Here is a 44,796-nt window from a genome sequence, read left to right as displayed (position 1 = left end):
GGGCTGATTGCCACTATGAGTATTTCAGGTAGTGTCAATACCGATGTGTTTGTAACTTATGTGCAACAGATTCTAGCACCACAGTTATGGGCTGGAGCAATTGTTGTCATGGATAATTTATCAGTACATACTGCTGCGGTGATTCGAGACTCAATTGAAGCAGTTGGTGCACGTCTTGTCTTTTTGCCTCCTTACTCACCTGATTTATCTCCAATTGAATTATGCTGGTCAAAACTGAAGCAGTGTTTACGAGCAGCAAAAGTTACAACCCATGAGGCACTAAATCACGTTTTAACTCAGATTGTGAATGAACACATCTCCTCTGATGATGCTTGGGGTTGGTTTGCTCACTGTGGTCTATTCATCTGAAAACTGCTGTAATATCTCGGTGAATGACGCCGTTTTCATGGACAAATGTTAATGTTTGCAATAAATCTCTGACAATTGCGATCGCTTTAGTTTCTAAAATCGGTTTACCCAGTGGGAGTTCCTGACTCAGAGGATGACCCTCTATATATTCTTGCACTAAATAAAATTCTGCATCTTGTTCAAAATAAGCCAGAAGTTGAGGAATTTGGGGGTGTGTTCCCAATTTTTCTAGGGTTTGGGCTTCTGACTCAAATAAACGTCTGGCTAGTTCTAAGGCCTTTGATTGGGTGTTGGCTGGTTTTAGCTGCTTAACTACACATGACGGGTTTCCAGGACGGAGGGTATCTTGGGCAATGTAGGTTTCGCTGAATCCACCTGCACCAAGAACTTTGACAATTTTGTAACGTCCTGCTAGTATTTTCCCTGTTAATGCTAAATCTCGTTGCTGGAGTAAGTCCTGGAGGTCTTGTTGTTGGCTGATAATCTCTTGGACAACGGGAGAAGTTTTATATTTCTGAAAAATATTGATGAATTGGTGGATTCTAATTTTTTCCCTGGCTACTTCGGTTACTAAGTAAGACAGTCCGCAAACAGCGATCGCAATCATCGGTGTCACAGTGGGAAAAATTAACTGAGCATATACAAAGCTCACATAGCTAATTCCTCCCCAAATGCTAGCTAGGACGAGGCTAAATGTAAATCTCTCAATCCCTCGTTTGGTTTTAGTAATAATGATGGCTGCACCACCAACTAATATCAGTACAAACAAGCTCCGCAGAGGTGGAGTATTAAAAGCTTGGGCAATGGCTTTATTTTGCATCAAAGTGGCGATGGCATTGGCGTGAATTTCCACTCCTGACATCCGCTCTAGACTGTTGCCCGCAGCTATGGGATGATAATCGTTGTTCAACTTATCTGTTGAGCCAATCAAGACTATCTTGCCTTGGAAAACCCTGCCCTGCTCTAAATAAGTATTCCAGTTTTCTGGGTCGAGTACGTACCACAAAGGAATTGTCTCGAATGTCCCCGCTGTTCCCCAGAAATGAATGCGATCGCCCTTTGGTCTGGGATAATTTATCTGTGCTGCCAATAGCACCGCTTCATCAAATGAGGGCATTTTCACTGCTAAAGAATCGTCTTGAGGTAAGAAATCCGAAAACTCACTCGCTAGTTGGTGAACTTTGCCATCTATCTCCAGGGGGAAATTGACTGAACCAATAGAAACTGACCCGACACGAAACATTTCTTGAGGCGGACTCAGTTGCATGAAAATTCCTTGGTGTGTCTGGAAATTTTCGTAGAGTGCTGCTAAGGTGACTTTGCTACCGTATTGTTGCAATGCTGCTTGCAGTTGGCGATCGTCATTTATACCGTAACTACTTGGTGTGTCAAAAACTAGATCTAATGCCACACAACGCGCACCAGCCTTGATCAACTTTTCGATAATCTGGGCATATGCTGCTCGTTTAAAGGGAAATGATTTCAGCGGTTCTAAGTAAACGTAGTGTTTTGGATCTGTTTTATAGTACTGTTCAGGAATTGATATCGACTGATCGTCGATCGCTAAAATTACGATATCTTGCGGAGGCACAATCGGCCCGCGCAACTGGAAAAATGCAGACAGCGCTTGATTTTCCATCAATTGCACCATACCTAAACCAGAAACACTCAGCAGTGCTGCACCTATGGCTGAAGCACCAGCAAGCAAATGGCCTAAGCGAGCCATGAGTGTGAAAGAGAGTGTTGATGCTGTCAGAGGGACTTTTGTCAGTTTACTTGAGCCTATATTGGCAGCAGAAACATGTTTTTTAGTTAAGGTAGGTGTAGGTTCTTCTGCCATATCGTGTTAATAATTGGTTTACGTACAACTTTATTTATTCATGTCCCTTTTTACTACGAGTACATTGAAATTAGACTTAAATGAAAATCTTATACATTTGTAATGTATCTGCTATTCCTGACCAAACTGGGGTTAGCCAACCTCGATACAGCAGACTCTCAACCCAGCTACTGCCTAACTTATTCTCTGACTAAGATTAAAGCAGAGATCATTCTACAGACCTGAGCCGGAAATTCTCTGACTTGACATTGAGTTGCTACGAGATTCTATTCCACTCTAGCCCACAGGTGCGTCTATTTAGATGTAGTCTACCAACAGCCTACTGATAAGCAACGCGTGCCTGTTGTACAACACTGGCATTTCCATTAGGCTTGTCCTTTTGTTGAATGTAAAACTGATAGATGGTGATCAATGTTGATCCTACCCCAAGACCTATGACTTACCTCTTTAGGAGTAAACTTGACCGTTATATAGCTAAGAATGCTGTTGGTCAGTCAATTTTATTGGTAGATTTTGATCATGGGGTGTCTCTTATAGTATTAGGAGTGAAAACGTGGGACACCCAACAGCTTATGTCTAACGTTTGGGCAAATTTTCTGCTTTGAAAGCGGTAAGATAAAAGCTATACATGAGAAGTTCCTTTAGGTATATTAGCAAAATTATCATTTGAGAGTTGCTATAATCTATTGTTCCATCTAAATTCATTTCTATTTATTAGGTGTATTTTTCTATGGGTTCTCCAATGAATCGTCTGTCTATTTTTGTAGACGGAAACAATATGTTCTATGCTCAACAAAAAAATGGCTGGTTTTTTGATCCTCGGCGAGTCTTAGAATATTTCAAACACGAGCAATCAGATACTACTTTAATTAATGCTTTCTGGTACACTGGCTTAAAAGACCCACAAGATCAACGAGGTTTTAGAGATGCTCTCATCAGTCTGGGATATACAGTCCGAACTAAAATTCTCAAAGAATATTATGATGATTCATCCGGCAGGTATTCGCAAAAAGCCAATTTAGATATAGAAATTGTTGTAGATATGTTTAATACAGTAGACCAATATGATCGAGTAGTTTTATTTAGCGGCGATGGGGATTTTGAAAGAGCCATCGAACTCTTGCGTTCAAAAAATACACATATTACAGTAGTATCAACAGAAGGCATGATTGCTAGAGAATTGCGTAATGCCACGGATAGATATATAGATTTGAACGATATAAGAGACCAAATAGAGAAAGTAGAAGGTTGATTGCCTTAACAATTATTTACAGAATGTTAAGAATAAAAAGATAAGGTTCCGAGTATTTTAAGCAAAAAGTTAAAACTAAACAACGAGCCAAAATGACAAATCAAGCAGAGCGAATCATCATTTTTGATACTACACTCCGAGATGGAGAACAATGTCCGGGAGCAACACTGAATATAGACGAAAAGCTGGCGATCGCTAAGCAGCTGGCGCGGTTGGGTGTAGATATAATTGAAGCTGGTTTTGCCTTTGCTAGTCCGGGAGATTTTGAAGCCATAAGCAAGATAGCAGAAATCGTAGGCACAGAAGATGGCCCGGTAATTTGTAGTTTGGCAAGAGCAAGGCATGATGATATCAAAACAGCAGCAGCAGCGATAAAGAACGCTGCTCATGGCAGAATTCATACATTTATTGCCACTTCTGATATTCATCTGAAGTACAAACTGAAAAAGACAAAATCAGAAGTACTAGCGATCGCAGAAGAAATGGTAGCTTATGCCAAAAGTTTCACCGATGACGTGGAATTTTCACCCGAAGATGCTGGACGTTCTGACCCAGAATTTCTGTATCAAGTGTTAGAGCGAGCGATCGCTGCTGGGGCAACAACAGTTAATATTCCTGATACAGTTGGTTACACTACACCTAGTGAATTTGGGGCAATTATTAAAGGCATTAAAGATAATGTGCCCAACATTGACCAAGCAATTATTTCTGTTCACGGACATAACGATTTAGGTTTAGCAGTTGCTAACTTCTTGGAAGCTGTAAAAAATGGCGCACGCCAATTAGAATGTACCATCAATGGTATTGGTGAACGAGCAGGAAATGCTGCCTTAGAAGAATTAGTCATGGCTTTGCATGTGCGGCGGCAATATTTCAATCCTTTCTTAGGAAGACCAGTTGATTCTGAGCAACCATTAACCAATATTGACACCCGTCAAATTTATAAAACCTCGCGCTTAGTTTCTAATTTGACGGGAATGCTAGTGCAACCAAATAAAGCAATCGTAGGGGCAAATGCCTTTGCCCACGAGTCTGGTATTCACCAAGATGGGGTGTTAAAAAACAAGCTAACCTATGAAATAATGGATGCCCAATTGATTGGCTTAACAGACAATCAAATAGTATTGGGTAAACATTCAGGGAGAAATGCTTTCCGTACTCGCTTGAAAGAATTGGGCTTTGATCTGTCAGAAACAGAATTAAACAAAGCATTTGTGAGGTTTAAAGAAGTAGCTGACAAAAAGAAAGAAATTTCCGATTGGGATTTGGAAGCAATTGTTAACGATGAAATCCAACAAGCACCTGATTTGTTCCGCGTAGAGTTAGTGCAAGTTTCCTGTGGTAGCAACGCCAAACCTACCGCCACAGTTACACTCCGCACACCAGACGGCGAAGAATTAACCGATGCAGCAATTGGTACTGGCCCAGTAGATGCAGTTTATAAAGCAATCAATCGCGTGGTGAACGTGCCAAACCAGTTAATTGAGTTTTCTGTGCAGTCAGTCACAGCCGGAATTGATGCCATTGGGGAAGTCACCATCCGTTTACGGCACGAATCGAGAGTATTTTCCGGACATGCTGCAAACACAGACATCATAGTTGCTTCTGCCCAAGCATACGTTAATGCGCTTAATAGATTATATGCATATCTGCAAAGCCCAGAACAGCAACAGCAACTGACCGCAGAGAAGGTGTGAGGAGTTGGAAGTTAGGAGTTAGGAGTTGGGAGTTAGGAGTTAGGAGTTAGTTGTCAGTTGTTATTATTCTTCTGCTTCCCATTCCCAATTCCCCATTCCCAATTCCCTACTCCCTATTAGTAACTGCGATCGCTATGGGAACTTGTATGACAAACTCTGTTCCTTTGCCTAAGGTAGAGAAGCACTGCAAGCTACCACCGTGGATGTCTGTAATAATCTGATGACAAATCGCTAATCCCAGTCCTGTACCTTTACCCTCGGCTTTGGTGGTGAAGAAAGCATCAAATAATCGCAGCCGCACTTCTTCAGGAATACCAGGCCCGTTGTCAGCAATCTTGATGATCGCATCATGCTCATCTGCACTGGTACAAATGGTAATTGTATTCGGATTAGTCTGAATTTCCGCAAAAGTTTTGCCATTGTTAGACTCTTCTAAAGCATCAATGGCATTAGCTAGCAAATTCATAAATACTTGGTTGAGTTGTCCTACATAGCACTCAACCAAAGGTAATTTACCATACTGCTTGACAACCTGGATTGCAGGGCGGTGTGACTCGGCTTTCAGACGATGTTGCAAAATCATCAAGGTTGTGTCAATTCCTTCATGAATATCAACAATCTTTTTGTTATTTCCATCCAATCGTGAGAAATTTCGCAATGACTGCATGATTTCTTGAATACGGTCAGTACCAAATTTCATCGAGGAAATCATTTTGGGTAAATCCTCAAGCAAGTAATTTAAATCTATCGCCTCAATTTGCTGTTTAATTTCCACACTGGGATTCGGACACTGTTTGCGGTAGAGATTGAGCAAGTAAATTAAGTCTTCAACGTACTGGTAAGCGTAGGATAAATTGCCAGAAATGAATGTTACAGGATTATTGACTTCATGGGCAATTCCAGCAACTAATTGTCCTAGGGAAGAAATTTTTTCACTCTGAATTAATTGTGCTTGAGTTTGTTTTAATTCTTTCAAAGTTTCTTCAAGTTTCCGGGCTTGTTCAAGTTGCAGCTGCTTTTCTACCTGTTGGCGCTCAGCAATCTCATGTTGTAAATTGATTAACGCAACTGTTCTGTCAACTGTTTTTTTCTCCAGCGAAATCAAAAGTGCTAATCCCAAAATGGCAAAGGTAAAAATACCGATAGTGCTGGCTAACCCAGAAGAGTCAAGAATCCAACCTGATGGCATCTGTGCTACCTTTGTGGCATGAAAACTAGTAGCTGCCATACCTGTATAATGCATTGTCGGTATTGCCATTCCCAAGATGATGGCACTACCTATTTTCTGTCGTCTACTAGCAGTGGTGGTGCGATCGGGCAAATGGAATGCCAGCCACAGCGCTGCTAATGAAACAATCAAAGCGATCGCTACAGAAAGTCCTACTAAAAAATAGTTGTAGTGAATCTTTGCTTGTAATCGCATCGCAGCCATGCCAGTATAGTGCATCGTGGTAATGCCAAACCCCATCAACAGACTGCCACTCAGTAAATTCACTCTGCTCATGACTTCCTGACTGACGAAAAACAAGGCACATGCTGATGCCAAAATTGCTGCCAGTATGGATAACAGTACAGTGAAGACATCGTATTGCACAGGAATTGGCAAGCAAAACGCCAGCATTCCCACGAAATGCATTGACCAAATCCCAGTACCCATAACAATCGCACCGGCGGTTAACCAGCCGATCTGCACATAGCCATCAGACGTACGGACTTGTCCAACTAAATCGAGAGCTGTGTAAGCAGCAAGCAGAGCGATCGCAATTGAGAGTACTAACAAACGAATATCGTAGATGCCAGCGATAAGTGTATCCATATAATGGGCGACAATTGTTATTCCAACTTCATGTGTTAAAAACAACTGACAACCTTAGCCGAGTTTCTGTGACAGCAAGGAGAGAATCAACAGACTTCTTGCAGAAGTCGGAAAAAGGGGAAGGGGAAAGGGGGAAAGGTTTGGTATTTTCCCTTTCCCCTTTAACATGAGTCCCTTTTCCCACAAGAGTGCAAAAAGCACTTTTGCAAGAGGTCTAGCCTATTCTTTAGGATTCCCATTTAATACCTTGTGGTGCAAAGGGGAAGTCAAAAAGGGAAAGGTAAAAGGCTAAAGGGAGAAAAAAGCCTGAGCAGTAACGGGTTCATTTGGTTGACATTTGACAGTTTATTATTTATGAGTACTAAAAAATCTGAGTTAGATAGCAACAACTGATAACATCACTGAGCCAGGAGATTGATAGTAGAGGATATATTCCAAATTAGATGCATTTTCTAATATTAATGAATTATCAAACAGCGAAATCTTGGCAAGAAGTCCGTGTAGCTTTTCAACAAATCTGGGGTTATGAAGATTTTCGTTCGCCACAGGGAGAAATTATTAACACCTTATTAGCACAAAAAGATGCATTGATCATTATGCCTACAGGTGGGGGTAAATCGATTTGTTTTCAACTTCCAGCACTGTTACAAACAGGATTAACTTTAGTAGTTTCGCCCTTGGTAGCGCTGATGGAAAACCAAGTACAGGAATTACTTCAGCATCACCAAAAGGCAGCGCTTTTGCATAGTGAATTACCTTCATTTCAACGCCGGACAACACTACAAGCTTTGGAACGTCAACAGCTAAGATTGCTGTATTTGTCACCAGAAACTTTACTGAGTGCGCCAGTGTGGGAAAGATTGTCTCACCCGCAATTGCAAATTAACGCTTTGATTTTAGACGAAGCCCATTGTTTAGTACAATGGGGAGAAACATTTCGACCAGCTTATCGCAGATTAGGGGCAGTCAGACCTGCATTGCTGAAATTAAAACCGCCAGGAACAAAAATCAGCTTAGCAGCTTTTACCGCCACTGCTGATCCCCTAGCCCAAAAAATCATTCAAACAGTATTACAATTACAGCAACCAGAGTTTTTTCGCCTCAATCCTTATCGTCCTAATTTATATCCGAGTGTCCGCATCGCTTGGACACCGCGAGGTAGAAAACAACAATTATTAAAATTTATTCAAAATAGACCACAACAACCTGGATTAATTTATGTTCGTACCAGAAGAGATAGCGAGAATTTAGCTGCATGGTTAGCACAAATGGGTTATGATACAGCTAGTTATCATGCAGGATTAGGTGCAGTAGAACGCCGTGGAGTGGAAGCTAGTTGGTTAGGTGGCAAAATACCTTTTGTGGTTTGTACTTGTGCTTTTGGCATGGGGATAAATAAACCAGATGTTCGTTGGGTAATTCACTTTCATGCTCCACATTTACTATCTGAATATGTGCAAGAAATTGGACGTGCTGGACGAGATGGAAAACCAGCCGAAGCACTCACCTTAATTAGTGAACCTACAGGGTGGTTAGATCCAGAAGATAAGCAAAGACAGCAGTTTTTTGAGAAGCAAATGCGATCGCAACAGCAAACAGCACAGCAACTCATGAAAAAACTGCCACAACAAGGGGAAGTAAATGCTGTAACGCGACAATTTCCTGATAGTGCTACCGCCCTTGCTTTACTCCACAGCAGCGGCCAGCTAAAGTGGCTTGACCCTTTTCATTACATCATTGAACAAAAAGCAAAAAATCAGCTAATAACGCAATTACAAACTGCTAAACAAATGAATCAATACCTGACTACCAAGCAGTGCCGTTGGCAGTTTTTATTACACGCTTTTGGTTTTGACAAAGAAGCTGCTAACTGGCGTTGCGGACATTGCGATAATTGCCGTTAATACGATTTTAGATTTTAGATTTTAGATTTTGGATATATGGTAGCGTGCGTTATGGACAAGAGTCCTAACGCACCGAGAATCACTAATGGTGCAGCGCTTGGCTACAACACACCCTATTAGCTGAGGTTTCGAGTAAAAAGATTGAAGTTTTGAGTCAAAAGGTTGAAGCTTCGAGTCAAAAGGTTGAAATTTCGAGTCAAAAGGTTGAAACTTCGAGTCAAAAGGTTAAAACTTCGGGTCAAAAGGTTGAAACTTCGAGTAAAAAGATTGAAGCTTCAAGTCAAAAGGTTAAAGCTTCGAGTCAAAAGCCTAAAGCCTAAAGTGAAAAGGCTGAAGTTTGAAGTATAAACTGAAATCAGGTTCCATATAACTTGCACACCTTTAATTTAAATTGCGGCTAGACAAACTAATTTTGACTACACAGGCTATAAAACCTAAATTTTTCGTGAGTTCGCCTAGGCGGAAAAAGTTTGTTTAGCTGCAACTTCCAGTTATTTAGGCTGAGTGCAAGATTAATGGTTGATTAATTTAGCCTTCAACCTTTATATTTCATCCTTTTATATGTCATCTGCACAAGCGCCCTCTCTACCACCCTTAATTCCGCGCCAAATCCTATTTGGCAACCCAGAAAAGACCAGTCCAAGACTCTCACCTGATGGTCAATACTTGGCTTATATAGCCCCTGATGAGAAAAATGTCTTGCAGGTGTGGTTGCGGACTGTGGGACAAGAAGACGACCAGATACTAACTGCTGAAAAAAAACGGGGTATCCGCATTTTCTTCTGGACGTATAACGCTGACCAGTTGCTTTACATGCAAGATGCGGATGGTGATGAAAACTTTCACCTCTACTTGGTGAATATTCACTCCAAGATTGTGCGTGACTTAACGCCATTCCCAGGTGTGAAAGCAGAATTTGTGGGACTGGAACCCAAATACCCAGACCAAGTACTGGTAGGATTGAATTTGCATAATCCCCAAAAGTTTGACGTTTATCGCATCAACCTGAAAAATGGTGCGGTGGAGTTCGATACCGAAAATCCGGGTAACATCGTCACTTGGACAGCTAACGCCGAGTTTGAGATACTTGCAGCCAAAGCTACTACACCTGATGGTGGTTATGATGTGTTATTGCGGGAAAGTACAGATAAACAGTGGGAACTTCTCCGCCACTGGGGCCCAGATGAGGAAGGGTCTTGTGTTAGTTTCTCGGATGATGGTAAAAAACTTTATATCAAAGGCAATCATGATGCTAACGCCCAACGTCTATTAGTTGTTGACCTAGACACCCATCAAGAAACCGTCATCGCCGAAGACCAGCAGTATGATGTGGTGGAGGTAATGATTCAGCCATTGACGCGTGTTATCCAAGCAGTTTCTTTCTACAAAGATAAAGAAGAATGGCAAGTAATCGACCATAGCATAGCAGCTGACTTTGCAGAAATCGCCAAAGTACGTCCTGGAGAGTTTTCTGTAATTAGCCGCGATTTGTCAGATCAAACTTGGCTAGTAGCTTACAAAACTGATAATGGCCCAGTTTATTACTATGCCTACAACCGAGAGTCAAAAACCAGCACTTTTCTATTTAGTAACCAACCCAAACTCGAAGCATTGCAGCTAGCATCAATGCAACCGATTTCCTACGAGGCGCGGGATGGTTTAACTATTCACGCTTACCTGACAACACCACCAGGAATACCAGCCCAGAATTTACCAACAGTATTGCTAGTTCATGGCGGCCCTTGGGTGCGAGATACTTGGGGTTTTTCTCCCTCAGTACAATGGCTGGCTAACCGGGGTTATGCAGTTTTACAGGTGAACTATCGCGGTTCTAGTGGTTATGGTAAAGCTTTTCTCAACGCTGGTAATCGTGAATGGGCTGCTAAAATGCACGATGATTTAATCGACGGTGTAAATTGGCTAGTGCAACAAGGTATTTCTGACCCACAAAAGATTGCGATTATGGGCGGTTCTTATGGTGGTTACGCCACCTTAGTGGGATTAACTTTTACACCAGAAGTTTTTGCTGCTGGTGTGGATATTGTCGGGCCTAGTAACTTAATTACCTTACTAAAAACTATACCGCCTTATTGGGAACCGATGAAAGCCGCCCTTTACCATCGTGTTGGTAACTTGGACACAGAAGAAGAATTTCTCAAATCGCGATCGCCTTTATTTTTCGCTGACCGCATTCAAAAACCTTTACTTATCGGTCAAGGTGCCAATGATCCGCGAGTCAAACAAGCAGAAAGCGACCAAATTGTAGAAGCTTTGCGTCAGGCTAATTTACCAGTGCAATATATAGTTTACTCTGATGAAGGACATGGCTTTGTCAGACCAGAAAATCGCTTGCACTTTTTTGCGATCGCTGAGGAGTTTCTTGCTAAATATTTGGGAGGTAGATTTGAAGCTTTAGGAGATATCTCTGGCCATTCAGGTGTTGTTAAATAAGGGGAAGGGAGGAAGGGGAAGGGAGGAAGGGGAAAAGGAAAGTAAAAAGATAGTCTTTGGCAAGGAATGATGATATGTCAGAGGGGAAGAGTAAACTTTTTTGACAATGTGAAATTTTAATCTTTGTCCTTTTTCCTTGCCCAAGGCAATATTATATTTCAGTGAACAGTAAAGAAGTTGATAACTAATAACTGTTAAAATCTTCCCCTTCCCCTTACCCTTCCCCTTAAATTGGAATTTTAATCACAAACTCTGCACCTTCACCCTTTGAAGATAAACACTTTAAAGTTCCACCATGAGCTTCTGTGATAATTTGATAACTAATACTAAGTCCTAAGCCTGTACCTTTACCTTCAGCTTTGGTAGTAAAGAATGCATTAAACAATCTTTGTCTTACTTCCTCACTCATCCCTAAACCATTATCTGCAATACTAATAGTGACTTGTTGATCTGTAGCGAAAGTGTGAATTGTGATGATATTGGGATTTTTCTCAACTTCACTATATGTTTTACCAACGTTTGACTCTTCTAATGCATCAATAGCATTGGACAGCAAATTCATAAACACTTGATTGAGTTGCCCAGGATAACATTCGATTAAAGGTAGCTTTTCATACTGTTTTACTACCTTAATTTCTGGTCGCTCTGCTTTAGCTTTCAAGCGATGGGACAGTATCATTAAAGTAGTATCAATGCCTTCACAAATATCAACAGCTTTCTTATTATTCCCATCTACCCGCGAGAAGTTCCGTAAAGATTGCATGATATCTTTGATGCGAATAGTTCCAAGTTTCATAGAACTAATCATCTTGGGCAAATCTGAAAGTAGGTATTCCAAATCAATATTTTCGGCATCTTCCACAATTTCAGGTACAGGGTCAGGATAGTGCTTAATATACAATTGCAGGTGATTAATTAAGTCTTCAATATATTGACTGGCGTGGGACAAGTTACCGTTGATAAAGCCGACTGGGTTATTGACCTCATGGGCGACACCTGCAACTAATTGTCCTAAAGAAGATATTTTCTCAGTGTGGACAAGTTGGGCTTGGGTTTGTTGGAGTTTGGAAAGTGCTTGTTGCAACTCTTGAGACTTTTCTTGTTCCCAGGCGTAAAGGCGGGCATTTTTAATCGCGATCGCAGCTTGTGAGGCTAGTATTGTAATTAGTTCTAAACGTGCAGGAGTGAATGCATCGGTTATGAGATTATTTTCTAAGTAAAAAATGCCAATAAAACTACGTTGATAGATTAGAGGAACACAGAGAATAGATTTACATTGATATTGATTAATATAAAAATCATTTTTAGAAATGGGGTCAATAGTTGCATTTCCAATTACTAAAGCTTGGTGAGTTCTAGCAACATAGTTGATCAGTTTGATGGGAATATATTGACTCTCTTCTATAGGTATTGATTGTTGGACAATATCCATTTCTTGTTCATTAGTATCAATTGCTTCGATAAATAATTGGTTGTCTTTTTCTAAAATTAAGCCACCTTTTTGGGCACCTGCATTTTCTAGAACAACATGTAGGAGGGTGCGAGGTAAACTTTCCAAAATAATATTATTACTAATTGCTGAGGAAGCTTTGATCACCGTAGCTAAGTCTAGAATGTTGCTGTTGTTAGCTATAGTTCCTTTTGTTGTGCTAATAGTGGGGCTAATAGTATTGGTAAAAATAGAGCTATTGGCATCAATTTCTATTTCGGCTGCTGGAGTGCGGATAGTTAATTCTGGATAAGTTTTTTCTAAATGCTTTACTTTAGCGATCGCTCCCCATTTAATATAGCTATAGTAGGCTTCTGTCATGTAGCCTTTAGCAATTTTTTGCTTGCCTAAACCAGAATAAAATAAAGCAGCACATTCGTTAGCAAGCGCTTCTTCTTGGATATAACTATTTTTAGCAGCACCAGCAATAGCACGGTCATAATAATCCATCGCTTGATATTTGTGACCAAGAATACGATATTTTTCTGCTTCAACCAAATCATACTTATGCTGATAATTCATGGGGGCATATTGCGCCGATATATGTAATTTTTCTTGGTTTGCCTGTACTTTATCTAGTATCTCTTGTCGTTGCGTAATATCAGTATCGAAATACACAGCTAGCCGTGCTAGAGAATCATAAAAATAGAACAGAGGTACAAAAATGCTCCCTCTTCCACCATCTAAATATTTACTGAGTTGTTCTGCATTTACCACAGCTTCAGTATATTTCCTAAACAAAAAGCAAAGCAGTAGTTTATAGATATAAAAGAAGCACAACCCGACCACTTCATTGGCTTCCAAAAGCAGCGGTAGCATGGTTTCTTCGTCATAAACACCAACTAAACGACATGGATCTTTAGCTTTACCTTGCAAATTTAAAACTACTTGTAGGCAGTTTTCGTGGTAACTTAACACTACTGCTTGCTTAAATTCAGAAAAAGTATTACTAAATACTGACATTTCACGCTCTAGAGTACCTAGTTCCTGACCAATAAAAAAAGAGTATTGATATTGATACATTGCTGACCAACCAGCATATTCTAGGTCACCATTTTCCAGTCCGCTAGAAAAAGCTTCCCGCAACAGTGGCAAAGTCTGAACGATATGCTCTTTTACATGTTTAATGAATACAGTTGCGGAAAAAAATGTCCTAGCTTTCATCTCATAAGCATTTAGCTGTTCCACAAGGCTTAAAGCTAATTTACCAAATTCATAACCAGCTTCAATATCTCCAACAATTGCGTGCAAAATCAGTCCATAACTTGCATAAGCAAACGGTGAAAATGGCGAATTTCCATATTGAATCGATAGTTTGACTTGGGCGAAAATTGTCAATGAAAAAAGTGGAGGTGCAGCGAGAAAAGTGGGAGCAGTTATACAAGATAATATCCGCATGGCAGCCAGTTTGCTAACATCAGTCATTATCGGTAGTTTGATAAAATCTGATATATTCTTACCATGTAGATAGTTAGCGGTTTCCTGTAAAGCTTGCGGAACATCCTCAAAAGTGGCTGTTTCTGATAGTTTAATATCTAATAATTCTAATACTTTCAGTCCCACCTTGATGGCTTCTATTAATTTTCCTTGCGCTATCCGGGTTTGGATTTTGACTTCATAGACTTTCACTTTGTCCACAATTGTTTTTGCCTGTTGCAGAACAATATCTGTCCATTGTTCCATCATGGCAAAGTTAGTAGTTAGATAGGCAGCTTCTGTTGCTGATTCATACAGTGCAAGTGTCAAATCATATTGAATTTGCCAACTTTGAGAAGATAAAAGCTCTAACCCAATATTGAAATATTTGAATGCTCCTTCGTAAGCTGCTGCTGCTTTGGCCTTGCGTCCTGCTTTTAAATTGAGTTTGGCTAATTCATCCTTTTCTCTTTGCTGGGTGAACGTATCAATTCCCATATTTAATTGATTAACAATATCAAAAATATTAGACTCTATTTCTGTTGTAGGCGTATTTTTGAGCAATAATTTACCAATTTTGAGATGAGTTTTTTTCTTGTCTTGATCTACAATTAATGAATAACATGCCTGCTGTACTCGGTCATGTAAGAATCGGTACATTACTTTAGAATCATCAAAGCCCAAGGCTTTTAATTCTTGAACAGCAAATAGTAGCGGCACTTTATAATTATTGTTGAGCGGTAATATTAATCCTTGTTGTAAAGCAGGTTGTAAAGCTTCAGCAGTCATTAGTAAACTTTGTTCGCTCACTATTGCCAATACGTCTAAGCTAAAACGCGCACCAACACAAGCTGACAAAATTAATACCATCTGCGTTGCATCTGGTAGTTTTTGAATATTTTCTGCTATCAACTCAACTACACTTTTATCTACAGTTGTAGTAGATTGAATGTCTTGAATATTCCATTGCCATTCACCAGTGATGAAATCGAATTTTAGGAGATTTTCCTGATGTAATGTTTTTAATAGTTGAGTGAAGAAAAATGGATTTCCTTGAGTTTTATTAAAAAGTAAATTTGCTAATTCCTGTAGTGCAGCAAAATTATCTGTCTCTACAAAAGTATCTAAAAGTATCTGTTGTACATGAATGATACTTAGCGGACGCAGTATGATATTGTTAATTGTTGTTCCTGTATTTTTGATACCATCTAATGTCTGAATTAACGGATGTCCTGCACTAACTTCATTATCCCGATATGCTCCAATTAGCAGCAGGTATTTATTTTCTACATTTGTCATCAATACTTGCAGTAAATTTAATGATGCAGAGTCTGCCCACTGCAAGTCATCTAAAAATAATACCAAGGGGTGTTCTTTTTGACAGAAAACTTGAATAAATCTTTGGAAAACTCGATTAAAGCGGTTTTGGGCTTCTGTTGCACCTAATTGTGCCACTTCTGGCTGTCTACCAATAATCAGTTCCACTTCTGGAATGACATCAATAATAACTTGCCCATTAGCACCTAATGCTGCTTGTAGTTTCTGTTTCCATTTTTGCAGTTGTTGAGTATTTTCCGTCAGCAATTGCCGCATGAGGAACTGAAAAGCTTGTATAATCGAAGCATAAGGTACACTACGCCCCATTTGGTCAAATTTGCCGCTAATGAAGTAACCTCGCTGGCGAACAACAGGTTTATGTACCTCGTTAACTAAAGAAGATTTTCCGATACCAGAGTAACCTGATACCAACATAAGTTCACTTTCACCGTGGCTAATGCGGTCAAATGCTGCCAACAAACTTGACACTTCTTGCTCACGTCCGTATAGTTTTTGAGGAATTAGAAGTTGAGCAACGCGGTCTTTTTGTCCTGGGATAAATTGAATTATCTCCCCTGTATTCTCCAATTGAGTCAGACAAAATTGTAAATCAGCTAATAATCCGGCTGCGCTTTGATATCGTTCTTCTGCATTTTTCGCCATTAATTTGCTGACAATTGCAGCGACTGGTGCAGGTACTTCTGGGTTGAATTTCTGAATTGACGTTGGTTCTTTGGCAATATGACAGTGAACTATTTCTATTGGTTCGCTACCTTCATAAGGTAATCTACACGTTAACATTTCGTAGAAAGTGACACCCAATGAGTAAAAATCCGTACGGTAATCTACTATTCGGTTCATTCTCCCAGTTTGTTCGGGAGACATATACGCCAGTGTCCCTTCTAGTTGATTGAAGTTTGCTAAAAATGGTGTTTCTTTACTCAGACGCGAGGCGATACTGAAGTCAGTTAACTTTACTTCAAAAGTTTGGGGATTAATGATGATATTGCTGGGTTTGATGTCTTTATGGATAATGTGGTGAGTATGCAGTGATATTAGCGATCGCGATATTTGTATAGCAATATTCAAAAATGTTTGCAGAGGTAATATAGAGTCTTGCTTTTCTAACATGGTTTTGAGACTAATACCCCCAATATCTTGGGCTACTAAAACTAGGCGGTTTTGGTGAACCTCCTGCCGTAAAACTTTCACAACACCGTTCAAATGGAGATTTTCTGTAATAGAATACTCGTGTTTGAGGCGAGTAATTTGCTCTAAGGTTGGGTATTCTGCTTTGAGAACTTTGAGGATAACTTTTTCTTGTTCGGGTTGTGATTCTCCCCGATAAACAATGGTATTTACGCCTTCATGAATGACTTCGCTGATGTCATAACCAGGTATCTTCAAAGTGGACAGCATAACTTGACCTCGCACTGCATATTCGTCCTTTACCTATTAGAGTTCCCGCACCAGAGGTAAAAATAAAAACTTATTTACTGAAAATATGTTAAAAATTTTCAACTAAATTTTTAATTAAAGGACAAGATTCTCCCAAGTATTACATAGAAAGAGTCTAAAACTTACTCAGTTAATACAAAAAAAATTAAGTATTAATACTGCTCACACGACCAGAAAAGCCTTTTTTCACATTTTCTTAGGGCTGCAAGTTATACAGTAATTGCAATACAGATGAAACTGGCAGCATACGTGTAAAACCCGCAAGTCATAAGTATCTTTCTTACATAGTTGTTCTACTCAACAAGCTTAGACATTTAAGTAATTACTCAGTTTGATCACTAAAATTGCTGTCTCTAATAACACTTTTGCTAGCAGTAACACTACTGTACTGACGTTAACAATAGCCTAAAACGTTATTGTCGATTAACAACAATTCATTAAATTGCCCTCAGTATCACTTCATTTTTTAAAATTATTATTTTATACACATATTTTTTTGTGTCACATTAAAACTTAACATTTAGACAGCTTAAAGTTATTGTGGTATCCATGACTTCAAAAGCACGTTCAGGCTGCAACTTCCAATATGAGGCTATGTTATTCCTCAATCCTAATATTTACCTGTTTTACTTGCCTGGGTTTTTACCCCAATCCTGCAAGTAGCAACACATTTACAGAACTTGCACAAGCAAATTCTACAGCATTGACCAAACAAGCTGTTCTCAGACCCGGTAGCCAAGGGTCGAATGTGCAGCGGTTGCAAACACACTTGAAAGAGTTAGGATACTATAACGGCTTAGCAAATGGACAGTACAGCCGAAGTACGCAAATTGCTGTAGCTAAATTTCAGAAAGCAGAAGGTTTAAAAAGATTAGATGGTGTAGCAGATGTGGCGACTCAATCGCATTTGCAAGCAGCTTTAGCAGTAAAAACTCAGTTGAGTCTCTCTCCTGTCGTTGCCTCTTTGACTTCAACTACCGAACCCACTGCCAAACCGAAAGAAAACCAAAGAGATTTTATTTGGTGGTCACTATTTGGGCTGGGAGTTTTAGGAAGCATTGGCGCAATTCTCTTTTTAATCAGATGGTTTCGTCAGTCAAAACAAACGCAACCAGCTAACAACGCAGAACTAAAAGCTTTAAGTTCACCTCAAAAAGCCTTGCCTACGCCATCCTTGCCAGAGTTAGACAATACACTAAATCAACAGGAAAATCCTGCATCTGAGACTGTTCCCCAAACTGCAAAAACATCAATCCCTACGGTAGTATTACCACCAGACAAAACTTCTCGTCTGCCGAAAGTTAATGTCATTGACGAATTGATGAAGGACTTACGCGGTAACGATCCCACAAAGCGGCGCAAGGCTATCTGGGATTTGGGTCAACAGGGAGACTCACGGGCAATTCAGCCACTGGTAGATTTGATGATGGATGCGGATTCTCAAGAACGCAGCTTAATTTTGGCAGCTTTGGCAGAAATTAGTACCCGCACGCTTAAACCTATGAACCGTGCTTTAGCAATTTCGATGCAAGATGAAAGTCCACAGGTGCGGCAAAATGCTATCCGTGACCTGACTCGCGTTTATGACATGATGAATCAAATGAGCCAAATGTTAAGCCACGCCTTGGAAGATTCTGATGCACAAGTGCAGTCAACAGCAAGGTATGCTCTGACTCAGATGAATAAAATGCGCGCCTTACCACCTCAACAAAGTTTACCGGAAGACAGTCATAGAGATTCAGAAGAGTAAGGAGGTAGGGGGCTGGGGAGATAGGGTGATGGGGTGATGGGGGCAAAAATCATAAATTCTGCCTCCTAGCTTCTTGTACTAAAAATATTTCAACTTGATTTGAATATTGGTGTTGGGGCCAGCTATTAAAAAAGCTGCATCATTAAATTTGGGGGCACTAGTGGTAACTTCTGGGTTTCTGGAAAACCCAAAGCCTTCAGTGGGCATACCTAGATCATTGCGATTTAGCTTCAGGTCATTATTTTCATCGTGGAAGACGGCGACGGCGTAATTACCTGCTTTCAAGTTGCCAAAGCTAACTTTCACAGAACTTTCGCTAATCTTGTTACACTGTCTTTGGATGACGCGATCGCGGTTATTGGGAAATCCTTGACTGCTAGCAAATAAACTTATGCAAACTTGTCCTTTTTGATTTCTGAACCCATCAATTTCTACACTCAGGTTGCTATTTGAACTTGCTTTGGCGCTGAATGGCCATGCCAACCCCATCACTGTAAGCAACAGGCTAACTCTCAATACCTTGATCATAAAATTTTCACTTCTACAAAACAAATTTTGCCAAAATTCAATTTTTACTTGAATCTCAGCTTCAAATTGATTGTGACGCGATTCAAGCTAAGCTGTTCCAGATCACAGTTGCATATCTGGTTGTGTTGTCCGATGACAGAACGCACATTTGCAGGCATATCATATATTTAATGTTTTGTCAAGGATATTTCTTTAGGTAAGGAAACTCCAGAACAAAGAAATTGCGATCGCTAACTTGCCGATATTATTGCTACCCTTTCCCAGGATAATCCTGAAAAAATTCAACCTTCAATCTTGTCTATCACCAACAAAGAAGCTCTTCCTTCAACTCTTGCTCGATGTTTTGTTTTAGCAGGTACAACAAAAAGTTCATGAGGATTAAGAGTTTGTGTACCATCTTCAGTATCTATATAGACAGTACCTGAAATCACATAAAAAAGCTCATCACTGTTATCATGTGAATGCCAACGTGCTGTCATATTTTCCATAATTCTTAAGCGTACATTATTACCATTAACTTGGCTAATATTAAAGATTTTCCAATTATCAGTAATACCGTTTGGTAAGTTTTGTAGATCGTACTTTTTCATCTATATTGCTCCTTTGATATCTAACAATTTATCCTAAATATCTAAGTCGACATCATGAACTACTTAAATTAGAAGCGACTGTCGTCGGCGAGCCGCTCTTGTTGCAACTGGCGTCAAACTGCCCCTACAAAGTATTTATATCAGTAAACTCACCTCTTGCCTTTTACTTATCTACTGAAAACCTGATTTCTAGAGAAAAATCTCAGCAAACCAGCGGTTCCCACACCCCAAGCACCGTTAACTAATAAAGCTGTAACGATTCCTAAAAGTTTCCAGCCTCCAGCGATCGCTTGACCTTTGAGTGGTGCAACAATAAACCAAGCGACTAAGGTAGGAGCGATCGCACCAAATAATAACGCTGCTAACCAATAGTTTTTATCTTGCCGAAAGCGAGGTGCAATAGTTGCCCAAACCAAACCCCAAATCCCTCCCCAGAAGGCGCTTGACAAAATTTGAGGGACTCCCAATGGCTGTGTCGGTACAGTTGAATAGGGAGCGCGGGGAACAAAACTAATTGCATGTAGCAGTGCTAGCATACCTTGATGAAACACCAAAACGGAAATAAAGCCTGCGACAAATGCCAGAGTAAATCGAGATATAGTAGCCTTTTGAGTCATTACTTATACCAAATCCCAAGTTTCAGTAGAAAGTAGAAGTATTTTGAGGATCAAAAACGGCTTAACTTGCGCTCATGTCCATAAGAAAAGCTATTTATAGCTACTTAGTAGAGCTTGCTTCTTAGAATTATCTATGATAACTTGCTAACTAAATTTAAAAATACAGTAAGTCTATAAAGTTATAGTATTTTATTTACCAATAATGAACACGTGGGGCGAGCGATGAAGCTATTTGTTCAAGAAGTCGCCCCCAAAACGCAACGATTACAGCAATCAAAGCTACTCCCAAAACCAGTTTTATTTTAAGATGTCTTTTCTGAGTTCGGCTGACAAAGCAAAAATTTTTTCATCAACCATGCAAACTATTTATAAGCATTATTTTAGGCAACGAGGAGAGTAAACTTTGGCGCGATCGCAACTACAACCTTTGGCTTTGTCAGATTCCCAAAAAATGTTGGTTTTACTCGGTGTAGGACTGGGGATATTCATGTCTACCCTGGATGTAGGCATTATCAATGTAGCTTTGCCTACATTAGTCAAAACTTTTAACACCAGCTTCCCCACAGCCCAGTGGGCTGCAATGAGTTACCTGTTAGTCAGTTCTGGTCTAGTCTTAGCAGCAACTCGCTTGGGAGATATGTGGGGTAAAAAGCCCTTATTCCAGATGGGAGTAGCTGTGTTTACTTTCAGTTCATTATTGTGTGGTTTAGCACCCAGTATTGAGTGGTTAATTGGCTTTCGGGCACTTCAGGGATTAGGTGCTGTCTTCATCTCTGGGTTAGGACTAGCGATCGTTACAGAAGTTTTTCCGACTGCGGAAAGAGGTCGAGCTGTTGGCATCATCGGTAGTGTAGTGTCACTAGGAGTTGCTTTTGGCCCTTCTGTTGGCGGACTACTCTTAGCTTGGTTTGGCTGGCACATTATATTCTTAATTAATGTACCAATTGGTATTATTGCTAGTTTTCTTGTAGCTAAAGTAGTACCACCTTCTGCACCCACTAGCGGTAAACAGAAATTTGACCCCTTCGGAGCCATATTGGCTACACTCACTCTTGGCAGTTTTGGGTTAGGTATGACTTTAGGACAAAGCCAGGGTTTTATTAATATCAATACCTTGGTATTGTTATCTATCGCCACTCTCAGTTTTTTGACTTTTCTAGTACTAGAAGCAATGCTAGACTTTCCACTTCTAGATCTGAAGTTATTTCGCAATCTGCAATTGAGTATGGGGTTGCTCAGTGGTTGGTTAACTTTCATCGTCATTAGTGGGGCGCTACTTGTCACCCCCTTCTTTCTAGAACAAGTCAAGCAATATCCCACATCAAAAGTAGGACTTTTATTAGCAGTATCACCTGTGCTGAGTGGGTTAATAGCTCCTCTGGCTGGCATACTTTCAGACCGCTTGGGCGCTCAACGCATCAGTTTAATAGGGTTGGGGTTGATGATTGGTGGTTGTTTAGCAATTAGCACCTTTGATGCTCAACTGACTGAGTTGGGCTATGTAACCCGCTATTTTATTTACGGCATTGGACTGGGTTTATTCCAAGCACCCAATAACAGCGCTGTTATGGGAGCTGCACCAAGGGAACGTTTGGGAATTGCATCCGGGTTACTGTCTTTGTCACGTACCTCAGGTTCTACTGTAGGAGTGCCATTGATGGGGGCAGTATTTGGTGGATTAATCGCCAGTGTTGCAGCCGGCAAAGATGTTGCTGCGGCTCCTGCTGAGGCGATTATTGTGGGATTCCAAGGAACTTTTCGCTTAGCGGCGGTAATTTTGTGCGGCGCAGCATTTGCATCGGTCTTTAGGTTACGCAGGGGAGCAGGGGAGCAGGGGAGATGAGGGAGATGAGGGAGATAAGGGAGATGGGGAATAGCAAGAGAAAAATCACAAATGACAACTGACAACTGACAACTGACAAATGACAAAGGAAACATATAAAAATGACTAGTAAATTAGAGGGAAAAGTAGCAATTGTCACGGGAGCTTCATCGGGTATTGGTGAAGCTACAGCGATCGCTTTAGCAGCAGAAAAAGCAAATGTAGTGCTGGCTGCTAGGCGTGGCGATCGCCTCAATGCATTGGCTGAACGGATTGAAGCTAGTGGTGGTAAGGCATTGCCCGTTGTCACTGATGTGACAGACGAAAATCAAGTTAAGAATTTGATAGAAAAGACAAAAGCAGAATTGGGTCGAATCGATATCCTAGTTAATAACGCAGGTATTGCCGTGCTTGGTACCATTGAGAGCGGCAATACTTCAGACTGGCGGCGATCGTTCGATATCAATGTCCTGGGATTGCTGTATGCCACCCACGCTGTTTTGCCTGTTTTTAAAGAGCAAAAATCGGGACATATAGTTAATATTTCCTCAGTGGCTGGTCGCACAGCGCGGGCGGGTGTCGGTGTCTACAATGCTACAAAGTGGGGTGTGAATGGTCTATCTGAAGCATTGCGTCAAGAAGTCCACAAGGATAACATCCGTGTAACTATTATTGAACCAGGTTTGGTAGATACGGAAATTAATGACCATATTACCGACCCCATCACCAAACAACGTTTTGAAGAACGGCGCAATTCAATCACACCTCTGCAAAGTGAAGACATTGCCGCAGCTATTGTTTACGCCGTTACCCAACCACAGCGAGTTAATGTTAACGAAATCCTGATCCGACCAACTGACCAAGACAATTAAAACCGATGGTACGAAGATGAATGGCACGCTTGAAAAGCTGGAGGGCTGGGGAGGCTGGGGAAGAAAAGAGTAATTTTTAGTAATTATTACTACTTTTATAACCTTGTATACACTTGTGTATTATTCTCCCACAGTTCCCCAGCTTGCCTCAACAGATAAAACGCGCACAAGCGTGCCATTCGCTACTGATATGAGGACTAGTGGTCTATCACATTAATTGATGATGGCTGCGAAATCCCCGACTTAGTTAAAAAGCTAATGTATATTTTATGACAACAATTGTATGTTTGCTTTGTTTCGAGTAGTGTTAAAAATACTATAAATCGATGGTAACGGGAGTCCTTTTGCTCCATTAAGATAGGTGTTGAACTAAGCCTCAACAGACAACCTATAGTAGCTTCGGGAGCAGGAGAGCAAGGGAGCAGGAGCGAATAAATCGTACTACTTAAAATGTAAACTCGGTATTTCGCCGCGATTTGAGGTGTTAGGTAATCAGCGATCGCTTCCTTCACTCGTGCGATGTCTGCGACAAGCTGCTAAGAGCGTCTACGCACCCTGTACATTCCCCCAGTATTTCTTGACCACGCCCAAACACTGTTCTGGGTTAATTTGCAACCTCTTCAACGGTCGTGCAAATTTCCTTAATCTCGTGCTTACTAGGCTTACCGAAACTTCCAGCCACTGTAGTACTTTCGTCATCTTCATCATCCAAATCGTCCAGTTCTACATCGTTAACGTACTGACTAACCGGGGTTTGTTCTGACACAATTGCGTCATTCGTTTCTTGCACTGCTTGCAGTTAGTGGTGAGAGTTGTCACTTCAAAGGCGATCGCTTATAGAACTAAGCGCGATGGAAAGCAACAAGGTGATGGGTGCGTATACGCCCCTTGCATATGACCCTAGTCTTTCTGCAATACTATATGTAAGATTAATATCGCCTCGAATGTAAATATGACTACTCAAAGCAATTAGCTTTTGAGAGTGAGATTATGCTAAAAACACAACAGCTATTGTGCGAACGCTATCAACTTGAACAAAAATTAGGTGAAAACGCAGGATGTGAAACTTGGCTAGCGCAGGATTTATTTATTAGTGGTCGAATCAAAGAAAAGAATAATGAAATAGAGAATTGGCAAAATTGGCGCAGTTCAAGATCAAGCAGTAGCAGAAGGTATGACTTTTACAGTAGTAGGAACCTATGGCTATGTACCAATAGAACAGTTTGCAGGTCGTGCAGTTCCGGTATCAGACTTATATGCTTTAGGTGCAACCTTAATTCATCTACTTACAAGAGTTTCGCCAGCTGATTTACCTCATAAGAATTCACGCATTCAGTTTGTACAACAAGTCAGTGTTGATCTAAACTTTGCAAACTGGATTAGTAAACTTACAGAGCCAGACTTGGCACAACGCTTTAGCAACGCTCGTCAAGCAAAAACAGCATTAAAAAATAAACATACTTTGAGTTTGCCAATTACTAATTTCAAACCAAAAGGTAGTCATATTCAGCTTCAGAAATATCCTAATAGCTTAATAATAAAAATCCCTAAATACCATATAAAAATTAATTTTATGACCTTAGTCATCGTTTGTGTTCTTACCCGTTATACTAGTAAATATTTTTTTCAAGGAATAGATTTACTTTTTGAAAAAGGATTCAGTATTGACGTAATACCACATTTTCTAATTCCTGCAATTATACTTTTCAGTGTTATAGCTATAGAAAAACTGCTGGCTACTTTTGGACAAACAGAATTATATTTTGAACCAGAGAATTTTGAAATCAAATGGAAGTTATTTGGTTTGTGTTATGAGCAGTGGAGAGGTAAAACTGTATTGATTAATATAATTGATGAAGAGAAACTAGTAGGAAATACACTTCATCAAGGCGTGACACTCGAAATTGGGGTAAAACAAATTACATCTGCTCCTCTAAGTAATATGGAACGACGTTGGATAATCCAAGAAATAAAAGAATGGTTAAAGTTAAATAAGCGGTTAAGTTAGCTATAGGCACGAAAATACCTTGATTTTTCTAATGTTCAGTTATTTATGTTCAATTAACTAACCTTTGAATTTTCATGTGTTGCAAATATTTTTGGAAATGGTGTAATATTGCCGACCCAGAAGGAAATTTTGCCCATGTCACCGAAGCACCGCTAGCAGCAAAAGCTTTCTCCAAATCTTTTTGTGTTCTCATGGCGTTGAGAATAGTTGCTGCTTTTTGATAGCCAATCCGAATCACAACACCTTGATTCACAGAACTTTGGTTTCCTGTCTGTGTTACCGCAGAGTTACTTGTGGCGCTAGGAGAACAAGCAGATATAAGAAGACTCAAGCCTAATCCCAAGGTAAAGAATAAGGCAAATATGCACATTCTAGATATTTCATAATTCTGAAGAAAGTTGTTGGCAATCTTCATCAATCGCTCTGGTACATACTTAGAGGTTGTTTTAAAAGTATCATTGCTAACATCAAAATCTTAAAAACCTAACCCCCCAAGCCCCCCTTCCCTAGGAGGGAATGGGGGTTTCAAAGCCTATCGACCTTTCGGGGAGAGGTTTGGAGAGGGGTTCTTAGTATACTTTTCGACTTTTCAAACATCCTCTTAGTCAACATAAGTAGATTTACAACAAATTATATACTACGATAAATTGCCAGTGTTATCGTATTTAATGATATAATTATTAACCCCATGTTTGCAGTCATTGCAAGTATGCGGAAAATTAAGACATGATGGCTGATGGCTATTGACTGTTGACCGTGTTTCTGTAAAAACCCCTTGCTTGCTTCCAGGGAATGTGTAATACTCTTAGGCTATATATAAAATACGGTAAATCTATCGACTTACCGAGTTTAGGAAGTTGCTGACTGATGACTGATGACTGATGACTTTGAACAATGGAATATTTTTTTACTTGGAAGTCCCTTAGTATGAGTGAAAAGGTTAGAAGTAAAAGGTATTGGGTATTGGGTATTAAGAAGAAATACGCTCTCTGTGTAAACTTAATTACTTCCCAGTCCCTAGTCCCCAGTCCTCAGTCCCCATTCACCATTCCCCTTTCCCCTTAATTTAATAGGAGTTTAATTCAATGGCTAATATTCTGGCGATCGCTGGTAGTCCATCCCATCCCTCTAGAACTTACGGTATTTTGCAATATACTGCTAAGCTCTTAGAAGCAGAAGACTTACATATAGACATTATTTCAGCCCGTGATTTGCCTGCTGAAGACTTGGTTTTTGGACGATATGATAGCCCCGCATTAGAACAGCCAAAAGCTTTACTAGCAAAAGCGGATGGTGTAATTATTTCTACCCCTATCTATAAAGCTGCTTATACAGGTGTACTCAAAGCATTTTTGGATTTACTACCCCAGAAATCATTAGCAGGAAAAGTCGTGTTACCAATCGCTACTGGTGGAACAATAGCTCATTTGTTAGCAATTGAATATTCCTTAAAACCTGTTTTGTCTGAGTTAGGAGCGCGACATATTTTATCTACTGTTTACGCCGTAGATAAACAATTGGAACGGCTAGCTGATGGTAGCGTACAGCCAGATGAAGAAATTGACCTAAGACTCAAAGAAGTTCTCAAAGAATTTGTCAAAGCTGTGCAATCTTCTGCCACTGAATCTAAAGAGTTGGCTCTCAGCAATTAAGTAATCAAGTTTATACCTCCGTCTACTTGTAGCAGATGGGTGAATTTTACCCATCTGCTACTTTTCTTTAGACTTGTTGCATAAATATTTTTTACCTCATACCAATTCTGTATGAAGGTGCGCTCAACTATATCATGACTTACGTATAAGGAAGAGAAACGAACCACAAAGAGCGCAAAGAACACAAAGAAATAAGAAGTTAAAAAGGTTTGGCGTAGCTCCACAAAGAAATGGTATAACGCAGAGCCACAGAGGAGTAGAGAAATACATTAAACCTCTTGCAAAAGTCCCTAACACCCCACCCCCAGCCCCTCCCCGCAAGCGGGGAGGGGGAGACTTTGACGCAAGTCAAAGGCGGGGTGGGGTTCTTTTTTTTTTGATTTATGCAAGAAGTCTATTTTCTAGAATAAAGTTTTTTTAAGAGCTTGTGCCTATCTGTTAGTAGAACGATAACCTTGGTAGGTATAAAGCATTGTGCTGACATTCATTTGAAATCTTACCCTGAAGTTGAGCAATTATTACAGGATATAGGTTTGTCAATTCACTAGTTTTCGTGGTTATTTAATTTTTGGTGAGATAACAGTAAGCATTTATCAAATCTAAAGTGCTGATTAACAATCTCTGCACAACACCTATTTGCAATTGAAACTCTAATTTGTAGTTTGACTGGTTATAATTCCGAGTCATAGGAGTTTTATGGATTTTCTGAACTTAATTTCAGCATTAACAGCAGCTGCAACTGCATTAATAACAGTTCTGCGATTTATGCGGGAAACAGAAAACACGACAGAACCCGCAAGTGGCAATGGAAAAATCAGATCATCGCTACAAATGAAGAAATTTCAAACTGCATTCTTAGTTAGTGTAATTATTGTCGGCTTACTGATGGGGATAGTACGACCTATAAGAATATTACAACCATCGGAGTTAGCAGCATTCGATCATTTGATGCGATCGCGGCCTATTGAGCAACCAGACTCTCGCTTACTAGTAGTTACAGTGACCGAAGATGATTTGGAATATCAAGATCAGAAAAACATGGAAAGGAATGCTGCATCGTTATCAAGCCAAGCACTTGACAAAATTTTACGGAAATTGAATCAGCATCAACCACGAGTAATTGGTTTAGATATTTTTCGTAATTTTAATGTCAATCCAAAATTCCCAGAACTAGCAAAACAATTTCAGAAAAATGACCGTTTGATTGCTACATGCAGTGTTGGAGGTACAAAAGCTCCTCCGATAATTACACCAAAGCAATATGAACGTCTTGGTTTTAGTAATGTCCCCAAAGATTCAAATGGTGTTATCCGTCGCCAATTCTTGGGTATGGCATCAGACAAACGGTGTCCTACACAACTATCATTCAGCCTCCAAGTTGCGTTGAGATACCTTCAAGAAGAAAGTGGTATCTCACCAATTACACAGACTTCAGATCAGAAGTTGCAAATTGGCAAGGTGATTTTTCCAAAGTTAGTCTCAGATGCTGGTGGGTATCAATTACCTAGGTCAGAAGAGTTAGGCTACCAGATCCTTCTTAACTACCGATCGCTAAAAGCTGATCAATCAATAGCCCAGCAAATCACCTTGACAGATATCCTTGAAGGTTCGCACGACGCTAAACTACCAAGTCTCGTCAACGATCGCATTATTTTAATCGGTACTAATGCTCCAAAAAGTTTTGGAGATTTTCATATGACTCCCTATGGTACAGAAATGCCTGGGGTGTTAATTCAGGCACATATGGTAAGTCAAATTATTAGTGCTGTTTTAGATCAACGACCTTTGTTATGGTGGTGGCCGCAGGTATCGGAGATGATCTGGGTTTGGCTTTGGGCGTTCTTCGTAGGGATATTGATTGAGTATTGGCGATCGCTGATTAGCAGGGCGTTAGTGGTAATTATAGCGATCGGCATTTTATCTGGACTATGTTTTTTGGCTTTTATACAGGGTGGGTGGTTGCCACTTATACCTACGATACTTGGTTTGATGCTAACAGCAGTGTGCGTCGTTATTGCCTTACCACATGTGCAAATTACTCCTACCACATCTATCACTTCTACCACTTCTACTACTCCTACTACTCCTAGCAATCGTTAATAATTTTAAGAGGAAATTATGAGCATTAAGAAGTTAATTTCTCCTAAAAATTCTCTTGTCCTCTCTCTGTCTTGGGTTATAGCTGGCTTGACAAGCTACCCAATATTAGTACTTGCAGAGTCTTCCAGTTTAACTATAAATTACAACTTGGATTTAGCACAATCATCTCGTCAATCAAAGCTAGATTTTTCCTCAACAGGCAGACCTAGCCAACAGACAGATGCTGCTAGCCGTGGCAATTGTGATGGAATAGAAACAACAGAACTAACTGCTTTAGTGCCTAAAAATGAAGCATCTACTGTTTCTGAGTATCCTACTTTTTGGGTTTATGTTCCTAATAATCCGAAAAATATCAAATACGCTGAGTTAGTATTGCAGAATGAAGCAGAACAGAAAACCATAGATAGAACTCGATACACACTACAATCAACACCAGGAATTGTGAGTGTGACAGTGCCATCAAAACCTCAAAATTCTCTCAAAAATGGCAAAGTTTACAATTGGTCTTTTCGGCTTGTTTGTAATAGTGGAAATAGTTTTGTTGTTGGAGGGTTGGTAAAACGAGTGAGTCTTGCTTTTGCTGTTAATGATTACCAAAGCTATTTAAAGAATAAAATTTGGTATGATGCATTAACTGATTTAGGTCAACGCCGTCGTCGTAATCCTCAAAATCCAAGTTTAAAGAAGGATTGGGCTGATTTATTACAAGCTAACGGTGTTGGTTTGGAAAAACTCACTCAAGAATCTCGTTTTGGTGCTGTAGTTCCCCAAAGTTAACGTGAGTTCGACAAGCGCTGTTTTGACCTCTCCCCCGGCCCCTCTCCTACGAGGAGAGGGGAGTAAAACCGTGATTTTTTCGTTTGTCCTCCCTCGCCTTTTAGGAGAGAGAGGCCGGGGGGCTTAGGGGCCCCCACGATAGTGGGGTTGGGGGGAAAGAGGTTTATCGAACTCACGTAAAGTTAAAGCCAATTTCCTACTAAAACAAAGGGCGCCCAGTAATAAGGGCGTTCCCATTTTTTATTATTTAATAAAGCTAACTGAGCTTGCTGGAGAGCCTCAGCTTTACTGACATTTTTCTTGCCATTAGCATGAACTAACTGACGATAAAATTCACCCATTAATTCAGATGTAGATTCATCATTAACTGACCACAAACTTGCTAATGTACTCCTTGCTCCTGCTCGCACAGCAACGCCAGCTAGTCCTAAAGTGGCTCGACTATCTCCTGTGGCTGTTTTACAGGCACTAAGAACAAGTAGCTCAATAGAAATTGGTTGATTTGTGACACTTGAACGTAATAAGTTATCTAAATCTTTGATTTTAATCAAGTGATCCCAAGCTACAATAAAAGTTTTTTCGGGGTCAGAGTTAAACTCTCCATGAGTTGCTAAGTGAACAATAGTATATTTTGCAGTTGCTAAATCCTTTTTCAGTTGCTCTTGGCTAAATATTTCGTCCAGTAATTTCTCATTATTTGGCACTTCCTTTTGAATATTTGCCAACTCATTAGGTACAAAACTAAGATTATGGAATTTTTGGTTTTCTTCGGCTATAGTACGCTCCTTACTTATGCCAGCAACTATGGCATTTAATGGTACTCTTGCCAAAGGTCGAGGATTTATCAGTTGTAAACCAGGCGTGATAACTAAGGCATATTTTTGTACTAAATATTCCTGATTTGCACGATCATACAGAACTGACATAGGAATATTTCTTAACAATCCATCTAGTACAAATACTAAAGTTTTGACTTTGCTTTCAGCAAGCTTATTTTGTGCTGGTAAAATTAACCAATCGTATATTTTTTGGGATAATTCCTGTATTTCATTAGGAAAGCGTGTTTTATCATTGAGGCGGTTGATTAGTTCGTTTAAATTACTTTCAAGTTGTGCTTGGGATATTTTTGTTGTGTAGTGTTCTAAGTTTTTTTGTCCTGACAATTTCAGGACTAATTCTAAACGTTCTGGCAAAACAATTGCATACAAAACTGCGGCGGCTGGAGTGGCTTTATCTACTACTTGATCAACCTGTTGTGGTTTGGCTTGAATACAAGCGTCTCGAAAGTAATCATCCAGTTCAGCTAATTGAAGTGCTTCAATTGCATCACGAGCTTGTTTAAGATTGGTTTGGTTAGAGTTATTAGCTTGCAAAAGTAAATCGACGAATTCCCGATAAACTGGTGCTACGCTGTCTCGAAAAGTATATTGCACATCAGGATTACTTTGAGTCAAGTCTTTACGCAGTGACTTGAGAGTTTCAAAAGCTGCTGTGTAAGCGCCGATGGCTGCTTGTTGGTTTTTTTGAATTTGTTGTATTCGTCCTAATTGCCATTGCCAACGATAAGCAATATATGGTGCATCAAAAGATGAAATCAGTTGCAAGGCTTGTTGAGTGAACCTTTGAGCATTTGGTATTTCTCCAATTTCTTGGTAAACTCCGCCTAAATAACCCAAAGCGTAGGCTTGTGCTTGTTTGTCTTGCAAAACTTGAGCTTGATTATGAGCAGTGGTGACGATTTTTGCAATATCTTTCCAAGTAGGAATTAATGTAGGTTGTAAAGTATTGCTATTAGTTTTAGTTGATTTTTCCGGGGTTACACCACATTGCTGAAGTAAAGGCGATCGCAGTTTTGATGGTTCTGGATTGACTGCTGATTGCAGACATATCAGATTTTGCGCCAAATTGATTTGATTGTAAATAGTTTTATGACTAATAGGCAATTTATCAAGCTGGGATTGGATTTTAGGCAGTAAGGTAGGAAAATCAGACCATTGTCGAGTTTGAATGAGGAGACTGAGTAAATTCAGTTGTGCTTTGGTGCTGGTGTTTGCATCGGTGGATAATTCAGCTTGGCCATAGCAAGCTGCTGCTTTTTGGTAGAGTTCGTCAACAGTTTTTGCTTCTACCATACAATTTGTAGACGGTGCAAATGTAATTTGCTGTGATTCCGGTTCTGTTTGGGCTTTTTTATTAGCCAAAGCAAACGCTGTATTACCTAAACTGAGGTAGCCAGCCGCCAGGTTTTGAGCATCATCCAATTGTTGTGCTAATTTTAAACTTTCTGCCAAAACTAATTGTGATTGTTCGCTGTAGCCAATTACTCGCATAACATCACCAAGACAACGTAATGCCAAGACTTGTAAAGAGGCGATATTGCTGGCTACTGGCGGTTTGGCATTGATGGTTTGGAGTTGTTTTTGCGAGATTATACAACCTTGATGCTCAAGTTCTAAAGCATCTAGTAATGTCTCACAAGCTCTAGGGTAAAGCCCCAATTCTTCCATTGCTTGAGCTTGGTTAATCTGACTTTGGAGGATTCCGTGTTGATCATTGATATTTTTGTATATATCAGCAGACTGTTGCCAAGTTTTGAGAGCTGCTTGTGATTGCCCAATAGCTAATTCTAGTTGTCCTTGAATGTCGAATGTTTGCGCCTGGATGCGGCGTTGCGCTGGTGTTTTTTCTTGTGTATCTATGAGTTTAAGACTAGTTGCGATCGCTTGTTTTGCTTCATCCCACTTCCCTAGTTGCTGCTGAGTTAGGCAAAGATTACTCAAAGCCATTGCTTGATTGAGTTGATCACCTTGAGCAGCAAAAGCTTCAGCCGTTTGTCGCCAAACCAAAGCCGCCTGCTCAAACTGTCCCGTACTATAGAGTTTTTTACCTTGTTCTACCAGTTGTAAGGGAGATTGCTGAGTTTGAACAATGGGAGTTGATGCCAAGACTTGGTGAGCAACCAGGGGAACGGTTAAAGAGAGGACAAATAACAGTATTATTAGGATGAGCGATCGCTGTTTGTTGAGTTTAGGCGATCGGTTAGCGTATAGTCTTTTGACTAGATTCTGCAATCTGTGAACTAGGCGAGACAGTTTAAAACTCATATTCTGCCTTCCTTGTCAATATTTTCTAAAAGAATACTGATTGTGTTGATCCCTCTCCAAACCTCTCCCCGCAACGGGGAGAGGCTTAAAAAAGCTGATATTTCCGTCACTCTTCTCTGTCACCCCAATACAGAAGCAAACCTAAAAACCCAAAGGAAATCTCATTTTCTCAATTACGAATTACGAATTACGAATTACGAATTAATTCATGTCACCCCAATACAGAAGCAAACCTAAAAACCCAAAGGAAATCTCATTTTCTCAATTACGAATTACGAATTACGAATTACGAATTAGTTCAAGGCACTGGACAAATATCTGAATTAACAGGACGTTGCGAACCTGTGCCTGTAGGATCGTAGGCTGTGAGTATCACCTCACCCTTTTTGTTAAGAATCCATCCTTGAGCAGGCACAATTGGTTTAGTGACTGTAGACTCAATTTTCTCCCCTGCACCCCTGCTCCCCTGCTCCTCTGCTCCCCTACTTCCCCCAGGTGCAGGTTCCACTAAATCGACTCGCACAGCATCACCGCTAGTTGCTTCATTGGGGCTAGGTGGTAAGCCACCGCGTCCAGTGATGGTAAATTTACTGCCTACACCCCGTTGACAGGGATTTTGGGCAATTTGTTCGGTGGGATCAACAACATTCTTTGGCAATTCAACTAACCCATGACTGGGGTCAACATTTGCAAGGTTGAGTTTTACTTCTCCACTGAATTCTGGCCCCAGTTCAGAAGAGGCAGTGATGTCACTATCTTGACTCTTAAATATACGTTTGGCAGTGATTCTTACTTTTCCCCCATAGCTTTCTTCAGCATTGGCTGTGATGTCGCTATCTTCCAGGGCTACTAGATTGTCAGTGTTAATGGTAATGTTACCACCAGTTGCCGCGCCTTCGGCGTTGGTAGTGATGTTGCTGTTGCGGCGCAAGATTAAGTCACGGGGATGCAGAGTAATGTTGCCTTTACCCCCAGAAGTGTTAGCTCTAATAGATGCCTTGTTATCTAGACGAATATCTTTAGGTGTTGTGATTTCTATATTGCCAGCATTGCCTTTGACACCAGACTCCACGTCACTGGTAATTCCACTAAAGAAAATGTCTTGTCTTCCTGCTAAGTCTGTATTAGAAAAACCATCAAATATAACGTCTTTATTGGCATGAATGGTTATGTTGCCAGCATTACCTTTTCCAGCGAGTTGGTTCTCGTATGCTCCACGAACTATGGTTTGAATTTGAGAACCATTAAGCAACAACAGTGAACCAGTTTTGATCTTAACTTCACCACCCTGTCCTACTGCTCCACTTTCTACATTGTTGAAGATATAACTGCTATTTCCTAGCTTGATTCCATCATCAGCCTGCAATGAAATCATGCCTGCACGGCTTGGTTGTCCAGTGGTATCTTGTGTTGCAAAGGTACTGGTAGTCAAGGATGCCTGATCATTCATCGTTAGTGACCTAGCCTTAATCTTGATACTGCCGGCATTGCCTTGGGCATTAGACTGTACTTCACTGCGAATACTACTGGGGAATATTTCTTTTGTTGGTGCTAAGTTTGTGTTTGAGACACCCTCCAAGATGACATCATTGGCTTGAATGTTGATGTTGCCAGCATTACCTTTGCCGGCAGGTTGGTTCTCATATGCTCCACGAACTAAAGTTTGAATTTGAGAGCCATTGAGTAAAGAAAGCAACCCAGTCTTAATTTTAATTTCACCACCTTTGCCCACCCCACCGCTTTCCAAATTGTTTTGGATATCACTGTTATCCAGTTTGATCGCATCATCAACTTGTAATAATATCGTTCCACCACTGCTAGGTTGTCCAGTGGTATCTTGTGTTGCAAAGGTACTGGTAGTCAAGGATGCCTGATCATTCATCGTCAGTGACCTAGCCTTAATCTTGATACTGCCGGCATTGCCTTGGGCATAAGTGCTGGTAGATAGTTGAGCGCCATTGGTGAGTGATACATTCCCTCGCGTCACACTATCAGGAAAACTCAAGCTAGCATCACTATTCAATCCAACCGTTCCTGTTCCCGCTAAACTTCCTAAAGCAACTTGCCCTCCTGCTGCGGTAAATCTTCCCCCATCTAAACTAATATCCCCACCTACAATAGATAAAGTTTTCCCTGGATCTACCTGAAGTCCCAGATCATCAGCGACAGACTGATTAGTGATCTTTCCTGGATTTTTCCGAAACTGCAAGCCAATGGGAATATTAACCGTCAACATGGAAGGTGCTTGTGGGTTGCTGGCGCTAAACTCTAACCCACCATCAAACAATAAACTGTTGGCTGTACTGGCTAAAAATGAACCGTGCATATCTAGACGCGCATCCGGCCCAAAGACAATGCCATTAGGATTTATAAAAAATAAGTTGGCGTTGCCGGAAACACCAAGAATGCCAAAAATATTGCTAGGATTTTTACCTGTAACTCGACTGAGAATGTTTTCGATTCCAGCCGGATTGGTAAAATAGGCTTTTCCTTGTTGACCAACATTGAATTCCTGAAAACTATGAAAAAGGTTCGCCCCCCGACGCGCACCGCCATCAATTTGATCAATGTTGGCATTGGAGTTGACTACTGACTTTTCAGCACCGAGACTATTATCAGGAATTATCTGCCCTTTGGCGGTGTCTAGAGATGCAAGACACTCCAATGTGACTAGGGGTAAGGTGATGAAAAAAAGCGATCGCCTCAGTCCTTGCATACTCTTCAACCTCTGGGCTATTACTTAGGAGGGCGATGAAATTGCAATTATTTCATATAAGGCTGATTGATGCTGATACGCGAAAGTTAATTTGTTTAGCCAAAACATACACTCAGCCAAATATTCATAGTCAATAATTCTGATTGACTACATCTCTAATCAAAAGATTGAAAACCTAATATGTACAGTAAGTAATATCTATATCTCCACCATCATTCCTTAGTCTCATCCCACTTCTGTTTCTTTTGATAGAGATTAATCTCTAACTGTTGTTTTTTCTAGAGTTTGTTTGAAAAGTTTATGACTAAAGAATAAAAAAAGAACAAAAAATTTTTGCAATTAGGGATTGCAAAGTATAAATTTATACTATATATTATAAATGTACAGTCAAATGTACAAGAAAGGCGATCGCGCTACCTTAGCACGGGAGCGATCGCCCTTCTTTAAACCCCTAAATAGGAGCCAACATTATCATGACACAAGAACAAAGGTTTGAAGATGCTCAAAACTCCCCCAAAGGAGATTTTGAAGGTTTTATACCAAAGGAAGACTCAGATATAGTCACTCCTGGACAATCTTTTGCAAAACTATTGCCTACTAGAGAACCGATTAAGCATTTATTAATAGGTTCTCCTAAAGCTGTGACTGGGACAATCCACTATTTGCACATTATTGGCTATGCAAATGTTGGAGACTGGAGTCAACTATTATCAACTGGAAACGGTGATGAAGTGATGAGTATTCTAATTCGCCAGATTTTAGTTTAATAACTTTAAAACCCCCGTTCCTTAAAAGAAAACGGGGGGTTTTTTAAGAAGGTGGCGGGAAAAATAATATTAATTTCTGCCCCTGTTGGCGTCAAAGAGGAGTTAGGGAGAGGTTCATCAAACTCACGTTACTTAAATCGCCCTTGATATTACTTCCGTCACCCTTGATCTTACTTCCGTCGCCCTTGATATTATTTCCGTCACCCTTGATCTTACTTCCGTCGCCTTTGATCTTAGTTCCGTCACCCTTGATCTTAGTTCCGTCACCCTTGATCTTACTTCTGTCGCGTTTTTTGTTAAAACTGCTTTTGTTTTGGGGTAAAAATATTTTATATCATGTCCGCGCTTATTACTTATTAAACCCTAAGAACCCCACCCCACCAAAGCTACACTTTGTTTCCCCTCCCCGTGAACGGGGAGGGGTTAGGGGTGGGGTGCAATAATTGTGGGAATCATAACTAATTTACCGGACATGGTATCATACATCAGTAATGAGTTTTAAAAACCTAACCCCCCTAGCCCCCCTGACCCTAATCCCCATGAAATTCGGGTTTAGCCCGAATTTCATGGGGGCCCCGAGTTCCCTACAAGGGAATGGGGGTTTCAAAGCCTATCGACCTTTTGGGGAGAGGTTTGGAGAGGGGTTATTAGTATAATTTTCGACTTTTAAAACATCCTCTTAAAACGAGTTAATATTCACAGAAAACGACAATCCATTTTCTTGTAATGAACTGCCTCCATCAACACTAATTAATGGCACTCCCCAGTCAAGGCGCATATTTAGCCAGTCGGACATTTGCCACTGCAAGCCTAAACCTGTTGACAACAAGGTGCCAGAATTCAGATCATAATCTGCGGAACTATTCCAACCTACACCAAAGTCAACAAAGGGAATGAGGTGCAATACTCCTTTGACTTCGGGTACTCTGACAATGGGTAATTGCACTTGAGCAGATAAAAAAGCGCCGTTATCAGTAAGTAGCAAATCTTGCCGATAACCCCGCACACTCCCTAAGCCTCCAATGGTAAATTGCTCTAAAGGTACAAGTGGGCGTGTTGTAAATTGCAAATCTGAACGTACCACCAGCAATGTTTCTGGGGCTAAAAGTCTAACATACTGTCCTTGTCCCCGCCAGTAAAAAAAGCGACTGTCGGGAAATTCTTCATGAATTGTGGCATTAAATGCACCTATGCCTAAATTGAATTGTGAACGTAGGGCAAATACTTCTTTGGGATTGCGATTGGTAAATTCTTGAAAAAATCGTAATGCAGAAATGCGAGTACTGCCATTATCATCAGCGCCTAGAGAAATGGGAAAGCCTAATCCCAATAGAGAAGTTTTGCTTTCTTGGTGCGAGAAGGTTAAACCTAGTACAAATTCTTCTTTTGGAGTTTGCAATAACGGCTGACGTAAAGTTAATTCTAAAGATTGGGAATCACCCAGGATATCAAGACGATCAAAAGGTGGTTCAACTACCTCAGTGTTGCTTGCACCATACGCTATTTGCAATGTACCATTGCGGGGATTAATGGGGATAGTGTAGCTAATGTCGTAGGAATTACTACCATCGGTATTAGTGTAAGTTCCCCTGAGTTGATCCCCAAAACCGAGTAAATTACCTTCACTCAATCGGTATCCCCGGCGAATGCTACCGACACTGGGGGCGCGGCCATTATCTACAAAAAATTCGTCACTTAACGAATTAGCCTCTTTGACAGTGACTTTCAAAAGGCTTAACTCTGGACTTGTCCCCGCTGATAGTTCAGCAGAAATATTTTCAATTAAAGGGTTGAGTTGTAATAATTGCAAAGCTTGCAGCAAGCGATCGCGATTTAAAGGTTTGCGGGTGGCGATCGCTAACCGACTTTTGATGTATCCTGGATCTAACCGACTTGTACCTGTCACCTGAATCTTTTCTAAGCCACCCTCCACAATTTGCACTTTGACAACAGCCTGATTTGGAGGCAAACTTTGCTCGGCTGGAATCACTGCACCAGAATTGATATAACCAGCTTTGATATACAATTGGCTAATAATTGCTTCTGCTTGTAGTAGTTGTGCAAAGGTAATGGGCTTACCGATAAATTGCTCAGTTGCTTTAGCTAATTCTTTATTGCTAAAGGCAGTATTGCCGATAAATTCAAACTTCTTAATGACGATTGTCTGGGGAATTTCCGGGAGTTGTTGCGGTGCAGACGGACTTGGGGGAGGCGTTTGCAGCAAGTCTTCAGCAGGGCCCGGGGTGGGAATTGTGGGTGGTTGGGGGATTGTTGGTCTAACTGGCGAAGGAATTTGAGTTAATACAGAGTTGCGTTCATCATCAGAGATGGGGGAAGTCTTTTCTGTGTTGACTTGCCAATTTGTAGTCGGACTAGCAATAGATGTAGTAGCACTGCTAGCGATCGCTATTGCAACTGTACCAAACAAGCATATATTTTGCCAAAATATCTGAAATTCTTTCCTATTCTGATTTTTCATCGCGTAGAAAAGCTAATAATATTAAGCTGGCTTTTTTTGACTCAATAACAGTTATGCAAAATTGTTAGGCACAGTACCAATCTATTGTTTATACTAAGTTGCTTCAGAAATAGCATCTAAAGTATCGATTCAGTAATCAAAAACCTAACCCCCCAGCCCCCTTCTCTTCAAGGGAAGGGGGGGCTAAACTCCCCTCTCCTCGTAGGAGAGGGGTAGGGGGAGAGGTTCTTCCAGGATTACTGAATTGGTGTTCTAGAAATGGGAAATTTAAAAATTATATTCCCTTCATTTGAATGCAACTCTGTATTAGACCTATAATTTGCTTACATTGTGATAGTTATTTCATCTATCTATTAGTTGATAATTTTTGTAAAAGTTAATAGTTAACTAGGCTACTATGCTCTTATGCTGCCTATTTGTAATTAAATTTCACGCAGAGGAGCCACTGCGTTGGGCGGGTTCCCCGACTTGAAGCAAGTGGCGTCGCGCAGAGTCGCAGAGAGTTTTTAAGTTTTATGATGGCTAGTTAGAATTTGCGATCGCTATTAGTTTACCGCCTTTGGTTAATAAGAGCCGCTGTCCCCGCCACTCTATTGTTTTACCCAGGAAGCCACAGCACCAAATGGCAAAGTTGATATAATCACTGAATGGGATAATCCAGAAAAATCTTTTGGCAATTGGGTCATGGAGAATTTTGACTCCAACTACCCAACCCATCACTAAGCGCATGAACCAAGTGATAATCAGCACAGTCCAGCCTAATATTGTACCTTTTGTAGCTATTAATAACAGCAAGCTTGTAACTGTTCCATAAGTAAAAATTAATGCCAGATATCCCCAAGGACGAGAAACGCGGATGCAACGCGCCCAACGAATTTGTCGTCGAATGGCATCAGTTAGGGTGCTGGTACCAAGGTTATGTGTAACTACATAGTCAGAGAGGACAACTTTGTAACCTGCTTGGCTTGGTAAGTAACCGAGTTGAAAGTCATCTGCTAAAAAATCAGCCACAGCTTTGAATCCGCCAATGGTTTCTAGGGCTGCTTTGCGGATGACTATTGTGGAACCAAAAGCAAATTTTATACCTTCTAATTGATTGCTGACTAAAACACCTGCATGGAAATCAGTAGCAGTTTTGATTGCTTCTAAAGTAGTTACCCATCCTTGGGCTGAAGAACGATATAAGCAAGTGACAACACCAACAGTTTCATCTTTGAGAGGTGGAATGACTGTTTGTAGATAATCTTGATCAACATGAATATCACTATCAGCTATGAGTAAGATTTCATGTTTAGCTACAATTACGGCATTGGCTAAATTACTCACCTTTAAGTTTGCCCCGATCAGGCGATCGCTCACAACCAGCTGAATATCCACATTGGCAAACTGCTGGATGATTTTTTTGACCACTTCTATGCTAGGGTCTTGGCGATCGCGCACTGCAAAAATAATCTGGTACACTGGATAATCTTGCTGGCAAAATGAGGCGAGGTTGCTGTAAGCATCATTTTCCAATCCACAAATTGGCTTGAGGATGGTAACAGGTGGATGAAATTCGGGATCTGTAGCAATAGGGTGACGCAAAAAAGCGATCGCTGCATAAATCCCATAGCAGTAAAACAATACAGCCGATAAACATAAAATTAACAGCAACAGATTTGCGATCGCCATCTTAAAGAACAAGTTATTGGACTGTTTAGTCAATAAAGTATTAGTAGGGTATGCTACGGCATTAGCCCAACGTACCCCAATAGATATATAGTAAATGAGCTTTTGAGCATAAGACGGGCATTGTCGGGGGTATAGAGACTAAAAGTGCTGATTTTACGTTGGTTGATACGTTCTTCTTGGGAAATGGTGGCGATCGCGATCGTTACAGGATTCCTCAGTGGTGGTAGTAGCGCTGGATTAATCGCTTTGATCAGTAGTGCTGCAACTCTTAGCAATACTTCATCCTTGACATCCATAGCTTGGGGTTTTTTGGGGTTAGTTGTCATCGCACTCATTACCAGCATCATTTCGCAAGTGATGCTGATTCGCCTATCTCAGAATGCCATTTTGCAATTACGCATGGGCTTGAGTCAGCAAATACTTGCTTCTGAGTTAAGTCATCTCGAAAACTTAGGTAATTCTCGACTGTTGGCAACTTTGACAGAAGATGTGCAAGCAGTAGCTAATGCAGTGTATCTAATCCCTTTCCTCTGTATTGATTTGGCCATAGTGTTGGGTTGTTTGGTGTATATCACTTGGCTATCTTGGTTAGTACTGCTGCTAGTTTGCTGTTTGATAGTGGTAGCAATAGGCAGTTGTCAGTGGCTTTTGAACAGAGGTGAAAAATTGCTAGCCCTGGCGCGTGATGATCAAGATGTACTGTTTAAGCATTTTCGCACCATCACCGAAGGCGTCAAGGAACTCAAGCTTAACTATCAACGCCGTCAATTTTTCTTGACAGAAAATCTGCAATCTACAGCTGTCAGATTCCGGCGTCATAATGTTGATGGTTTGACTTTGTTCGCCACAACTACTAGTTGGGGCAAACTCTTATTTTTTTTCGCGATCGGTTTTTTACTGTTTGCACTGCCTAAATTAATTACCATCACTCCTCAAACTCTGTCTGGCTACATCCTGACTTTTACCTATTTGATGTTGCCGATGGATAATATTGTCAACAACCTTCCTCAAATTATTAAAGCGAATATTGCTTTACAAAAGATAGAATCCCTTGGTTTATCTTTAGCCAGTCGGGCTGAAGTAGCAACTGTTGTGCCTAGTTTGAACTCTGATTGGCACAGCTTAAAACTTCAGGGTGTAACTCACGTTTATTACACAGATCAAGAAGACAACAGCTTTATCCTTGGCCCCATAGATTTAATTATTTTTCCTCAAGAAATAGTATTCATTGTTGGCGGTAATGGTAGCGGTAAATCTACCTTAGCTAAACTGATTACTGGACTTTACATTCCTGAAAATGGTCAAATTTTGTTGGATGAAGAGTTAATTAGTGAACAAAATAGAGAATGGTATCGTCAGCATTTTTCGGTCGTTTTCTCTGACTTTTATTTATTTGAAGAACTTGTGGGTTTAGAAAATACTAGCTTGGATGCTCAAGCCCAAAAATATCTCAAGCAACTCCAGTTAGAGCATAAAGTCAAAGTTGAAAATGGTCAACTTTCCACTACTGCTCTTTCTCAAGGACAGCGTAAACGGCTAGCTTTGCTAACAGCATACTTAGAAGACCGACCAATTTATCTGTTTGACGAATGGGCAGCCGACCAAGACCCAGTTTTTAAAGAAATATTCTATACTCAGTTGCTGCCAGAATTGAAAAAGCGGGGCAAAACAGTGCTAGTCATTAGCCACGACGATCGCTATTTTCATCTCGCAGACCGAATAGTCAAACTAGACTATGGCAAAGTGGAGTATGACAAGCAATACCAGTGATCAAAATAACATGATATCAATTTAGTGCCCGTCGAACTGACATGAAAAAGCGATCGCCATTCAATACAATAGATGAGCGATCGCTAAACTGACTCAAAAATAGGCTGTTAAACAGCTAAAATCATCACTTGCTTAGTAGTTGCCTGTAGTTAGCGGCTATAGGTATAGAGATTGTGAAAATTATAGTATCATAACATGCCCTCAGATTCAGCAAATTTACGCAAGCGTGGTAAGCATTGACGCTGATAAAAACTGCTTAATGTGGGAATTGGTAGCCCAAATTCCTCAGACAGTTCTTTCCAGCTAACTTCCGGGGGTAGGCGTTTGAGAATTAATACCTGACAATTCACTTTTGGATGCCCTTTAATGTGAGTGCTACGTAGTTCTCCATCTGAGTCTGCCTTAACCCATATCTCCAAGTTTTCCAGAATAGGAGGAACTTGGGGAGTAGCTGGTAGGTTATCCACAGGGTCAATTATTTTACTGTTTCCGCCCGACCCAGACTGACGAACCTTAATCGGAACTGTTGTAGCTTGTTCTTTGTACTGGTTGAGGTAAAAGTCTTGTAATCTGCGTTTGAGGTAAGCATTTAACCAAGTGATCACACTGCCATAAGCAGGATCATAGGTTTGACCTGTCAAACCTTCACAAACGTTACGGCAGAAATATAACCAAGTTTGTTGCAGTGCATCTTGATAGTAAGGCGTACTTTCCTTCCAAAGTTTACTGGAAGTCAAGCGTATTATTTGCGTGAGCAGCTTCTGACGCTGAGGGCTTCCAGGTGGATGTCCACAGGCTTGGGTAACTAAGCGGCGCAGCTGTTCATCGAATTCAACCATGTCAAACTCTTGGCGAAGAAAGCAAGAATACTATAGTATTGCGTATAAAAATCTTTTAGAGAATTACCCTGTGTCGTGATAGTATTTGTTTTTTTTATTCTACTATCACAAAAAATCTATCCATAGTAGTACAGGGATGGGGAGCAGGGGAGCAGGGGAAATGAAGGAAATAATTCTTCACTCTTAACAACTGACAACTGACCGCTAACTCCCAACTTTTTATAATCCCAGCCAGGAAAAGAAATTTTCCCACCAGGAGTTAGTCAAATTACCCACACTCAACTGCATTTTTTTGCGAATGTTTTGGATATTCCAGCTGGTTAGCCTAGCAAGGGTTTGGGCTTCTTGTTCAAAACGTTTGGGCAAAGACCGCTTGTATTCTCTGCCTGCTTGACACTTAAGTTCACCTGTAAAAGGATGTTGCAAAATGTAACGCCCTTGGAAAGACTCGCGGTTGGAGGTTTGTTGAAATATGGGGTCTTCAGGGAATTTGTCACGGGTATAGCGGATATGCAATCGCGTAATGAAGACATTACTAGTGGGAAAGCGACGGCGAAAGCCAGGGGGTACTGGCGCATCACTGGTAGGATTATTATCCAGCCAAAACACGCCTGCTTGCTTGAGTTCTTCTTGACTCAAAGGTTCGGCAGAACAGGGATCGCAACTACTCATGTCCCATGCATACTCTAAAAAAGCAACTTTCCTATCTTCTCTGATGTAAGAAGTTTGGAACATAGACTTGTAAAAGTCGCTAAATTCATCTTTGACAAACAAGGGAATGTTAGCGTTTGATGGGATTTTTACAGTCCGGTAGTTGGTGATTTCTGCTTGTCCTTGGGGCGATAGGATATATACAATCAAATCCTGCTCTGTTGTCGCGTTGATCATGCCTAAACGAATTGGCAGCATGAACTTGGGTGACTGGTAGAAAATTTGCAATGGACGGAGAAACTGATAGCCAGATTCCTCAAATTTATCTAGGTTGACTTTGGCAACAAAGAATTTCATGGAGGAGCGGATGTAGGGCTTAAGTAACTGTTTAGCCCCTCTAGGGATTTTGTAGCCATTGCGGTTGAGCCAAGTTTCCAGCCCACCAGATTCTTTAGCACTGAGAATTACAATATTGTATTCGCCAACGTTAAAACGGGCTTCAACCGTCACACCCAAGCTAGCATCGCGTCTCGCCCTGGCTGCTTCATTGCTGACTGCTGGTGCAGTTGCAGCTAATGGTCGGTCTACCCAATCGGTCTCAGCACAAGGATCAGAGTCAAAATACTCGACTAATCGCGGCGCACTAAAAGCATCCAAACGTTCGATAATCTTGGGTTGGGCAATGCGGACTTGTTCTTTTTGCAGCACCGTAGGTACAGGTACTACCATTGCAAAATCTTTCACTTCTCCCTGAAAGTCGTTTGCCAATGTTAAGACAGTGCGATCGCTATCTCGTGCAATCACCACCTGAGAAGCTTTGTTGTATAATTTAGCATCAGCTTTGGCAACATAAAATCCACAAAATGCCCAAGCTGTCGGCGCAAAGCACAGCACAACTAACAATGCTACTAATAATGGAATTATCAATTTAAAACGGTTCATTTTATACCTCTTTAAAATATTGAGAAGTTAGTGGTCAGTTGTCAGTGGTTAGTTGTTAGTTGTTAGTTGTTAGTTGTTAGGAGTGCAGAATTATTTCTCCTATCTCCCTCATCCCCCTCATCCCCCTCATCC

Annotated in this window: 26 protein-coding genes and 1 pseudogene; 14 read left to right on the top strand and 13 right to left on the bottom strand. The window is 40.6% G+C overall.

The window, feature by feature from the left end; genetic code table 11:
* Window positions 1-369 (top strand): transposase (locus I8748_RS20165; protein ID WP_214662672.1); only part of this gene is annotated, 369 nt, incomplete at its 5' end.
* 10 nt (window positions 370-379) lie between these two features.
* Here the strand turns inward: I8748_RS20165 and I8748_RS20160 are convergent.
* Window positions 380-2,209 (bottom strand): annotated as a pseudogene (locus tag I8748_RS20160) (CHASE2 domain-containing protein); the annotation flags it as partial.
* 730 nt (window positions 2,210-2,939) lie between these two features.
* Between I8748_RS20160 and I8748_RS20155 the strand changes: the two are divergent.
* Window positions 2,940-3,461, top strand: coding sequence for a LabA-like NYN domain-containing protein (locus I8748_RS20155; protein WP_096557221.1), 522 nt, complete (start codon window positions 2,940-2,942; stop codon window positions 3,459-3,461).
* Window positions 3,462-3,553: 92 nt separating this feature from the next.
* Window positions 3,554-5,158: a 2-isopropylmalate synthase gene (locus tag I8748_RS20150; RefSeq protein ID WP_198126341.1), complete on the top strand. Its 1,605-nt coding sequence runs from the start codon at window positions 3,554-3,556 to the stop codon at window positions 5,156-5,158.
* 106 nt (window positions 5,159-5,264) lie between these two features.
* Here the strand turns inward: I8748_RS20150 and I8748_RS20145 are convergent, their stop codons facing one another.
* Window positions 5,265-6,974, bottom strand: coding sequence for an MHYT domain-containing protein (locus I8748_RS20145; RefSeq protein WP_198126340.1), 1,710 nt, complete (start codon window positions 6,972-6,974; stop codon window positions 5,265-5,267).
* A gap of 461 nt (window positions 6,975-7,435) precedes the next feature.
* On the opposite strand from I8748_RS20145, the gene I8748_RS20140 reads away from it, so the two are divergent.
* Together I8748_RS20140 and I8748_RS20135 are read left to right on the top strand one after the other, a co-directional pair.
* Complete coding sequence (locus I8748_RS20140; RefSeq protein ID WP_198126339.1) at window positions 7,436-8,878, top strand: RecQ family ATP-dependent DNA helicase; 1,443 nt, start codon at window positions 7,436-7,438, stop codon at window positions 8,876-8,878.
* 561 nt (window positions 8,879-9,439) lie between these two features.
* On the top strand, window positions 9,440-11,329 hold the full coding sequence (locus tag I8748_RS20135) for a S9 family peptidase (protein ID WP_198126338.1): 1,890 nt from the start codon (window positions 9,440-9,442) through the stop codon (window positions 11,327-11,329).
* Window positions 11,330-11,555: 226 nt separating this feature from the next.
* Here I8748_RS20135 and I8748_RS20130 read toward each other — a convergent pair whose 3' ends face one another.
* The gene (locus I8748_RS20130; protein ID WP_198126337.1) at window positions 11,556-16,970 is read right to left on the bottom strand and encodes a trifunctional serine/threonine-protein kinase/ATP-binding protein/sensor histidine kinase; all 5,415 of its coding nucleotides are present in this window, start codon (window positions 16,968-16,970) and stop codon (window positions 11,556-11,558) included.
* A 625-nt stretch (window positions 16,971-17,595) separates the two neighbouring features.
* On the opposite strand from I8748_RS20130, the gene I8748_RS20125 reads away from it, so the two are divergent.
* On the top strand, window positions 17,596-18,759 hold the full coding sequence (locus tag I8748_RS20125) for a peptidoglycan-binding protein (RefSeq protein ID WP_198126336.1): 1,164 nt from the start codon (window positions 17,596-17,598) through the stop codon (window positions 18,757-18,759).
* A gap of 78 nt (window positions 18,760-18,837) precedes the next feature.
* On the opposite strand, the gene I8748_RS20120 is transcribed toward I8748_RS20125, so the two are convergent.
* The 3 genes from I8748_RS20120 to I8748_RS20110 form a co-directional block, all read right to left on the bottom strand.
* Entirely contained in the window at window positions 18,838-19,287 is a 450-nt protein-coding gene (locus tag I8748_RS20120; protein WP_198126335.1) for a DUF2141 domain-containing protein, read from the bottom strand.
* A 281-nt stretch (window positions 19,288-19,568) separates the two neighbouring features.
* Window positions 19,569-19,877 (bottom strand): cupin domain-containing protein, encoded by a 309-nt coding sequence (locus tag I8748_RS20115; protein ID WP_198126334.1) that lies wholly within the window; start codon window positions 19,875-19,877, stop codon window positions 19,569-19,571.
* A 167-nt stretch (window positions 19,878-20,044) separates the two neighbouring features.
* Window positions 20,045-20,494 carry a hypothetical protein gene (locus tag I8748_RS20110; protein ID WP_198126333.1) on the bottom strand — a complete coding sequence of 150 codons (450 nt, stop codon included), beginning with the start codon at window positions 20,492-20,494 and terminating at the stop codon, window positions 20,045-20,047.
* A gap of 403 nt (window positions 20,495-20,897) precedes the next feature.
* Between I8748_RS20110 and I8748_RS20105 the strand changes: the two genes are divergently transcribed.
* The 3 genes from I8748_RS20105 to I8748_RS20095 all read left to right on the top strand — a co-directional run bounded on the left by I8748_RS20105 (window position 20,898) and on the right by I8748_RS20095 (window position 25,196).
* Window positions 20,898-22,337, top strand: coding sequence for a DHA2 family efflux MFS transporter permease subunit (locus I8748_RS20105; protein ID WP_198126332.1), 1,440 nt, complete (start codon window positions 20,898-20,900; stop codon window positions 22,335-22,337).
* A gap of 101 nt (window positions 22,338-22,438) precedes the next feature.
* Window positions 22,439-23,188: an SDR family oxidoreductase gene (locus I8748_RS20100; RefSeq protein WP_198126331.1), complete on the top strand. Its 750-nt coding sequence runs from the start codon at window positions 22,439-22,441 to the stop codon at window positions 23,186-23,188.
* 1,174 nt (window positions 23,189-24,362) lie between these two features.
* On the top strand, window positions 24,363-25,196 hold the full coding sequence (locus I8748_RS20095; RefSeq protein ID WP_198126330.1) for a hypothetical protein: 834 nt from the start codon (window positions 24,363-24,365) through the stop codon (window positions 25,194-25,196).
* A gap of 49 nt (window positions 25,197-25,245) precedes the next feature.
* Here I8748_RS20095 and I8748_RS20090 read toward each other — a convergent pair whose 3' ends face one another.
* Window positions 25,246-25,611: a hypothetical protein gene (locus tag I8748_RS20090; RefSeq protein ID WP_198126329.1), complete on the bottom strand. Its 366-nt coding sequence runs from the start codon at window positions 25,609-25,611 to the stop codon at window positions 25,246-25,248.
* A gap of 670 nt (window positions 25,612-26,281) precedes the next feature.
* On the opposite strand from I8748_RS20090, the gene ssuE reads away from it, so the two are divergent.
* From ssuE to I8748_RS20075, 3 genes are all read left to right on the top strand, one after another.
* Entirely contained in the window at window positions 26,282-26,848 is a 567-nt protein-coding gene (ssuE, locus tag I8748_RS20085; RefSeq protein ID WP_198126328.1) for an NADPH-dependent FMN reductase, read from the top strand.
* Between the two features lie 696 nt (window positions 26,849-27,544).
* Entirely contained in the window at window positions 27,545-28,948 is a 1,404-nt protein-coding gene (locus I8748_RS20080; protein ID WP_198126327.1) for a CHASE2 domain-containing protein, read from the top strand.
* 18 nt (window positions 28,949-28,966) lie between these two features.
* Window positions 28,967-29,725, top strand: coding sequence for a DUF928 domain-containing protein (locus I8748_RS20075; protein ID WP_198126326.1), 759 nt, complete (start codon window positions 28,967-28,969; stop codon window positions 29,723-29,725).
* A 182-nt stretch (window positions 29,726-29,907) separates the two neighbouring features.
* Here I8748_RS20075 and I8748_RS20070 read toward each other — a convergent pair whose 3' ends face one another.
* Together I8748_RS20070 and I8748_RS20065 are read right to left on the bottom strand one after the other, a co-directional pair.
* Window positions 29,908-32,829, bottom strand: coding sequence for a CHAT domain-containing protein (locus I8748_RS20070; protein ID WP_198126325.1), 2,922 nt, complete (start codon window positions 32,827-32,829; stop codon window positions 29,908-29,910).
* Window positions 32,830-33,127: 298 nt separating this feature from the next.
* Window positions 33,128-35,545, bottom strand: coding sequence for a two-partner secretion domain-containing protein (locus tag I8748_RS20065; RefSeq protein WP_198126324.1), 2,418 nt, complete (start codon window positions 35,543-35,545; stop codon window positions 33,128-33,130).
* 470 nt (window positions 35,546-36,015) lie between these two features.
* On the opposite strand from I8748_RS20065, the gene I8748_RS20060 reads away from it, so the two are divergent.
* Entirely contained in the window at window positions 36,016-36,312 is a 297-nt protein-coding gene (locus I8748_RS20060) for a hypothetical protein (protein ID WP_404800336.1), read from the top strand.
* Window positions 36,313-36,991: 679 nt separating this feature from the next.
* Here the strand turns inward: I8748_RS20060 and I8748_RS20055 are convergent.
* Window positions 36,992-38,791 carry a ShlB/FhaC/HecB family hemolysin secretion/activation protein gene (locus tag I8748_RS20055; RefSeq protein WP_198126322.1) on the bottom strand — a complete coding sequence of 600 codons (1,800 nt, stop codon included), beginning with the start codon at window positions 38,789-38,791 and terminating at the stop codon, window positions 36,992-36,994.
* A 522-nt stretch (window positions 38,792-39,313) separates the two neighbouring features.
* Window positions 39,314-40,462 carry a bacteriohopanetetrol glucosamine biosynthesis glycosyltransferase HpnI gene (gene hpnI, locus I8748_RS20050; RefSeq protein WP_198126344.1) on the bottom strand — a complete coding sequence of 383 codons (1,149 nt, stop codon included), beginning with the start codon at window positions 40,460-40,462 and terminating at the stop codon, window positions 39,314-39,316.
* 144 nt (window positions 40,463-40,606) lie between these two features.
* Here hpnI and I8748_RS20045 point away from each other — a divergent pair, with 144 nt between their 5' ends.
* Window positions 40,607-42,232, top strand: a complete 1,626-nt coding sequence (locus tag I8748_RS20045; RefSeq protein WP_198126321.1) for a cyclic peptide export ABC transporter — start codon at window positions 40,607-40,609, stop codon at window positions 42,230-42,232.
* Window positions 42,233-42,420: 188 nt separating this feature from the next.
* Here I8748_RS20045 and I8748_RS20040 read toward each other — a convergent pair whose 3' ends face one another.
* Window positions 42,421-43,071, bottom strand: a complete 651-nt coding sequence (locus I8748_RS20040) for a sigma-70 family RNA polymerase sigma factor (protein WP_198126320.1) — start codon at window positions 43,069-43,071, stop codon at window positions 42,421-42,423.
* A 219-nt stretch (window positions 43,072-43,290) separates the two neighbouring features.
* The gene (locus I8748_RS20035) at window positions 43,291-44,664 is read right to left on the bottom strand and encodes a DUF2330 domain-containing protein (protein WP_198126319.1); all 1,374 of its coding nucleotides are present in this window, start codon (window positions 44,662-44,664) and stop codon (window positions 43,291-43,293) included.
* Window positions 44,665-44,796: the final 132 nt, after the last annotated feature.

The organism is Amazonocrinis nigriterrae CENA67 (assembly GCF_016056305.1).
Classification (GTDB): Bacteria; Cyanobacteriota; Cyanobacteriia; order Cyanobacteriales; family Nostocaceae; genus Amazonocrinis; species Amazonocrinis nigriterrae.
The sequence above is the reverse complement of the archived record's forward strand: the minus strand, read 5'-3'. Positions and strand labels throughout refer to the sequence as shown.

What these genes read in the sequence shown, in the direction of transcription:
- I8748_RS20080 (WP_198126327.1), top strand. Translation starts at nt 27,545, where the DNA reads ATGGATTTTCTGAACTTAATTTCAGCATTAACAGCAGCTGCAACTGCA.
- I8748_RS20070 (WP_198126325.1), bottom strand. Translation starts at nt 32,829, where the DNA reads ATGAGTTTTAAACTGTCTCGCCTAGTTCACAGATTGCAGAATCTAGTC.
- I8748_RS20100 (WP_198126331.1), top strand. Translation starts at nt 22,439, where the DNA reads ATGACTAGTAAATTAGAGGGAAAAGTAGCAATTGTCACGGGAGCTTCA.
- I8748_RS20095 (WP_198126330.1), top strand. Translation starts at nt 24,363, where the DNA reads ATGACTTTTACAGTAGTAGGAACCTATGGCTATGTACCAATAGAACAG.
- I8748_RS20040 (WP_198126320.1), bottom strand. Translation starts at nt 43,071, where the DNA reads ATGGTTGAATTCGATGAACAGCTGCGCCGCTTAGTTACCCAAGCCTGT.
- I8748_RS20140 (WP_198126339.1), top strand. Translation starts at nt 7,436, where the DNA reads ATGAATTATCAAACAGCGAAATCTTGGCAAGAAGTCCGTGTAGCTTTT.
- I8748_RS20075 (WP_198126326.1), top strand. Translation starts at nt 28,967, where the DNA reads ATGAGCATTAAGAAGTTAATTTCTCCTAAAAATTCTCTTGTCCTCTCT.
- I8748_RS20155 (WP_096557221.1), top strand. Translation starts at nt 2,940, where the DNA reads ATGGGTTCTCCAATGAATCGTCTGTCTATTTTTGTAGACGGAAACAAT.
- I8748_RS20125 (WP_198126336.1), top strand. Translation starts at nt 17,596, where the DNA reads ATGAGGCTATGTTATTCCTCAATCCTAATATTTACCTGTTTTACTTGC.
- I8748_RS20130 (WP_198126337.1), bottom strand. Translation starts at nt 16,970, where the DNA reads ATGCTGTCCACTTTGAAGATACCTGGTTATGACATCAGCGAAGTCATT.
- I8748_RS20145 (WP_198126340.1), bottom strand. Translation starts at nt 6,974, where the DNA reads ATGGATACACTTATCGCTGGCATCTACGATATTCGTTTGTTAGTACTC.
- hpnI (WP_198126344.1), bottom strand. Translation starts at nt 40,462, where the DNA reads ATGGCGATCGCAAATCTGTTGCTGTTAATTTTATGTTTATCGGCTGTA.
- I8748_RS20055 (WP_198126322.1), bottom strand. Translation starts at nt 38,791, where the DNA reads ATGAAAAATCAGAATAGGAAAGAATTTCAGATATTTTGGCAAAATATA.
- I8748_RS20065 (WP_198126324.1), bottom strand. Translation starts at nt 35,545, where the DNA reads ATGCAAGGACTGAGGCGATCGCTTTTTTTCATCACCTTACCCCTAGTC.
- I8748_RS20115 (WP_198126334.1), bottom strand. Translation starts at nt 19,877, where the DNA reads ATGAAAAAGTACGATCTACAAAACTTACCAAACGGTATTACTGATAAT.
- I8748_RS20150 (WP_198126341.1), top strand. Translation starts at nt 3,554, where the DNA reads ATGACAAATCAAGCAGAGCGAATCATCATTTTTGATACTACACTCCGA.
- I8748_RS20035 (WP_198126319.1), bottom strand. Translation starts at nt 44,664, where the DNA reads ATGAACCGTTTTAAATTGATAATTCCATTATTAGTAGCATTGTTAGTT.
- I8748_RS20120 (WP_198126335.1), bottom strand. Translation starts at nt 19,287, where the DNA reads ATGATCAAGGTATTGAGAGTTAGCCTGTTGCTTACAGTGATGGGGTTG.
- I8748_RS20110 (WP_198126333.1), bottom strand. Translation starts at nt 20,494, where the DNA reads ATGACTCAAAAGGCTACTATATCTCGATTTACTCTGGCATTTGTCGCA.
- I8748_RS20135 (WP_198126338.1), top strand. Translation starts at nt 9,440, where the DNA reads ATGTCATCTGCACAAGCGCCCTCTCTACCACCCTTAATTCCGCGCCAA.
- I8748_RS20090 (WP_198126329.1), bottom strand. Translation starts at nt 25,611, where the DNA reads ATGAAGATTGCCAACAACTTTCTTCAGAATTATGAAATATCTAGAATG.
- ssuE (WP_198126328.1), top strand. Translation starts at nt 26,282, where the DNA reads ATGGCTAATATTCTGGCGATCGCTGGTAGTCCATCCCATCCCTCTAGA.